We start from the raw sequence: 57,671 nt of genomic DNA, 5'->3' as shown, positions 1-57,671 counted from the left end.
GCTGGACGAGCACATCGAAGGCCGCGCCCGCGAAGGCGAACGCCTCGCCGAACTCATCACCGCTCGCCTCGACAGCGTCGACAGCCACGTCGCCGAAGTCCGCCGCCTGATGCCGGACATCCTCGCCCGACAGCGTGAAACCCTGCTCGCCCGCCTCGAGGAAGTTCGCGCCACCCTCGACCCGCAACGCCTGGAAGCCGAACTGACCCTGATGGCCCAGAAGGCCGATATCGATGAAGAGCTCGACCGCCTCGACACCCACGTCAGCGAAGTCCGTCGTCAGCTCACCCAGAAGGGCCCCATCGGCCGTCGCCTCGACTTCCTGATGCAGGAACTCAACCGCGAAGCCAACACCCTCTCCTCCAAATCCGTCGTCGCCGACACCACCCGCTGCGCCGTCGAGCTCAAGGTACTGATCGAACAGATGCGTGAGCAGATTCAGAATATCGAGTGAAGTCTTGTGACAGGAGTTAGTCGGATGAGCAGACCCGAACCATGGAGTGGTGAAGAAGTTATTGCGACTGTCGAGACGTATAAGAAGATGCTAATTGCAGAGTTATGTGGTCAGCATTATGTGAAGACAGAACACAATCGCGAGCTTGCCAAGAAGTTACATCATCGCTCGAGAGCCTCTATCGAGTTTAAGCATCAAAACATCAGCGCCGTGCTACGAGATGCTGACTGCCCCTATATCAATGGCTACAAGCCGATGAGTAACTATCAGGGCATGCTGGTCGATGTCGTTGAGCGCCATCTGCTTCGTACTGAGCTATTCGATCAAGCAGCGCGCAATGCGGCGGATCGCCCGGTGATTGATGCGCCAGCCCCAAAGGATACCTCGATCATTGTGACGCCGCCGGACTCTAAAACACCTCCGATAAGTGTGCAGGAAGCTAAACAACGTTACGTAACACCCACACCGGTTAAGCGCGATTACCTGGCGCGAGAAGCCCGCAACCATGCACTGGGGAGTGCCGGCGAGCGTTTTGTGGTGGCCTTTGGGAAGATGCGCCTCAGAAAAGAAGGCCAGACATCGCTGGCCGAGAAGGTCGAGCATGTGGCGAAAACACAGGGCGATGGCTTGGGCTATGACGTCCTGTCCTTTGAGGCTGATGGCCGAGAGCGCTGGATCGAGGTGAAGACGACGGCATTCGCCAAAGAGTGCGCTTTTTTCATCACGCCAAATGAACTCAAGTGCTCACAAGCCAATCCAGAGCACTACCATCTTTTCCGCATCTTTAGCTTCTTAACCCAACCCAACATGTACTGCTTGAGGGGGGATCTTTACCCGCAATTGACGCTCAATCCGCAAAGCTATCGCGCACACCTACTGTGAATGGCTGGCTCCCGTGTCCTAGCAATTGAAACTCTGCCCCACAGCCACAATCTTGTCTACATCCCTCGACTGAGGGCTTTTCCGCTCAAGGAGTCAGGCATGTCTATCGAACAAGTGCTGTACCGTGCAGAAGCTACTACCACTGGGGGTCGTGAGGGCAAGTCGCGTTCTTCCGATGGTGCGCTGGATGTCACCCTGAGCACACCGAAGGAGCTGGGCGGTGGTGGCGGTGAAGGCACCAACCCGGAGCAGCTGTTCGCGGCGGGTTACTCTGCCTGCTTCATCGGTGCCATGAAGCACGTGGCCAGCACTGACGGCGTGACGCTGCCGGAAGGCTTGGAGATCACCGGCAAGGTGGGTATCGGCCAGATTCCGGCCGGTTTCGGTATCGAAGTGGCGCTGGATATCAGTCTGCCGGGCATGGACAAGGCCGAGGCGGATGCGCTGGTCGAGAAGGCGCACCAGGTGTGCCCTTACTCCAACGCGACGCGTGGCAACATCGATGTGACGCTGAACGTCAGCGTCTGATGACTGGCGACTGATCGCCAGACACGAAAACGCCGCCCCTCGGGGCGGCGTTTTTGATGGTGCGACACGCTCATTGCTCTCGAGCGTGCGAGCCGATCAGACGCCCTGCTCACGTGCCATGCGGCGGGCAATCAGCGGAGCGTTCCACAGGCTGGGCAGCAGAATCAGTGACACCGGTACGGCGGTGACGACGATGAAGGATTGCAGCGCATTGATGCCGCCATCGCCCATCGAGATCAGCAGCGCCGCGACCACGCCCATCATCAGGCTCCAGAACACGCGCACGCCACGCGGCGGATTGTCGTGACCGCTCATCACCATCGAGACCGCGTAGGTCATCGAGTCACCGGTGGTGGCGACGAACAGCGTGGTCAGCACCAGGAACAGCACCGAGATGGTGAAGCCGAACGGCAGTTGCTGGGTGATGGCGATCAGCGCTGCCGGCAGGTTGAAGCCGGTGAACGGGCCGGAGACGCTGCCCGGGTTGCTCAGCTCGAAGGCGAGACCGCTGCCACCGATGATGGTGAACCACAGGCAGGTGACCAGCGGCGAGATGACCGCGATCAACAGCACCATCTGACGCAGGGTACGGCCACGCGAGATGCGCGCGACGAACATCGCCATCAGCGGACCATAGCCGATGAACCAGCCCCAGAAGAACAGCGTCCAGCCATTCAGCCAGCCATCGTCAGCACGGAAGGTGGACATGGAGACGAAGTCGCCGACGTAGCGCACCAGCCCTTGCGGGAAGGCATCCAGCAGGAAGCCGGTCGGGCCCATGATCAGGATGAACAGCAACAGCGCGCCGCCGAGCAGGACGTTGGTGCTGCTCAGGAACTGGATGCCACGGGTCACGCCGCTCACCGCTGACAGGGTGTAGATGACAGTCAGCACGAGCAGCAGGGTGAGCTGGGTCGCGTAGGTATCGGGAATGCCGAACAGCGCGTTGAGCCCATAGCTGACCTGCAGGCCGAGGAAGCCGATGGGGCCGACGGTACCGGCGACTACCGCCAGCACGCAGCAGGCATCCACCAGTGCGCCGACGGGGCCACGCATGACGCGGTCGCCGAACAGCGGATAGAGCAGCGTGCGCGGCTTGAGCGGCAGGCCCTTCTCGTAGTGCAGGTACATGAAGATGATGCCGGTCAGGCTGCCGAGCATCGCCCAGGCCAGGAAGCCCCAGTGCATGAAGCTCTGCGCCAGCGCGTTGTAGGCGGCATCGGCGTTGCCCGTCGGGGCATCGGCGCCGAACACCGGCGGCGGCGAGGTGAAGTGAGCGATCGGCTCGGCCGCTGCCCAGAAGACACCACCGCCCGCCAGCAGCGTGCACAGGATGATGGCCATCCAGCGCAGCGTCGAGATATCCGGCGCGGCGAGTCCGCCCATGCGCACCCGTCCGGTGCGGCCGATGGTCAGCACGATGGCGATGACGAAGGTCGCCAGCATCAGCGCTTGCCAGTAGGCACCGAAGTAGTGGGTCGAGACACCGAAGGCACTCTGGATGAGCGCGGAGACACCGTCGAGATCGACCAGTGCGGCGATGGCGAACAGCGCCAGCACGCCACCACTGATGATGAAGACAGGCCAGTCGATACCTTGCGGGGAGTGTGCGGAATCAGCGGGGGGAGTTACCGGTGTGGCGGAGCCGGACGAAACAGTCCGGGAAGAATCCGTCATTAGTCAGCCTCTGGGCATGATCTGAGTGACGGTGCAGTGTATCAGTCGAGATAGAAGGAAATAGGCGATAAGCGGTTGTTTTTACACCTATGTAACGCGACGTATCATCAAGCCTACAGCCGTTTTACATTCTTGGCGCGCCGTAACATGACGCATCTTTCGAGTCGTGCCCCTTCGCGCCGCTTGTGCCCTCAGTCCCTCTCCTCATGAAGACGCCGCCCTGGAGGGCGGCGTCTTCTTTCTCGTCATCGGATGACATGGCCCTGCTCATCCTGCCGGGCGAATCATGTCGGGCGAACCATGTCAGCCAAGGTCATGACGGCCAAGGTCATGAGGATGAATCAGAGTCCTTGCTCGCGGGCCATCCTGCGCGCGATGCCGGGCGCATTCCACAGGCTCGGCAACAGGATCAGCGAGACCGGCACGGCGGTGACGACGATGAAGGATTGCAGCGCATTGATGCCGCCATCGCCCATCGAGATCAGCAGGGCTGCCACCACGCCCATGATCAGACTCCAGAACACGCGCACGCTGCGCGGCGGGTCGTCATGCCCACTCATCACCATCGAGATGGCATACGTCATCGAGTCGCCAGTGGTGGCCACGAACAATGCCGACAGAATCAGGAACATCACGGACATGATGAAACCGAACGGCAGCTGCTGGGTGATGGCGATCAAGGCCGCCGACAGGTTGAAGCCGGTGAACGGGCCGGACACGCTGCCGGGATCGGCCAGCTCGAAGGCCAGACCGCTGCCACCGAGAATGGTGAACCACACGCAGGTCGCCAGCGGCGACAGGAGAGTGATCAACCACACCATCTGGCGCAGCGTGCGGCCCCGCGAGATACGCGCGACCAGCATCGCCATCAGGGGCCCGAAACCGATGAACCAGCCCCAGAAGAACAGCGTCCAGCTGTTCAGCCACCCAGTGTCCGCGCGAAAGACCGCCATCGGCGCGATGTGTTTCAGGTAGTCCACCATGCCCAGCGGGAAGGCCTTGAGCAGGAATTCCGTCGGTCCCATGATCAGGATGAACAGCAACATCGCGCCGCCGATCAGCACATTGGCGCTGCTCAGGAATTGAATGCCGCGCATGACACCACTCACCGCTGACAGTGTGTAGACGGCGGTCAACATGGCCAACAGCACCAGTTGCGTCGTGTAGGTGTCGGGAATGCCGAACAGCGCGTTGAGCCCGAAGCTGAGCTGGATGCCGAGAAAGCCCACTGGCCCCACGGTGCCCGCGATGACCGCCAGCACGCAGCAGGCATCCACCAGCGCTCCCGCAGGTCCACGCATCACCCGGTCGCCGAACAGCGGATAGAGCAGCGTGCGCGGCTTGAGCGGCAGGCCCTTCTCATAGTGGAGATGCATGAAGACCACGCCGGTCAGGCTGCCCAGAACTGCCCAGCCGAGAAATCCCCAGTGCATGAAGCTCTGCGCCAGCGCGTTGTAGGCAGCATCGAGATTGCCCACGGCGGCGTCCGGGCCGAACACCGGTGGCGGCGAGGTGAAGTGGGCGATCGGCTCCGCCGCGGCCCAGAAGACGCCGCCCCCCGCCAGCAACGTGCACAGGATGGTCGCCATCCAGCGCGGCGTGGAAATGTCCGGCGTGTCCAGGCCACCCAGCACCACCCGTCCCGTGCGACCGAACGTCATGCCGATGGCGACAAGGAAGGTGGCGATCATCAGCGCCTGCCAATAGGCACCGAAGTAGGCGGTCGAGAGATCGAAGGCATGCTGGATGAGCGACGAGACGCCCTCGAGATTGACCAGTGCGGCGATCACGAACACCGCCATCACGCCACCGCTGAGGAGGAAGACGGGCCAGTCGAGGCCCCGGGAGGAAGCGCGGGAAGGGGTAGGGGCTGCTGAAGTTGCGGCGCCGGACGAAAGGGTCCGGGTGGTATCCGTCATTTATCTGCCTCTGGGCATGGTCTGATTAGCCGGGCAGTCTATCAGCCACACCCTTGGCATCGCTGTGACAAGTCCATGATTTTACTGCTGTGTTACGCGAAGTATCACCAAGCCCACAGCGGCATTACATTCTGCCCAACACAAGGACACCGGATTGCCACTCGCCGTGCCTGCCAACTCCTGAGAGGATGAAGCTGACACGTGAGGCATTGCCTGCCCCGCCCCCTCCTTCATCCGCGATAGTGCTCCCTCGATACCATGACATCGCCTCGCCGCCGTGATTTCACCCCCTCGATGAAACTGCGCAACCAGCGCCTGCTTCAGGACGTGACCTGCTCCCGGAGCGCACCGCTCGATGTGGCCTTCGTGCTGCTGGAGCACTTCTCCCTCCCCGCCTTCACCTCCGGGCTGGATGCGCTGGTGACTGCCAATCTGCTCCGTGACGATCCCTTCTATCGCCTGCACACCTGTGGCCTGAACGATGGCAGCGTACGCAGCGATCTGGGCATCGACATCATGCCCGGCCTGACGCTTGCCGAGCTGGACCCCGCCCAGTGCGATCTGCTGATCGTGTGCGGAGGCTATCGCGTGATGCTGGAAGAGATTCCGAAGCTCAACGACCTGCTGCGCCGTGCCGCCCAGCAGGGCTGTCGCCTGGGCAGTCTGTGGAACGGCAGCTACTTCTTGGCCTCGGCCGGGGTGATGGAGGGCCATCGTTGCACCATTCACCCCGAGAACGCGGCGCTGTTCAGCGAGACCTTCCCCGCGCTCGAGCTGTCCCGAGCCCCGCTGGTCGTCGAGGAAGCGCGTCTCAGCAGCGCCAGCGCCGCCAGTGCGCTGGACATGATGCTGGAAGGCATGCGTCAGCGTCACGGAGAGGATCTGGCGCGCAGCGTCGAGGAGATTCTGGCCTGCGAGCGCCCGGCCACGCCCAGTCCGTGGCATGTCGAGCAGACGCTGCCCGCACCGGACAGTCACCTTCCCGAGGCACTGCGCTCCATCCTGGAGTTGATGAGCAGCAACCTCGAGGAGCCGCTGAGCATGACCGACATCTCGCACTGCGTCTCCCTGTCGCGGCGCCAGATAGAGCGGCTTTTCACGCGACATCTGGATACCACGCCATCTCGCCATTATCTGGAGATGCGCCTGACACGCGCCCGCCAGCTGCTGACCCAGGGCAATGCCAGCATCACCGATGTCACCGTGGCCTGCGGCTTCGTCAGCACCACACATTTCAGTCACTGCTTTCGGGATTACTTCGGCATGTCACCGACGCGCGCTCGCCAGAGATGCTGACAGTCCCTTGCCACTGATGAGCCCCAGAAACGCAGAACGCCGCCCCGAAGGGCGGCGTTCTGCGTTGCGACGTCTTGTGCTCACGGGGCTTTCACGGCCTCGCTTCATGCCCACATCAGGCGGAAGCCGTCTGCAGCTCGCGGCGCTCATGGCGCTGCCCGAGCAGGAAGACGATCAAGCCGGCGATGGCCATGGCCACCCCGACCAGGCCGATGGAGGAGTGGGACGGGCCATACGCGAAGGCCAGGCCACCACACCAGGCGCCCAGCGCATTGGCGATGTTGAAGGCCGCATGATTGAGGGTCGCCGCCATGGTCTGGGCGTCTTCCGCCACATCCATCAGGCGCATCTGCAGCGCCGGTGCCAGGCCGATGCCCGTGCCGACCAGTCCGACGAACAGGATACCGCTCCAGACACCGTCGGCGGCGAAGTAGAAGCCACCCTGTACCAGCGCGCTCCAGATCAGCACGGCAGGAATGGTGCGCATCAGGTCGATGTCCGCAGCACGGCTACCGATCAGGTTGCCGATGATGGTGCCTACCCCGAAGACGGCCAGCACCATCGGCACCAGATTCTGGGACAGTCCGGCCTGGACGTTGAGCGTCTCCACCGCATAGCTGTAGACACTGAACATGCCGCCGAAACCGATGCAGGCGATGCCGAGGGTATAGAGCACCCGCGGCTTGATCAGCGCGGCCAGCTCGGTCAGCGGCGTCGCGTTCTGATTGCCTGCCTGATAGGGCACGAAGCCACGCACCAGCACGGCCGTCGCCAGCGCCAGCAGGCCGACGAGGAGGAACGCGGAATGCCAACCGAACAGACTGCCGAACCAGGTCGCCGCTGGCGCCCCGATGAGAATCGCCACCGTCAGCCCCATCATCACGCGCCCGACGGCACGGCCACGCTCGCCGGCGGGAGCAGCATCCGCCGCCACCAGTGCGGCCACCCCCAGATAGACGCCATGCGGCAGCCCCGCGATGAAGCGCAGCGCGGCGAAGCTGGTCAGTGAGGGGGCCATCAGGCTGGCCACGTTGCTGAGCGCGAACAGCAGCATCAGGCCGATCAACAAGCCGCGCCGCGGCAGGCGTGCGCCAAGCGCAGAGATCAGCGGAGCACCGACCACCACCCCCATCGCATAGGCGCTGATGGCATAGCCGACCTGCTGGGATGACACCTGAAAGTCCGCGGCGATGTTGGGCATCAGCCCCATGATCACGAATTCGGTAGTGCCGATGGCAAAGGCACCGAGTGCCAGCGCCAGTTCGGCGATGCGCGGATGGCGCGCAACGGGGGAGGCAGACATGTCCGGGTCTCCTGAAACTTGAAAGGGGATATCACCCGTGTCCGTGCTCATCCGCAGCACCGCTGACAGGTGCAGGCCACGGATGGCATTGCCTGCGCATGGCTGGCGCTACGCAAGGCAAAAGACCGCGCGCCATTCATCATCTGCCAGGAAGGCGGGAATGAATGGCGCGCGGGACAGGTAACAGGTGATGCGCTCGTGCGTGGCGTCTCTCTTGGACGCCTGCTGCACGTCATGGCGCTGCTCTATCGTCTGGCAAACGGTATTGTGGCAAACCCCCTCAAGTTGCCTTGGGCGAGGCGTCAGCAAACCGTGCGCTCCCTCATGGGCCCGAGCCGACTCGCGGGCTGGCCGATGCTTGAGCGATCAATGAAATATACGACCATTGTTGCAGATAACGCCACGCCGGCCCAACCGATTCATCACGACAACTGTGGTGCCGGAAGTGCAACATCGGTACATGACACCGTCATGTCTGCCTGCAGCCCAAGCAGGGGTGAGTGTGCGATAATGCGCCGATTCAGCGACAGCAAGCGGATCCCTTCCATGTCTTCGACATCATCAGCACCCTCCACTGCCGCCAGCAACGCCCGTGGCACTCTCTACATCATTTCCGCGCCCTCCGGCGCCGGCAAGACCACACTGGTCAAGGCATTGCTGGAGCGCATGGACGGCATCGGCGTATCCGTCTCGCACACCACCCGCGGCCAGCGCCCGGGCGAGCAGGATGCCGTCAACTACCACTTCGTGGATGTCGATCACTTCAAGACGATGATCGAGCAGGGCGACTTCTTCGAGCACGCCCAGGTCTTCGACAACTTCTATGGCACCTCGCGTCCGGCGGTCGAAGCTCGCCTGAGCAAGGGCGAGGACGTCATCCTCGAGATCGACTGGCAGGGTGCCCAGCAGGTACGCGCCCAGGTGCCGGAAGCCGTCTCCATCTTCATCCTGCCTCCGTCGCGTGAAGCGCTGCTCGAGCGTCTGTCCGGCCGCGGTACCGATGGGGAAGACGTCATCGCCCGGCGCATGCGTGACGCCGTCAGCGAGATGTCCCACTACGACGAATACGACCTGATCGTCATCAACGATGATTTTACTCAGGCATTGGACGAGCTGTGCAGTCTGATCACCGCCGAGCGCGCACGCCGCCTGCGCGTCCAGGCGCGCCATGCCGCATTGCTGGACTCCCTGCTCGCCGGATGACGCCCGTGCACAAAGTCCAGGCATGACAAGGACTTGTTGCGGCCTACGGTGCTGATCATGCGCGCTCTGGTCGCTTACGCCGCCGAGAGCGCGCCATGTCGCGCCACCGGATAGCGCCCTACTTGTCACGCCACAAGGGCGTCGAGTAGACTCGATTCCCTTTCAGAATCATTGGCCGCTGCGCTGTCTCGCCCCTGGCGGGCTGGCGCAGCGGCATTGTGCTTGCGTCGTGTGCGAGATACTGTCAGATGATCAGGGTATGCGGCCCCTAGCGGTCGCGGCACTCTGCGCTGATTACACGCCGACAGCGAACCCCCGAATATCCCGCTATTGAAGGTGCACTGCCATGGCCCGCGTAACCGTAGAAGATTGCCTCGAGAACGTCGACAACCGCTTCCAGCTGGTGATGATCTCCACTCGTCGTGCCCGTCAGCTGTCACGTGGCAGCCGCAACGCCCAACTGCCGTGGGAAAACGACAAGCCGACCGTGCTGGCCCTGCGCGAAGTGGCGGCGGGTCTGGTCAACCGCGACATCCTGAATGAGCCGGTCGAAGCTCCGATCCAGCGCAAGCCGGTGCTGCCGCAGATCGAGGACTGAGCCCCGGCTCTCCCTCTCCTGTACGTGTGCTGATCCGCACCTCCAACGTCGCGCCATCATGGCCATCACGCGGGGTGCGGGCCCGGAACCACCTTGAGCCAAGGCCGCTGAATGTTCACGATCGATGACCTGGCAGACCGCCTGGGCGGTTATCTTCCCGAGGAAGAGATCCGTCAGGTTAGGCGCGCCTTCTATTACGCCGAGCAGGCCCACGATGGCCAGCGCAGGCGTTCCGGTGAACCCTATGTGACCCACCCGCTGGCGGTGGCGAACATTCTCGCCAACATGCACATGGACCATCAGAGCCTGATGGCGGCCATGCTGCACGATGTCATCGAAGACACCAGCGTGACCTTCGAGGCACTGGCCGGCCAGTTCGGCGAGCCGGTGGCCTTGCTGGTCGATGGCGTCTCGAAGCTGACCCAGATCACCTTCGAGGACAAGGCCGTCGCTCAGGCCGAGAACTTCCAGAAGATGGTGCTGGCGATGTCCCAGGACATCCGCGTCATCATCGTCAAACTGGCCGACCGTCTCCACAACATGCGTACCCTTGGTGCCCTGCGCCCCGAGAAGAAGCGGCGCATCGCCCGTGAGACGCTCGAGATCTACGCCCGCGTCGCCAACCGCCTCGGTATCAACACCATCCGTGTCGAACTGGAAGATCTGTCCTTCCAGGCGCTGCACCCGATGCGCTCCGAACGCATCAAGCGTGCCGTCACCGCCGCGCGTGGCAATCGTCGTACCCTGATGCGCGAGATCCAGGCCAGCCTGCAGAACGCGCTGGAGCGCGATCAGCTGCCCGGCTCGGTGATCGGCCGTCAGAAGCATCTGCTGTCCATCTACCGCAAGATGCGTGACCAGCAGAAGCCCTTCAATGAACTGATGGACGTGTTCGGCTTCCGCATCATCACTGATGACGTGGACAGCTGCTATCGCATCCTCGGCGTGGTGCACAATCTCTACAAGCCGGTACCGGGACGCTTCAAGGATTACATCGCGATCCCCAAGGCCAATGGCTACCAGAGTCTGCACACCACGCTGTTCGGCATGAACGGCATGCCCATCGAGGTACAGATCCGCACCCGCGAGATGGAAGCGATGGCCAACAACGGCATCGCGGCCCACTGGCTGTACAAGGCCGGGCAGACCGACCGTCCCATCGGCGCCGGCAGCCACGCACGTGCCCGCGAATGGGTACGCGGCCTGCTCGAGATGCAACGGCATGCCGGCAACTCGCTGGAATTCATCGAGCACGTCAAGAACGACCTGTTCCCCGATGATACCTACGTGTTCACCCCCAAGGGCGACATCATGGAGCTGCCGCGCGGTGCGACGGCGGTCGATTTCGCCTATGCGGTGCACACCGATGTCGGCAACAGCTGCATCGCCTGTCGCATCGATCGTCATCTGGCGCCGCTATCCTCGCCACTGGAGAGCGGTCAGACCGTCGAGGTCATCACCGCACCGGGTGCCAAGCCCAACCTGGCGTGGCTCAACTTCGTCACCACCGCCAAGGCGCGTTCCGCCATTCGCCACTACCTCAAGCATCAGCAGCGCAGCGAGTCCGTGGCATTGGGCCAGCGCCTGCTGATCAAGGCACTCGCCGGCCTGGACATCACCCTCGAACAGCTGCCGCCCCAGCGCCTGGATACCCTGGCGGCGGAGCTTGAGCTGGAAGGCGGGCGTGATGATCTGCTCGAGTCCATCGGTCTCGGTACCCGCGCCGCCTACAGCGTGGCGCAGAGCCTGCTGAACGACAGGATGAGTCCCGCGGCACAGCAGCCCAAGTTCTCGGCCAAGGATGGCAACGTCCAGCCGGAGGACAGTGGCATCGGGCCGATGCAGGTCAGTGGCGGCGACAGCATGGTCACCAGCTATGCACGCTGCTGCCACCCGCTGCCGGGAGAGCCCATCATGGGCCACCTGTCAGCCGGCAAGGGCCTGGTGGTCCATCGTCAGGAATGCAGCAATCTGACCGAGCTGGCCAGCGATCCGGAGCGTGTCTTCCCGCTGACCTGGGCCGAGCAGATTGAAGGCGACTTCACCGTCGCCCTGCGCATCGAAGCCCAGACCCAGCGCGGGCTGATCGCCGAGCTGGCCGAACTCGTCACCGACGCGGAAGCCAATATCGAACGCATCGGCATCGAGGAGCGCGACGCTCACCTGGCCATCGTCAATCTGACCCTGGCAGTACGTGATCGCATTCACCTGGCACGCATCATCAAGCGCATGCGCAACCTGTTGCACGTGGAGCGCATTACCCGCGTCATCAGTTGATCGGATTCAAGGCCGCGTCGTTCGCCACCGGCGGGCGGCGCGGTTTTCGTTTTTGGGACTTCCGCAAGGTCGTCCATGGACACGACGGGCCTCTGCCCGACACCTCGCCGAGACAGGCGAGCAGCGCACTCACAAACACAATCGCAATTCACTGTCACAAGGCAACTGGCACAAGACCAGTAGGAAAGACAGTCACAAGGAGCACAACATGAGCAATCGCGCGATCATCAACACCGACAAGGCACCCGCTGCCATCGGGCCGTACTCCCAGGCCATCAAGGCGGGCAACACCGTCTATCTCTCCGGCCAGATTCCGCTGGACCCGCAGACGATGGAAGTCGTCGAAGGCGGTATCGAGGCGCAGGCGCGTCAGGTGTTCACCAACCTGAGCGCCGTGTGTGAAGAAGCCGCCGGCAGCCTGGGCGACATCGTCAAGCTCAACCTCTACCTGACGGACCTCGATGACTTCGCTCGCGTCAACGCGGTGATGGAAGAGTTCTTCAGCGCGCCCTTCCCGGCGCGTGCCGCCGTCGGCGTCAAGGCACTGCCCAAGGGCGTGGCCTTCGAAGCCGAGGGCGTGATGGTCATCGGCGACTGATCACGGTGGATCTTGCCGCCTGATCTGCCGAAACGTCAGACCTGCTGAAACGTGGTCTGCTGAAACGACAGTGCCCGCCCCGGAAACCCGGGGCGGGCACTGTCAGTTATCGGGCCAGGCAGCCTTGGCTCCCGGCGCCTCGACTTGTCCACAGCCGGTCAGGATGCGTCACGCGCGACCTCCTGTGGACAAGTCAATCGCCGTGCGGCGCTCAGCGTCCGGAAAGCTCGCTCTCCGGTACCGTCACGCCATGCTCCTTGAGCACCTCGGCATAGCCCTCGCGGAAGGTCGGGTAACGGAAGCGATAGCCACTCTCGAGCAGCAGCGCATTGCCGCAGCGCTTGCTGGAGCGACGCCGCAGCGGCGACTGGATCACCTCGGTGGATTCGACCTTGAGCTGACGTGCCAACCACGCCATCACCTCGTGCAGCGGTGCACCATCACAGTCGGTGGCCAGGTAGATCGGCTCGACCGGCTTGCCCTCGAGACTCAGTGCGATCAGGTGCGCCAGCACCCCCGCGCAGTCGTCACGATGGATGCGGTTGGAGTAGAGTGGCGGATTGCTGGCGGCGATGCGCCCATCGCGCGCCTGACGGATCAGCATGTCGCGACCCGGCCCGTAGATACCGGAGAAGCGCACCACGGTGCCATTGAGCGAGGAGTCGAGCAGGACCTGCTCGCCTTCCCGCATCAGCTGCCCCGAGAAGCTGGTGGCGTCGGTGGGGGACTGCTCGTCGACCTCTTCGCCTTCCTTCTGGGAGTAGACGGAGGTCGAGGACACGAAGAATACGCGTGTCGGCGGGTTGGCACGCGATTCCAGCTCCGCGACCAGCGCACGAATGCCATCGACGTAGGCGGCCCGATAGGCGTCTTCGTCGAAGTGGTCAGCGCTCAGCACGTGTACCACGGTGTCGGCATCTGGCAAGCTGGCCAGAGCACCTTCCGCGGTGATGTCCAGTGCCAGCGTCTCGATATCGAGATCCGCCAGCCTGGACACATCGCGTCTGACACCGATGACGTGCTGATCGGCCTTGAGCAGCTCGCGCGCCAGCGCGCTGCCAACGTCGCCACAACCGAGGATGAGACTCGTCTTCTTCACCTTTGCCGTGCTCCTTGGTAAAACGAATCGGTACCCACCGCATCCCAGGATGCCAGTTCCGGGCAGGAATCATGACTCTAACAGAACTCCGCTACATCGTAACCTTGGCCCAGGAGCGTCATTTCGGACGCGCCGCAGAGCGCTGCTTCGTCTCGCAGCCGACCCTGTCGGTGGCCGTCAAGAAGCTGGAAGAGGAGCTGGGAGTCGCACTGTTCGAGCGTTCCAAGTCCACCGTACAGGTCACACCGCTCGGCGAGAAGATCGTTCAGCAGGCCCAGCGCGTGCTGGAACAGTCCAGCGTGATCAAGGAGCTGGCCAATGCCGGCAAGGATCAGCTCTCCAGCCCGTTGCGCATCGGCGCCATCTATACCATTGGACCTTACCTGTTTCCGCATCTGGTGCCGGAACTGACGCGGCGTGCGCCGAAGATGCCGCTCTACATCGAGGAAGGCATGACCGGCGATCTGCGCCGCAAGCTCAGAAACGGTGAGCTGGACATCATCATCGTGGCGCTGCCCTTCACCGAAACCGACGTGCTGACCAAGACGCTCTACGAAGAACCCTTCGAGGTGCTGTTGCCGTCGGGTCACGCGCTGCTCGAACAGGACAGCATCGCCAAGGAGCAATTGATCAATGAGCGTCTGCTGATGCTGGGCGAGGGCCACTGCTTCCGTGATCAGATTCTCGAGGCGTGTCCGGCCATCGGCCATCAGATCAACAACCCCGAGAATACCCTGATCGCCGAGGGGGGCTCGCTGGAGACCATTCGTCACATGGTCGCCTCAGGCCTCGGTATCACCGTGCTGCCCTACTCGGCCACCGGTACCGGCCATTACGAGAGCGGCGTGCTCGAGACACGTCCCTTCAAGGACCCCGCCCCCAGCCGCAGCGTGGCCCTGGCATGGCGTGCCAGCTTCCCGCGCCCCAAGGCGATTGACGTGATCAGCCAGGCGATCGCCGAGTGCTCGACCCGCGCCCGCCAGAGCAACGAGAACGGCATGCAGGGTTCCGCTTCCCAGAGCCACGAACCGGCATGAGCAGGGCGGGCACGGACGCCTCATCTGCCGGGCCCGCCAGCGCCGGTGTCTTTGCCACCGGCGCGCTGGCGCAACCGCTGGACAGCCTGAGCGGGGTCGGCCCCGCGCTGAGCGAGAAGCTGTCGCGGCTGGGACTGGAGCGCGTGGCGGACCTGCTCTTCCACCTGCCGCTGCGTTATCAGGACAGGACTCGCGTCACCCCCATCGGCACGCTCAAGAGCGGCATGGAGGCCGTGGTGGAAGGCGAGGTGACGGCCTGCGACATCGTCAAGGGTCGCCGGCGCAGCCTGCTGGTGCGCCTGCGCGATGGCAGCGGCATCCTCAGTCTGCGCTTCTTCCACTTCTCTCCCGCCCAGCAACAGCAGTTCCAGCGTGGCCACAGCGTGCGCTGCTTCGGCGAGGCGCGTGCCGGGGCCACCGGTCTCGAGATCTATCATCCGGAATACCGTCTGCTCGGTCAGGGCGCGGCCCCGGTGGAAGACCACCTCACCCCCATCTATCCGGCCACCGAAGGACTCAATCAGGCGCGCCTGCGCGGCTTGATCGGCCAGGCCCTCAAGCAGCTCGAGGAGACGCCCCATGAGCTGCCGGACCTGATCCCCGAGGCCCTGCGCGCACGCTTTCGCCTGCCCGGTGTGATCGAGTGCCTGCGTTTCCTGCATGAGCCGCCGCCGGATGCGCCCGTCGATCAGATGAGCGACGGCGTGCATCCCAGTCAGCGGCGTCTCGCCCAGGAAGAACTGCTCGCCCATCAGCTGAGCCTGCGGCAGGTGCGAGCGCGCATCCAGCAGGATGGCGCCCCCTCGTTGAGCGCCAGCGGTGGCCTGAGCACCCGCTTTCTTGCCCAGTTGCCCTTCTCGCTGACCGGCGCCCAGCGCCGTGTGCTGGATGAGGTACGCCGTGACCTGGCGCGCGAAGTGCCGATGCTGCGCCTGGTGCAGGGCGACGTGGGCTCGGGCAAGACGGTGGTGGCGGCAATGGCGGCCCTGATCGCCATCGGTGGCGGCTGTCAGGCCGCCTTGATGGCCCCCACCGAGATCCTCGCCGAGCAGCACTATCGCAACTTCCGCGAATGGCTGGAGCCGCTGGGCATCGAGGTCGCGTGGCTGGCCGGCAAGCTCAAGGGCAAGGCGCGGCTGGATGCCAAGGCGGCCATCGCCGATGGCCGGGCACGCATGGTGGTCGGGACTCACGCGCTGTTCCAGGCCGACGTGACCTTCCAGCGCCTGGGGCTGGCGATCGTCGATGAGCAGCATCGCTTCGGCGTGCATCAGCGCCTCGCCTTGCGCGAGAAGGGCGAGGCCGGCGGCCTGACCCCCCATCAGCTGATCATGACCGCCACGCCGATCCCGCGCACTCTGGCGATGAGCGCCTACGCGGATCTCGATCTCTCGGTGATCGACGAGCTTCCCCCGGGACGTACCCCGGTGCAGACCGTGGCAGTGGCCGACCCGCGGCGCCCCGAGGTGGTCGAGCGCATTCGCGCCGCCTGCGCCGAGGGTCGTCAGGCCTATTGGGTATGCACGCTGATCGAGGAATCCGAGGTGATGACCTGTCAGGCCGCCGAGGTGACGCGTGACGAGCTGACCGAGGCGTTGCCGGAGCTGTCCATCGGTCTGGTGCACGGCCGCATGAAGGCGGCCGAGAAGGCCGAGGTGATGGCGGCGTTCAAGGAAGGCGAACATGACCTGCTGGTGGCCACCACGGTGATCGAGGTCGGGGTCGATGTGCCGAATGCCAGCCTGATGGTGATCGACAACCCCGAGCGTCTCGGCCTGTCGCAGCTGCACCAGCTACGCGGGCGTGTCGGGCGTGGCAGCACCGAGAGCTTCTGCGTGCTGCTCTATCATCCGCCGCTCTCTCAGCACTCCAGGCAACGCCTGGCGGTGATGCGCGAGACCACCGACGGCTTCAAGATCGCCGAGAAGGACCTGGAGCTGCGCGGGCCCGGCGAAGTGCTGGGCACGCGTCAGACGGGACTGGCGGGGATGAAGATCGCCGATCTCGAGCGTGACAGTGACCTGATCGCCCCGACTACCACCCTGGCCGACGCCATTCTCACTGAGGCCCCCCAGGCCGCGGAGCCCCTGATCCGCCGCTGGCTGGGGGAGGCGGCTGGCCAATACGGCGCCGTCTGAGCGCCCTGCCCACCTGTCCCCCAACGCACTCGTTCACCTGGTCACTCGTTCACTTGGCCACTTGCCAGCCGCGCCAGCCCTCAGCTGGCGCGGCTGGCCTTGATCAGCTGGGTGCCGGCACTTTCCAGCGGCTGCAACAGCCGCAGCACCAGAATCAGCTGTGACAGCGCCAGGCGCCCGGTGGTGGACTCGACCTGCTCGATCTCGGCCTCCAGCGCCGCGATCTCATGATCGCTTTCCAGCGTGAGGGTGATCTCGCCGCCCGCCTCCAGCTGCTCTCCCAATGTCGTCAGCTGCTGACTCAGACGCTCGCCATGGCGCAACAGCGTCTCGATGCCGCTGCTGACGGACGAGGTGGATTCCAGTTCGCCACGATGCGCCGCCAATGCCGACAGATACCCCAGCGCGGTATGGGCATGGAGCAGGAAGCCGAAGCCCGGTTCCACGTCACGCCGGAAATGGCCCGGCTCCTTGCGCGCCGTCGCCAGCAGGCTCGAGAAGGCGGCGTCGGCATTGTGGGCATTGCGCCGCGCCAGGCGGTAGGCCAGGTCATCGCGCTTGCCGTGACGATACTGGGACAGCACCTCCCCCAGATAGCGCCCGCTGGTCTTGAGGCTGACACCGGCCTGACGATAGAGCTTGCGGCCCTGCCAGTCCGGCAGGATCAACACCACGGAAAGCCCCGCCAGCAGGCCACCGACCAGCGTATCGAACAGTCGCGGCCAGATGAGATCGAAGCCATCACCGACCTGGTTGAAGCAGGCCAGCACCATCAGGGTGATGGCCGCCGTCGCCAGGGTGTAGCGTGACCCGCGCGTGGCGAAGAACAGCACCCCCGCGACCACGGCGATGCCGGCCTGGAGGGTGGGGGCCGGGAACAGGCTGATCAGCGCCCAGCCGGCCAGCAGACCGATCAAGGTACCGACGATGCGCTGAGCCAGGGTGCGCCGGGTATCGCCGAAGCTGGGCCGGCAGACGAACAGCCCCGTCAGCAGAATCCAGTAGCCCTGGGTCGGGTGGACCGCCAGCAGCACGCCATAGCCGGCCACCAGGGTCGCGGTCAGGCGCAGCGAGTGACGGAAGATAGGTGAGCGCGGGGTCAGATGGCTGCGAATGCGCTCGAGCATGTCCCGCGTGCCGTGAGGCGAGCGATCCAGCAGGCTGTTGTCGCTTTCACTGCTGCTGGCTTCCAGATCGCCGAGTCGCTCGATCTGCCCTTCGATCAATCGCAGGTTGCCCGCCAGCGCCTCCAGCGCCTGCATCAGATGACGCCATTCAGGCCGATGCTGCTGCTTGAGATACTCGAGCGAGGCGTTGAGGTCTTCCAGCGCCTGCTGGCTGTCACTGGCCTCGAAGGGCTGACGCATCAGCAGCGCCCGGCCCAGCCCCTTGCAGGCGCCGCCCTGCTGCTCCAGCAGGCGCTGACAGCGGAACAGGATATCGTGATGGAAGAAGGCATCACTGAGCTGGCCATAGGGGTAATGGCTCGAACTGGCCCGCTCATGAAGGTCCTGGGCGATGAAGTAGAGCCGCAGGTAGCGATCCAGCTTGCTGGTGTCGCGCCGCCCGGCGAGACGCCGGAAGACCATCTCCTTGGTCTGGTTGAGCGCCACGACCACGCGACCATTCTGCTCCGCCAGCGCCAGACGACGCGCCGAGCGATCCACGTTGCGCAGTGGCTCGAACAGCTGAGCCTTGAGAATCAGATAGCGGCCCAGTTCACGGTAGAGGGTCGCCATGCTGTGCTTGAGCGGCTGACGCGAGAACAGCGCGCACCACAGTACCGACAGCAGGCCATACCAGGTCGCGCCGATCACCAGCAGCAACGGCTGGACCAGATTGATGCCCAGTCCCGGCTCACGCAGCCACTCGGGCAGGCTGCGTTCCAGCAGCGCGATCTGCCCATCGCCATGCTGCTGCTCGAGACTGATCATGGTGTACACGGCCAGAATCAGCGAGGCGCGGGCGATGGCCCCGTAGCGGGCATCGATCGCCGCCAGCATCGGCAGAGTGAAGGTGGCCAGCGCCAGGCCGATCACGAAGGGCAACGGCATGCCGAACAGCAGTTCCACCGAGACGGCGGCGATGCTGAAGCAGGCCAGTGTCATGCCCAGCGCGCGCAGTCGCCCGCGCCAATGGTCATCCGTTTCCGCCAGTCCCGAGGCAATCACGCCGAGAAACAGCGGGATCACCAGCGCCATCTCGTCCAGCCAGAACCCTACCGCCATCACACCGCCCAGCGCGATGAGCATGCGCAGCGAATAGCTGAAGGCATCCAGCGTCCACAGTCGACGCAGGGAGTGGATGAGCGAGTGTTGCAGGGAGCGTGTCATGAAGTGTTCCGTGACCAGGGCGCGAGCAGCGCATTAGACTTTAGATTTATGCCGCTAGCATACCACCCTGTTCTGCCGTGTCCGATAGCTCCGGCTCACACAAGCGTTGGCAAGCGCTTCAGGCGCCAAACTCTCCGTCCGTGCCACTCTACCCACTCATGCTACCCACTCATGCCTACCCCGGATTTCATGGAGAATACCGATGCACCCACTCATCGAACGTGTCACTGGCGCCCTCGGGCTGTCACCGGAGATTGCCGAACAGGCGGTCGGCCTCATTCTCAAGTTCGTGCGTGAACAGGGCCCGGATGGGCCGGCGGCATCACTGCTGGGGGCCATTCCGGGCGCCGAAGGGTTGATCGGCAGCGCTGGCGAGGAAGCCGCCGAGTCCGGGGGCGGTGGCCTCATGGGCGGCCTGATGGGGGCGGTCAGTGCATTCACCGGAGGCAGCGGAGGGGGAGCACTGGAGCTGGGCCAGAAGCTGATGGGACTGGACCTGAACATGGATCAGGCACGTGGCGTGGCCGATGAGACGCTGAGCTATGCGCGCGAGCAAGCCGGCGATGGTGTGGTCGACCAGGTCATCGAGGGCATTCCGGGCCTCAAGCATCTGCTATGACACCTTGCGTGCCCTCACGAAAAACGCCCCGCTGAGCAGATCAGCGGGGCGTTTTTTTCGGTCACAACGGCATGGCCGTCGGTTCAGCGAATCCGCTTGAGCAATGACTGCAGACGATTGAGCTGGGCGGAATCCCCGACCAGACGCACGCGCTGCTCCATCATGCCATTCAAGAAGGCCTTGGGAGACGGCTTGAGCAGGAAGGCCACCGCACTCTCAGCATCCGCGAAGCGCAGCTCAAGCTCCGTATCCACCGGCAGACCGGTGCCGGAGGTCACACCTTCCCGAGACATCCGATAATGACGCGCGATGCTCAGATCCTCCGTGGCAACGCCCCAATCCAGCGAACGCGTCTCGAGCTGAGCGCGAAATTCGGGGTCGCGCCGGAAGGCACGCTTGAGCAGCAGGCCCAGTACCCACAACAGCAACTTGAGCTTCATGGCGTCAATCCTTCCTTGAGAGGCGGCACGGTCAAGCGGTCAGCCGCGAACAGCCATCGATACCGTCCATGACAAAATGCCACCGGGCCCGAGTGGCGGAGCCGGTGGCATCGATACTGACATCGGGCAAGCATGGCGGGCCGCCACGCCAGCAGGGGCGCGGCGGCGTGGACCAGACTTACTTGGTCACCGCATCCTTCAATGACTTGCCCGGCTTGAAGGCCACTGTCTTGCTGGCCGGGATGGTCAGGGGTTTGCCTGTCTGGGGGTTCTTGCCGGTACGCGCTGCACGCTGACGCACCGTGAAGGAGCCAAAACCAATCAATGAAACATCGTTGCCCTTGGCGACCGTGTGGGTGATCTCGTCGAGAATCACGTTCAACACCTGACTAGCCTTGTCCTTGGACAGATCCGCACGCTCGGCGATGGCCGCAGCGAGTTCTGGCTTGCGCATGAAAAGCCCTCCTGGTTTGGCATTCTGCACGGGCGGCTCAGCCGCCGATTCATTGTTGTTCTTGCACGGATGTTGTTCTTGCACGGATGTTGCTGCACTTGCTGGCATTGCATGGCGCTTGGGCGATGCGATACCGGGTCCCCCTTTCACGGGGTGAACGTCACCGGTAACACGTCGTCCCTGATTCTCGCCTGACGCTCTGTGACGGAAACTTCACTATCGTGCCTGACTACGCTGGCTTCAAGGGGTCTGCGACCATCGGCCATGGCATCGCCTAGCCTAGCAACGGCGGCGCCTGCCGCGCCAGCTCGACTTTCCTGCGAACGGAGGCGCCTGTCAACGCATATCCAATCAAGCGTTCGTTCGCATCGAGAGCGCGTGCATCGAGATCATCTCCCTCGCCCGTGATGTCCCAGCGCGCCACGGCCGTCCGAGGCGGGTAGGCCACGATGGGCAGCGCCGGTGTCTTGACCAGCACGGGCCAGGCCTTCCAGTCGAGCTCGACCGCCTCGCCGCACAGATTGGCGGCCAGCACCCGAGCCGCGGCCTGCAGGGGCTGCACGTACATGGCATTGACCCCTTCGACACTGGCGCAGTCTCCCAGCGCCCAGACATGCGGCCGGGAGGTGGCAAGGTGGCGATCGACGCGGATGCCGTCCCCACCAGCACTCAACCCCGCGCCCTGTGCCAGCTTGATGCGTGGCGCGAGCCCCGTGGCCAGCAGCACCAGCGAGCCCTCCACCGCATGACCACTCTGCAGCACCACGCTGACGGGCGCCTGCGTTGCCTTGCCGGCGGTGATGGTCTCGACCATCTCGCCTTGCAGCCGACGCACGCCGATGGCATCGAAGGCCTTGCCAAGTCGCTGGCCGAGCGCCTGGGGAAGCAAGCCATCCAGCGGAGTGTCTTCCGCCGCGACCAGGGTGACCTCATGTCCTGCGGCTTTCAGGTCATTGGCGTATTCACACCCCACCAGACCGGCACCGACGATCACGACACGGCCACTCTCCCCCGCCTCACGCGCTGCCGTCAGCGTGGCGCTGAAGGCGGCATAGTCATCGAGATCATTGATGCTCATCACGCGCGAGCCGACCGAGTCATCGATGGGGAAGGGTCGCCGTGGCGCGGCACCGAGTGCCAGCACCAGCTCGTCATAGGCCAGGCATTCCTCGCCCAGCCAGACCTGTCGCGCGTGGGTATCGATGCTCGTCACTCGCTGATGGGTGCGCAGCTCGGCGTCCAGTTCATCCACCAGGGCCACGGAGGTCTGCCGTGCCAATGCCCGGGCGCTCATGCCCTTGGCAAAGGCGGTGGACAGCAGAGGCTTGGCGTAATCGTGGCCACTGTCCTGACTGACCAGGATCAGTCGACTGTCCTTGTCACGCGCACGCAGGGCACGCGCCAGGCCAATGCCGGCCATGCCGGTGCCGATGATGACAAGGGTACGAGGGTCGCGCATGGCGCCATCTCCTGAGATCGATCCGAGAGGAAAAGAGGGTAGTCGGGCCCCAGCATACCAGCCTGCCACTGGCGCGGGCATGCTCACGCTGCAGGCCTTGCGGTTCGGGCGTGCTAGACTCGCCACTTGTCATCCTGACAGGGAATTCATCGTGGTCTGTCACTCCCACTCGGCAGCGTTTGCCGGCAAGATCGCCATCCGGGCCATGTCTCGCTCGGAACTCAGCACTCCCTGCGCTCACCAGAGAGCGATGGACTCGGCGGTCCGCCGCCACTGGCAGCCCGCCGCGAGCCTGCAAGGCGTCATGCCGGCCGGCTGGTGGCCATGGCTGTCCTCCAGCGACTCGCTGACCCAGCGTCTCGATCACGCCATGCGCATGCTCGATGGTCAGGGGCTGCGCGTGCGCCTGCTGCTGCAGGACACCGGCCCTGCCCGGCGGGATGAGGCGCGGATGCTGGGTATCGCGCCACGACGCCATGTCTGGCGGCGCGAAGTGGCCCTGTGTCATGGCGATGAGCCCTGGGTGATCGCGCGCTCGCTGGCGGCGCTGGACCTGGCCCATGGCCACCGTCTTTCGACGCTCGGCGAAGGCTCGCTGGGCCATTGGCTGTTCCGCCAGCCTGACCTGACCCGCAGCGCCATCGATGTCAGCCGGGCGCCACTGAGGCTTGCCAGCACGCAGCCGCTGGCACGCACCGCCAGCCTGTGGATGCGCCGCTCGATGTTCTCGCATGGTCGCTTCCGGGTACTGGTCCAGGAAGGTTTCACCCCTCGGTTCCAGCACGCCCTGGAACTCTGATTCCCCACTGCCGTTCGATCAGGAGTCCTGATGTCAGCGTCATCCGCTTCCCGCCCGTCCAAACTGGCCGATTACCTCGCCCTGACTCGTCTGGACCGCCCCATCGGCACCTGGCTGCTGATGTGGCCGACCCTCTGGGCCCTGTGGCTGGCGGCCGATGGGCTACCGGACCGCGATACGCTGCTGATCTTCGTGGCTGGTGTCTATCTGATGCGTGCCGCCGGCTGCGTGATCAACGACTACGCGGATCGCCACTGGGACAAGCATGTCGAACGCACCCGGGATCGCCCGCTGACCTCAGGACGCATCACGGAGCGCGAGGCGCTGACCCTGTTCGGTGTGCTGGTCGCGGCCGCCTTCGTGCTGGTGTGCTTCACCAACCTGACCACGGTGCTGCTGTCGATCGTCGCCGTGCTGCTGGCGGCCAGCTATCCGTTCATGAAGCGCTTCCATCATCTGCCGCAGGTGGTGCTGGGCGCCGCCTTCGGCTGGGCGATTCCGATGGCCTTCGCGGCGACGCTTGAGGAGGTGCCGACCTATGGCTGGTGGCTGTTCGCGGCCAACCTGATGTGGACGGTGGCCTACGACACCGCCTATGCGATGGTCGATCGCAATGACGATCTCAAGGTCGGCATCAAGTCCACCGCCGTGCTGTTCGGCCGCGCCGACACGCTGATGATCGGTCTGCTGCAGCTGGGCATGCTGGCGGTGTTGATCGGCATCGGCCTGCACCTGGCGCTGGGCATCTTCTACTGGCTGGGGCTGGCCGCGGCGGCCGTGACCTTCGTCTGGCAGCAGCGCCTGATTCGCGAGCGGGAGCGTGGCCCCTGCTTCCAGGCATTTCTCAACAACCACTGGTCCGGCCTGCTGATCTTCGCGGGCATCGCGCTGGCGACCTGGCCAGCTGCCTGACCCCTCTTTCCGGCCAACGGGCCCGAGTCCTCATCCGGTCTGCCAGCGACCTTCCTCGTGCGGCGAGGCGTGACATTCACACCTCGCGAGAGTTGAGGGACTCGCTGGCAAGCCGGGCGGCAAGCTGCCAAGCTGGCCATTGTCATCTCACTGTCATATAAGCAGGTTGTAATCGTCATCGACTTGTCATTCTGGCGCGTGCGCCGACTGCTGCATGGGATCTAGCGATGAGCTCCAAGACCGTACTGATTGTCGACGACGAATCCTCGATACGCGAGATGATCGCCGTCGCCCTGGAAATGGCGGATTACCGCGTGCTGGAGGCCGACAATGCCCAGGACGCCCACGCCATCGTCGTCGATGAAAAGCCCGATCTGCTGTTGCTGGACTGGATGATGCCCGGCACCAGCGGGCTGGAACTGGCGCGCCGCCTCAAGCGTGACGAGACCACGGCGGAGCTGCCGATCATCCTGCTCACCGCCAAGGGCGAGGAAGACAACAAGATCCAGGGGCTCGAGGCCGGGGCGGACGATTACATCACCAAGCCCTTCTCGCCACGCGAGCTGGTGGCACGCCTCAAGGCCGTGCTGCGCCGCACCACGCCCAAGGGCGTCGAGGAGTCGGTGGAAGTCGAGGGTCTGATGCTCGACCCCGCCAGCCACCGCGTGACCGCACACGGCAACTCCCTGGAGGTCGGCCCCACCGAATACCGCCTGCTGCAGTTCTTCATGACCCATCAGGAGCGCGCCTACACCCGCAGCCAGCTGCTGGATCAGGTCTGGGGCGGCAATGTCTATGTCGAGGAGCGCACCGTGGACGTGCACATTCGTCGTCTGCGCAAGGCGCTGGGCGAGGGGCATCAGCACTTGATCCAGACCGTCCGCGGTACCGGTTATCGCTTCAGCGCCCAGGCCTGAGACGCGGATGCGCTACTGGACGAACGAGCTATGGCGGCTGGGCTATCTGGCGGGCGGCTTCGGGCTGGTCGGCGGACTGCTCGGCCTGCTGGGCTGGGGCCTGGCGCTGGGGCTGGCGCTGTACCTGTTCGTCCATCTCAAGCACCTCAAGAGCCTCTACACCTGGCTGATCACCAACCCCCATGAAGAGCCGCCGCCCGGCGATGGCGTCTGGGGGGATCTGCTCGATCGTCTGTATCGCTACCAGAAGGGTCAGCGTCAGGCGCAGGAGCGACTGCGCAGTATCCTCAACCGCATCCAGGAATCCTCGGAAGCGATGCGCGATGGCCTGGTGATGCTCGACAACCACGGCGACATGGAGTGGTGGAACAGCGCTGCCGAGCAGTTGATCGGCCTCAAGGCCAGTCACGACCGCGGCCAGCACGTCACCAACTATCTGCGTGACCCCGTGTTCATCGATTACTTCAATCGGCTGGCCTATCGTGAGCCGCTGACCCTGCAATCGCCGCTCTCCGACAACCTGACCCTGCAGATCTCCATCACCCTGTTCGGTGACAACGAGCGCCTGGTGATGGTGCGTGATGTCACCCGCCTCTACCGTCTCGAGGAAATGCGCCGCGATTTCGTGGCCAATGTCTCCCATGAGCTGCGCACGCCGCTGACGGTACTGGCCGGCTACCTCGAGACCTATTCCGACTATGCCGATGACCTGCCCCCGCGCTGGCAGCGTGGCCTGGGACAGATGCAGAGTCAGACCGACCGCATGCAGCACCTCGTCGAGGATCTGCTGACCCTGTCGCGCCTGGAGACCGACGAGCTGTCGGGCGAAGGACGTCGCATCGACATGGCACAGCTGCTGACACGTATCCGGGAAGATGCCGAAGGCCTCTCGAAGGAGCGGCATGTCATCACGGTGGAGGTCGAGCCCGGACTGGCCCTGATGGGTGAGGAGCAGGAGCTGAGAAGCGCGATCTCGAATCTGGTCTTCAATGCGGTGCGTTACACGCCGGAAGACTGCCACATCACGCTGCGCTGCCAGAGCACCAGCGAGGGCGTGATGGTCGAGGTGGAGGATGACGGTGACGGCATTGATCCCGTGCATCTACCGCGCCTGACGGAGCGTTTCTATCGCATCGACAAGGGACGCAGCACCGCCACTGGTGGCACCGGGCTGGGACTGGCCATCGTCAAGCATGTGCTGATCCGCCATCAGGGCCGCCTGGAGATCGACAGCCTGCCCGGCGAGGGCGCACGCTTCCGTTGTCATTTCCCGGCGGAGCGTCGCTGCGCGACGACTGCCTGACGGTTGCAGCCCCACTGACACGAACGCCCCGCCGCGCCCTCTGCATGAGGTCACGGCGGGGCGTCGTGGTATCTGCGTTCGTCAACGCTCGCGATAAAGCCTGGCTCAGCGGCGCGGGGCAGGCAGCTGTCGGTAGTGGCTCTGCCACATCAGGACGGCACCCGCCACGGCCCCGGGAATGAACAGCAGGTTGGCCAAGGGCACCAGCGTCAGCACGAACACGGCACCACCGAAGGTCAGTGACGGCCACCAGCGCGCCTTGAGACGCTGCTTCATGTCACCGAAGCTGACCTGATGGTTGTCCATCGGATAGTCCAGATACTGGATCGCCATGCTCCAGGCTGAGAACAGCCCCCACAGCAGCGGTGAGAGCAGATTCAGGCCCGGAATGAAGCCGAGAATGAACAGCGCGATCATGCGGGGAATGAAGTAACCCAGTTTGGCCATCTCGCGCCCCAGCGAGTCGATCCCGATCTTCACCAGGCCACGCTCATCCTCGATCAGGGTGCCATCCAGACGATGCTCAACCTTCTCGGCCAGAATGCCGTAGAACGGCGCCGCGATCAGATTGGTCACCAGGCTGAAGGTGAAGAACACCGCCAGCAACAGACTCAGCACCAGCACCGGCCAGATCAACCAGCTCAGCCATTCCAGCCAGCTGGGCACCTTGAGCATCCAGTAATCGATCCAGCCCTCGAACTGGCTGAACAACAGCCACAGCGTGGCACTGTAGAGCACCAGGTTGATCGCCAGTGGTACGAACACGAAACGGCGTAGCCCGGGGGTATAGACCATGCGGGTCCCGCGGACCAGCGCCGATACGGCATCAATCATGCGACGTCCTCGTCATTTCGTGAAAGGCGGCTGCCCTCGGGCGGCCGGAGCCACACCCTAGCACTACCACCCGTCCCACGCAGCTGTCGGCGCATCGAATGGCAGACGCCCCGCACTCCGTCGGCGGGACAGAGGCGGGGCGTCATCGGCAGACAGGCGTCAGGCCCCGGGGAAGGGGCCTGCGCGTCAGGGCTTGTCGAGATCCTGCGGCTGGAGGTCATGGGTGTCGGTGTGACGCACGTCCACGCCCTTGACCAGGAAGATGACGTACTCGGCGAGGTTATCGGCGTGATCCCCGATACGCTCCAGCGCACGCAGAATCCACATCACGTTGAGCACCGGGGTGATCTGGCGCGCGTCTTCCATCATGAAGGTCATCAGCGAACGCATCGCGCTCTGGTATTCCAGGTCCACCGAGGCGTCCTCACGCAGGACCTTGAGCGCCAGATCCGTGTCGAAGCGGGCGAAGGCGGTCAGCGAGTCACGCACCATGCTGCGCACATGCTGACTGAGGTGACGAACCTCGACCATGCCACGCGGGCTCTGGCCGTTCTCGACCAGCGAGATGGCATTGCGCGCGATCTTGCTGGACTCGTCACCGATGCGCTCCAGATCGGAGGTGGCGCGAATCACGGCCAGCACCAGACGCAGATCGGAGGCCGCCGGCTGACGGCGCGCCAGCACGCGGGTGCACTCGTCGTCGATCTTCAGCTGCATGTCGTTGACGGCCTTGTCATTGTCACGCACGCGTGTCGCCGTCTCGCTGTCACCCTCCAGCAGGGCCGTGACGGCATCCTGCAGCTGCTTCTCCACCAGACCGCCCATGGCCAGCAGGTGTGTCTTCAGCGCATCCAGCTCGTGATTGAACTGCTGGGATATGTGCTTGCCGTGCGAATCGCTGGTGATATCCATTACCCTCTCCCGGGAAGTCATCCGCCGAGGCAGGCGGTCTCTGACATGTGGCATTGATGTAGATGCGCTGCAGCAGGGTCTGGCGCAGGCGGCTCCCTCCTAGCATGACGCCTCTTGATTGCAGTTATATTTCACTCGAGCGCCGGGACGCCAATCGAATCTCGCGCCGCGCTGACATATCGACGACGCGATGGCCCATCCGCCAACGTCCCGCGCGAGACACGTGTCAGCCACCTGCAGTGCCGCTTCGGTGATCTCACCCGAAACGGCCGGTGATGTAGTCCTCGGTCTGGCGACGACGCGGGTTGGTGAACAGCTGATCGGTCGGGGCATATTCCACCAGCTGCCCTTCATGCAGAAAGGCCGTGGCATCCGAGACACGTGCTGCCTGCTGCATGTTGTGGGTGACGATGACCAACGTCAGGCGTGAGCGCAGCGAGCGGATCAGCTCCTCGATCTTGAGCGTCGAGATCGGATCCAGCGCCGAGGCTGGCTCATCCAGCAGCAGGACTTCCGGCTCCACCGCCAGCGTGCGCGCGATCACCAGGCGCTGCTGCTGGCCACCGGAAAGCCCCAGCGCGCTGTCGAACAGCCGGTCCTTCACTTCCTCCCACAGCGCCGCGGCCCGCAGACAGGATTCGACCTTGTCATCCAGATGGCGCTTGTCATTCTCGCCGACCAGCCGCAGCCCGAAGGCCACGTTCTCGTAGACCGACATCGGAAAGGGGTTGGGCGTCTGGAACACCATGCCGACGCGCCGGCGCAGCATGGGGACATCCACGCCCCGGGCATGGATGTCCTCGCCTTCCAACCAGACCTTGCCGCTCAGGCGTGACTGCTCATCGAGATCGGTCATGCGATTGAAGGTGCGCAGCAGGCTCGACTTGCCACACCCCGAGGGGCCGATGAAAGCCGTCACGCGCTTGCGCGCGATGCGCAGGCTGATGTCGTCAAGCGCACGCCGCCGGTGGCGCTCCTTGCCCACCTGCGCCTGATAATCGAGGCACAGGTGGCGGGTTTCCAGGCACGTGTCCTGCGGATTGACGACCTCGGGGTGCTGCGAGCTCGACTGGACGCTCTCACGTGCAGAGTCACGCTTCATTCGGTGGCTCCCTTGTAACGTTGTGCCAGCATGTGACGCAGGCGAATGGCACTCAGATTGAGGCACAGGATCACGACCACCAGCACCAGCGCGGTCGCGTAGACCAGCGGGCGACTGCTGAAGGCATCGCTGCTCTGGAAGGCCAGATCATAGACCTGATGGCCGAGGTGCATGAACTTGCGATCCAGATGCAGCCACGGGAAGCTGTCATCCAGCGGCAGGTCCGGCGCCAGCTTGACCACGCCGACCAGCATCAAGGGCGCGACCTCGCCTGCCGCACGCGCCACCGCCAGAATCAGCCCGGTCATCAAGGCCGGAGATGCCGCGGGTATCACCACGCGCCTGAGGGTCTCGAAGCGCGTGGCACCCAGTGCCAGCGCGCCTTCGCGCAGGCGATGCGGCACCCGCGCCAGCCCCTCCTCCGTGGCCACGATCACCACCGGCAGCGTCAGCAGCGCCAGCGTCAGCGATGCCCACAGCAATCCGCCGGTGCCGAAGGTGGGGGTCGGCAGACGCTCGGAAAAGAACAGTTCATCCAGGCCGGCCCCCAGCCCGTAGACGAAGAACCCCAGCCCGAAGACCCCATAGACGATGGAAGGCACGCCGGCGAGATTGCGCAGCGCGATGCGAGTCAATCGCGTGAGACGCCCCTGATGTGCGACCTCGTGCAGATAGAGGGCCGCCATCACGCCGAAGGGCATCACCAGAATCGCCATCAGCACCACCATCAGCACGGTACCGAAGATGGCGGGCCAGATGCCGCCACTGCCTTCATTGGGCGAGCCGGAGACGAAGTCGCGAAAGCGCTCCAGCGTCAGCAACAGTCGTCCGCCAAAGCCCATGGCATTCGGCTGCCAGACATGACGGATGTCATTCAGCGCGATGCGCCCCTCATGACCGCCATTGCCCCCGAGCAGCAGCTGGCCGGCGTCCAGGGCTCCCCGGAGGGCCAGCAGTTGCCCCTCACGGGTGATCAGTGCCTCGCGTGTCGTCTCGAGCTCCGCGATCAAGGAGGCATCCGCCTCGTCCTGCGTCGTGACAGGCCCTTGTCGAGCGGACAGTTGCTGCTGCAAGGCCAGCAGGCGCGCACTCAAGGCCTCGCTGTCAGCGCGCAGTGCCGCCAGCTGACGGCGCTGCCCCTCAAGCGCCGCCAACCGCGCATGCAGTGCCTCGGCATTCTGGTGCAGTGAAGGAGTCGGTGCCCCCGGGACCGCACTGTCGGAAGAGAGCTGCGGAGAATGATCCAGCTCACCGGTGAGCGGATCACTCAGCGCTCTGGCCATGCCATACAGCACTCGCCCGTCGCGCATTTCCAGCATCAGTGCCTGGCGAGGAAAGCGGATATTCTCCATCAGGGTATCCGGCAGCCACTGCCAGCTCGCCGAGGCCCCATCCTGAGAGGAGGTCTGCAGCAGCCACCAGCGCTGCGACTGTCGCTCACGTTGCTGATCACCGGTGTCCGCTGCCGAGGGACGCAGCTCCTCATGCATCAATTCGCCCAGCAGGTGACGGTTGTCCGCCGCCGGCTCGCCACGGGTGGTCTTGAGCGCCGTGACGCTCTGCCCCGGCTGGGTGGTGAGTTCGACCTCGACCAGCCGTGAGGGCCAGAAGTGACTGAGCGAGCCCACCACTAGCAGGCTGATCAGCCCCAGCACCAGTACCAGCGAGACACTGACCGCCATGGCATTCAGCCAGCCCCAGGGGCCACCATCACGCCAGTAACGTGCCAGACGCGCCGTCACAGGCTCACGAGGTCTGAGCAACGAGGACGGCGGTACCGCATCAGGACGACTCATCCCCAGCCTCCACGTTGCGGCGGCATGAAGCGCAGGCGCAGCACTTCCGCCAGCGTATTGACCACGAAGGTGAAGAGGAACAAGGCCAGCGCGGCAAGGAACAGCAGGCGGTAATGGCTGCTGCCGACCTCGGCTTCCGGCAACTCGATCGCCAGGGTCGCCGCCAGTGAGCGCACTCCCTCGAACAGGCTGGCATCCACCAGCGGCGTGTTGCCGGCGACCATCAACACGATCATCGTCTCGCCCACGGCGCGCCCCATGCCGATCATCATCGCGGAGAACAGCCCGACGGCGGCAGCCGGCAGGATCACGCGGCGCAGACTCTGCCAGGGCGTCGCCCCCAGTGCCGCGGACCCCGCCGCCAGTCCGCGAGGGACTGAGGACAGCGCATCCTCACTGAGCGTGAAGAGTGTCGGCATCACCGCCAGCCCCAGCGCCATACCGGTCACCAGGGTATTGCGCTGGGCGTAATCGATGCCGTGATGGGCAAACAGCCATTGACGGATGTCGCCCTCGAACCACCAGGCTTCCAGTTGATGAGCCAGCGTCACATCCAGCCACAGCAGCAGCATCAGCAGCGGCAACAGCCCGAAGGCGGCCATGTTTTCCGGCATCAGGCTGCGCAGTGCGCGCGGCGACAGGGTCCACACGAAACCGGCCACCATGGTGCCCAGCGGAATCAGTACCAGCCCCAGCAGCACGGCCATCAATTCACGCTCGACGAAGGGCGCGACCACCAGCGCCGCGATGAAGCCGATCACCACCGTGGGCAAGGCCTCCATCATCTCCAGCATCGGCTTGATGCGCGCCCGCTGGCGCGGGGCCATGAAACAGGCCACATGGATGGCACAGCCCAGTCCCAACGGCACGGCAAACAGCAGGCCGACCAGCGCGACCTTGAGCGTCCCCCACATGATGGGTACCAGCGACAGGCGGGGTTCATGGGCACCGGTGCTCTCCAGCTGCCAGATCCAGGCCGGTGCGTCACGCCCCTCATACCAGACCTTGCCGAAGATCGCGCCAAGCCCCACGACCTGATGCGGATCACGGATCTCGAGACCCGCATAGGCCTGTTCAAGAGCCCCCAGACCACCTGCCACGGACGTTGGCCGTGCCAGCAGACGACGATCCTCCTGCTGGAAGCTCAACTCGACTCCTGCCGCCACCTGTGCGGGTGACAGCCAGTCCACCAGCTGCCGACGACGCTCGGCCGTGGCGAGATACAGCCCGAGCCGGCCATCCGCGTCGAGTGCCGCGAAGCCCAACCCATGATGTGCCGCGGCGATGGTTCTCACCGGGGCCGACAGGCCACTGTCGAAGTCTCCCGCCTTGATCAGCGGGCTGGCATGCGCGGGCAGCAGGTAATGACTCAGTCCACCGCCGGCATCCCCCAGGATCAGGCTCTTGCCGCCGCGCAGGACACTCAGGGCGGTGATCGGCTGGGCAGCATGCTCCTGCCGGCCCAGCTTGCGGGCCAGAGGTACCTGGCCGGCGGACGCATCGTTCAACTGCCATTGAGTGAAGGCATGCGGCCCTGCCGTGACCAGCAACTGCCCCTCCAGGGCCGAAAGGCTGGCCGGGCCGGGCAGCCATTGCTGCTGCCAGCTGCCTTGCGGCGTGGTCGAGGCCAGTCTTGCCAGCCACAGACGATCACCTTGTCGATCGGGCATGCGCAGCCATAGCTGCTGTCGGCTCTGCGTGAGGTGAGCCTGCCGATGATCCAGTCCCTCGGGTACCTGGAGGGAACTCGATCGACGCAGACCGTCATCGGTGTGCTGGATCAGCTGCAACCGGTTGCCGGCCAGCCACTCGATCCGCCACTCGTCCATGTCCGCGGCGCGAGTGTCCAATGCTCGAGATTCCAGTACCTGCGAGCTGCTCGGCGTCGTGCCGGGCGGTTTGAGCAGCGGCCATGACACGCTGATCAGATAGCCGAGCATCACCACCACCAGCGCCATCACGCCAAGACCGGCAACCGTCAGCCACAGGCTTGCCAGGCGATCGCGACGCAGACGGCGAGATTGCATTCGTGAGGCTTCAGCAGCAGCCGGCATGAATATTCACCACAAGAGAAGAAGCGCGCGGGGAGGGATCACTCCCGCGAGCGAAAGATGGGGTCTGCCTCAAGATTATGTCCATGAGATGACAGCGAGATGACAAGCGTACTCAGAGACCCTCGCCCTCATCCAGCCCCAGACGTTCACGCCACTGGTTCAGCTGATCGTCCGGTAACGGTACATAGCCTTCCCGCAGGATGGCCTGTTGTCCCTGACGCGACATGATCAACGACAGGAACGCCTGCTCCAATGACGGCAGCGGCTTGTCTGGCACGCGATTGACGTAAATGTACAGGGCGCGTGTCAGCGGGTAACGCCCGTCGCGGATACTGGCCCGACTCGGAAATATCGCCATGCTGCCGGCGTCACGACTCACCGACAGCTGTTTGACCATGGGAGATGAAGTGCTGAAGCTGGCGTAGCCGATCCCGCCCGGCGAGGAGCCCACGGCGCCGATGATCGACGCCGACCCCGGTTGCTCGCTCACGTCCAGCCGGAAGTCGCCGCCACACAGGGCGACACGCCGGAAGGCACCGTAGGTCCCGGAGGTGGCACTGCGCCCGAAGCGGCTGATCTGACGCTCAGCCCAGTCTCCCGACAGCCCCAGTTGCCCCCACCGATCGGCCCGCTGACTGCCACACTCATGACTGGCCGAGAAGATGGCATCGAGCTGCGCGATGCTGATCGACTCCAGCGGATTGCGGCGATGTACGAGGATGCCCATGGCATCCAGCGCCACGGGGACTTCCAATGGCGGATACCCGAATGCCCGGATGAAGTCCTGGCGCTCCTGATCGCTCATCGGCCGTGACATCAGCCCCACCCGTGTGGTGCCGGCAATCAGGGCAGGCGGCGCCGTCGAGGACCCCGCTGCCTGCAACTGGACCCGCACCCCTGGATGGTAGCGACGCAGCTGAGCCGCCCACCGCGTCACCAGCACCGAGAGGGTATCGGAGCCCACGGCCGTCAGGTTGCCGACGACCCCCGGCACGGGGCGATATTCAGGTACCTCGGCAAACGCGGGCATGACCGGCATCAGCAGGCAGGCCAGCAACGCAAGGCGACTCGAGAGCCAACGGGGACGACGCAAGGATGCGATGAAGAACATGACGATTTCAGGCCTGAAAGATGAATGATGCGCTCATTGGCGGTGATGACTATCGCGTTGTTCCTTCAACCCCTGCCACTCCTTCAATACCACTTCCCTGCGTGAGGCTGTCTCACCAGCGGCATTGCTGCGCCGAGTATCCTTCATTGCAACGTTGAGGCACGAGACCAACATGCTGCAATGCAAGAAAATTCCCGCTGCAACGCCTGGCGAGAGAGGACATCCCTTCCACTGGCAGAGTAGGATACCGGACATGAGATGCCTTTCGTGAGCCACTGCCCGCTCGGGCTCTCCTTCCATCGCCACTAGGCAAACCATCGACGCCACTGGGCAAACCGCCGACGCCAGTGCACCCTGAAGACATAACAACAAGACAGCGAGTGACGACATGCAAGCCCTGGATGATGCCCCGGTGCCGAACGGCACGCTGACGCTCAAGCTGATCGCTCAGCGTCACGATACCAATCTTTATGGCGATATCAGCGGTGGCTGGTTGATGCATCGCATGGATGAGGCCTGCGAGCTGGCCGCCGGCCGTGTGGCCAACGGACGGACTGCCACTGTCGCCGTGGAGGGCCTCGACTTTCTCTCACCGGTGCGCGTCGGCTCGGTGGTCAATATCTTCACGCACGTCACGGAAGTCGGACGCAGCTCGGTACGGCTCACGGTCGAGGTCTGGATTCGGCCGCCTCAGGAGCGCAACCATCGTGCGCTGACCAAGGTGACCGAGGCCAACTACGTGATGGTGGCCCTGGACGACAATGGCCGAATCCGCGCGGTGCCGGAACAGGGCAACGACGAGGAAAGTGTCTGACGTGATGGACACCGCCATTCATGAAGAAGCCGCCCCGAGGGGCGGCTTCTTCATTTCCCACCAGAGCCCGCCTGACGAGCGAGTCGCGATGCCCCCACACACGGCGGCGGGCGGTCACCTCAGCTCTCGCCCAGCACCCGGGCACGCGCATCAAGGAAGCCCTGTTCACCGATGCGCGTCCAGGGGGCGACCTGCTGCTGGAAGGCGCGGTAGGACTCGTAGACACGCCTGGCGTCCTCATCCTTGGCGATGAACTCGTCCAGCACCTCGTTGGACGCCTTGAACAGCGCCGCGTAGACATCCTGCGGAAATTCGCGCAGCTCAACGCCATGCTCCTCTACCAGCGAGGTCAGGGCGGTGGCATTGCGCAGCGCGAATTCATCCACCATCGCATGATTGGCAATCCTGGCTGCCTGGATCACCACCTGCTGGAGGTCTTCCGGCAACGCCTGCCAGGCCTCGAGATTGACGGTGCCTTCGAGAATGGCGGAGGGCTCGTTCCAGGCCGGGGAGTAGTAATACTTGGCCACCTGATGCAGACCGAAGGCCAGATCATTGTAGGGACCGACCCAGTCGGTGGCGTCGATCACACCGGTCTCCATCGCAGTGAAGATCTCGCTGCCCGGCAGATTCACCGCACTGGCACCGATGCGGTTCATCACTTCACCCGCGAGCCCCGGCAGGCGGATCTTCAGGCCCTTCATGTCCGAGAGACTGTTCACTTCCTTGTTGAACCAGCCGGCCATCTGGGTGCCGGTGTTGCCCACCGCCAGCGGCTTGAGGTTGTGTCGCGCGTAGATCTCGTCCCACAGTTTCATGCCATCGCCGTGATACAGCCAGGCGTTGGTCTCGGTGGTATTCATGCCGAAGGGCACGGCGGTGAAGAACTGGGCGGCAGGCACCTTGCCCTTCCAGTAATAGGACGCCGAGTGGCCCATCTGGGCAGTCCCGGAAGACACGGCGTCGAAGACTTCCAGTGCCGGCACCATCTCACCGGCCCCATAGACCTTGACCTGAAGACGACCACCGGAAAGCTTCCCGATCAGACTGGCGAACTCATTGGCACCGGTGCCCAGTGCCGGGAAGTTCTTAGGCCAGGAGGTCACCATCTTCCAGTGGATGGTTTCCTCCTCGGCGGCATTGGCCGTGGAGACGAAAGGTGCAGCGGCGAGACCGGCAGCACCGGCCCCCAGAGCAGAGAGAAAACGGCGGCGTTGCATGGGGCGTTCCTTGTTCGAGTTGTGGGCAATGCATGACGCGGCATCAAGACAGCAGATTATCTGCCACTATGCCGCGACCCATGGATGGCCCACAACTGCACCAAGGCCGTAATGGCGCACGAATACCGCGCCCCCTGCACCGCTTTTCACTTCTCGCCAGCGCCTGCTGTCAGCGCCTCATGCCTGCGTCTGCCTTCAATGCAGGATCAGCTGAGTACTTCCAGCTTGGCGAAGCCCAGCACCAGCCACTTGTCGCCTTCGCCCTCGAAGCTGATCTGGACACGCGCGCGCTCGCCCTGGCCTTCGGCGTTGATGACCACGCCCTCGCCGAACAGCGGATGACGCACCAGGCTGCCGAGCGACAGCGCCGGCATGTCGCCATTGGCCTCGACACTCTCCTGACGCGGCCCGGAGGGGCGACGATTCGGCGTGGCACGCTGGGTCGAGACCGGACGCGAGACCTGGCCACGCAGGCGCACTTCCTCCAGCAGCTCTTCCGGCAGCTCACGCAGGAAGCGCGACGGTCGCTGGAAGGTCTCCTTGCCGTGCATGCGCCGCAGCTCGGCGTAGGTCAGGTAGAGGCGCTGCATGGCGCGGGTGACACCGACGTAGCACAGGCGACGCTCTTCCTCGAGGCGCCCCGGCTCCTCCAGTGACATCTTGTGCGGGAACAGCCCTTCCTCGACCCCGGCGACGAACACCACCGGGAATTCGAGCCCCTTGGCGGAGTGCAGCGTCATCATCTGTACGCATTCCTCGCCTTCGGCGGCTTCATGATCGCCGGCATCCAGCGCGGCTTCGGCGAGGAAGGGCTCCAGCGCCTCGGCCCCTTCGCTGGGGGCTTCCGGGTCCATGCGCTCGCCCTGACTGAAGGCGCGACAGGCGTTGACCAGCTCGGCAAGGTTCTCGAGGCGCGCCTGGCCCTTCTCGCCCTTCTCGGCGGCGTGATGCTCGCGCAGGCCGGAGACGTGGATGACGTGCTCGACCAGCTCATGCAGCGCCATGCCGGCGGTGTCGTTGTCGAGGCCATCGATGATGTCGGCGAAGGCACGCACGGCGGTGGCGGCGCGCCCCTTGAGGGCACCGTCGGAAACCGCATCGCTCATCGCCTGCCACATGGTCAGGTTGCCGTAGCGCGCACGCTCGCGCAGCTGCTCGACGGTGCGCATGCCGATGCCACGCGCCGGCACGTTGATCACGCGCTCCAGGGCGGCATCGTCCTCGCGGTTGTTCATCAGGCGCAGGTAGGCGAGCGCGTTCTTGATCTCGAGACGCTCGTAGAAACGCTGCCCCCCGTAGATGCGATACGGCATGCCCTGGCGGATCAGCGTCTCCTCCAGCACGCGTGACTGGGCGTTGGAGCGATACAGGATCGCGATCTCGTCGCGACTGTAACCATGCTCATTGACCAGTTCGCGGATGGTATCGGCGATGTAGCGCGATTCGTCGATGTCGTTGAAGCCGGCATAGACCCGAATCCGCTCGCCACGGCCGCTGTCGGTCCACAGCTCCTTGCCCATGCGCCCGCCGTTGTGGCTGATCAGGGCGTTGGCAGCCTCCAGGATGGCGCTGGAGGAGCGGTAGTTCTGCTCCAGACGCACCACACGGGTATTGGCGAATTCCTCGGTGAAGCGCTGGATGTTCTCGACCCGTGCGCCACGCCAGCCGTAGATGGACTGGTCATCATCGCCGACCACGGTCATGCATTCGCGATCACCGGCCAGCAGCTTCAGCCAGGCGTACTGCAGGGTGTTGGTATCCTGGAACTCGTCGACCAGCAGGTGGGCGAAGCGCTCGCGGTAATGCGCCAGCAGGTGCGGCGTGTCACGCAGCAGCTCCAGCGAGCGCAACAGCAGCTCACCGAAATCCACCAGCCCGCCACGCTCGCAAGCCAGCTGATAGAGCTCGTACATCTCGACCATCTTGCCCATGTAGGCGTCGCCGTGGGTCTGGACCTGATGGGCCCGCAGCCCCTCTTCCTTGCAGCCGGCGATGAAGTACTGGACCTGCTTGGGCGGCCAGCGCTCGTCATCGACGTTGTGCTCCTTGAGCAGTCGCTTGACCATGCGCAGCTGGTCATCGCTGTCGATGATCTGGAAGTGCTCGGGCAGACGCGCCTCCTGCCAGTGGGTGCGCAGCAGACGGTGACTGATGGAGTGGAAGGTGCCGACCCACATGTGGCGCAGACTGCTGCCATTGATCGCCTCGAGACGCGTGCGCATCTCGCGGGAGGCCTTGTTGGTGAAGGTCACCGACAGGATGGCATAGGGCGAGAACTGGTATCGGTCCATCAACCAGGCGATGCGATGGACCAGCACGCGGGTCTTGCCGGAGCCGGCGCCCGCCAGTACCAGCATGTTGCCCGGCGGCGCGGACACGGCCTCACGCTGATGCGTGTTGAGGTGATCGAGGAGGGGCGATTCGGACATGCAGGGCTCACCACAGGGCAGAGAAGTCGAGGGGCGGGGCAGCGGGTCGGGGGCTGCCCCTGTTCAGGCATCCACCTTATCACAGCGGCCTGCCCTGCTCTTCCCTGCACGCGTCATCCCTGACAGGTGACGCTTGTACGGCACTCAGTGCGTATCGAAGTCGTGATCATCGATGCGCAGGGTGGCAAGGCTCTTCTTGACCGCTTCCAGCTGCTCCTTGAGCTTGGGACCACGTGCCTTGGCGACCCCCACCGCCAGCGTATCGACGATCACCAGATGCGCGATGCGTGAGCTCATCGGCGTATAGATCTCGGTGTCTTCATGCACATCGATGTGCAGCGGCAGCGTGACTTCATCCGCCAGCGGCGAGCCGCTGGGACACAGGCCGATGACGGTCGCGCCGGCATCCCGTGCCAGACGCACGCTGGCGATCAGCGCCTTGGTGCGTCCGGTCTGGGAGATGGCGACCACCACGTCGCGCGGCCCCAGCGTCACCGCTGACATGTTCTGCATGTGCGGGTCGGTGTAGGCGGCAGTGGAGATCTGCAGACGAAAGAACTTGTGCTGGGCATCGTGGGCCACGGCACCCGAGGCGCCATAGCCGTAGAACTCGACCCGGCTGGCGGAGGCCAGCGAGTGGATGGCGCGTGCGACGGCTTCGGCATCCAGACGGTCACGCACTGACAGCAGCGTGCCGATGGTGGAATCGAACAGCGAGTGAGAGAACTCCGCCACGCTGTCGGAGTCATTCATCGAGAACTGGGCGAACTGGGTGCCCGTGGCCAGGCGTTGCGCCAGCTGGAGCTTGAAGTCCTGGAAGCCGGCAAAGCCCATCGCACGACAGAAGCGCACTACCGTCGGTTCACTGACCGAGGATTCACTGGCCAGATCGACGATCCGCATGTGAATCACCTCCTCCGGATGGCGGAGGACGTAACGGGCAACCTTCTGTTCAGAGCGGCGGAAATTCTCCATCCGGCTCCTCAGGTCGTCGAAGATGGCATGACTCACGGCACACTCCTTGCAGACTTCATGGGCATGCCTGAGCTTACGACATCCCCCGGGGGGTGTCGCCATCACAGGCGGTCTATGGTCACAATTTTGTCAAGTGAGCTATAGTAAAACGGTGTGGCGCCAGTGAAAGCCCACATCCTTTGGATGCCATGGAGGTCGAATCATGCGTAATTCAGAGCAGGTAGATACGCTCAAGAACGAGCTTCTCGATATTTTCATGACCCTCGGTGCCGACGAACATCAGGCCCGCAAGAAACAAAGCGCAGTCCGCCACCTCCGCGCCAGACGCGGAATCGAAATGCACAACGAAATCAAGCGCCTGAGCGAGGATTTAAGCGACATCGAAGTGCTGGAAACGGAAAGCGATATCGATACCCACTGATTCTCGGGCGGGGAGCGATACGTCTCCCCGCCGAGCAGTCCCCCGTCTCCCTGCCAGCTCAGGGACGAGGGCTTCTGTCTTCCTTGCCGCCATCTCTGATGAGCATGGTCAGCCCCCCTCGCGACATTTTCTTCTGCCTTCGGGCCCTCAGCCTTCATTTCCCTCTGCAACGACTCTGCCTTCTGCCGCGCGCTCGCCACGGTGTCACTCTCGATCGTCCTTCATCTGCACCGACATTCTCTGCCTCATTGTCATGTCATCGCCCAGGACGATGCACCAACAGGGTGCAAGTACACACTGACATGAACGTGACGCCCGCCATCTCCCACACTGAGCATCGAGTCGCCGCCTGGGTGTCGTGCACGGGCCATCTCGGCCAGAAACGCAAGAGGCTCGCCGGATAGGCGAGCCTCTTGTCGTTCTTCAATGCCGTCAGATCCGTGCTGACAGAACATCAGGACAGCCTGAAGAGTGGGGCCGGGATTACAGGCTGGAGGCGAAGACCACCACCACGCCGATCGGGGCGATGAAGCGCGCCACGAAGCTCCACAGCTTGAAGGCCGAGTCGCTCATGTTGAGCTGACTGCGCACTTCATCACGCCCCATGAACCAGCCGACGAAGACGATGGTCGCCAGGCCGGTCAGCGGCAGCATCAGCTTGCTGGTCGCGTAATCAAGCAGGTCGAAGATGGTCATGCCCTCGAACTTGGCGAACATGCCCAGCGGCGCCACATCACTCCACAGATTGAAGGACAGGATGGTGGCGATCCCCAGCAGCCAGGTCGCGATCCCCGCCACCCAGGCAGAGGCCACGCGTGACATCGGCGTCTTCTCTTCCAGCCATTCGACGATGGGTTCCAGCAGCGAGATGCCTGAGGTCCAGGCCGCGAAGACCAGCAGCACGAAGAACACCACGCCGAACACTTCACCGCCCGGCATATGGCCGAAGGCCAGCGGCAGGGTCTGGAAGATCAGGCCCGGGCCCGCAGCGGCGTCGAGACCATTGGAGAACACCACCGGGAAGATGGCCAGCCCCGCCAGCAGAGCGATGACGGTATCCAGCACCACCACGATCAGCGCGGTACGCCCGATGTTGACGTCATCGGAGAGATAGGAGCCGTAGGCCATCATGATGCCCATGCCCAGTGACAGGGTGAAGAAGGCATGCCCCATCGCCGCCAGCACGCCATCCTTGTCGAGCTTGGAGAAGTCCGGTGTCAGCAGCCAGGCAGCCGCTTCGGCGAAGCCATCAGTGGTCGCCGCATACCCGACCAGCATGACCAGCATGACCGCCAGCAGCGGCATCAGGATCTTGGCGGCGCGCTCCAGACCACCCGCAACGCCCCCGGCCACGACCAGGATCACCATCAGCATGAAGGCACTGTGCCAGGCCAGCAGGGTGGTCGGGTCGCCCAGCAGACCACCGAACAGACTGCCTGCCGTGTCAGAGGTCAGGCTTTCGAAGCTGCCACTGGCGGCGTCGGCGATGAAGGCCAGTGCCCAGCCACCGATGACACTGTAGAAGGACAGGATCAGATAGGCGCCGAGCACACCGGCCACCCCGATCAACACCCAGGCGGGGCTACGCTTGAGGCGCGCACTGATGTGACTCATGGTCGAGATCGGGTTCTTCTGTCCCAGGCGGCCCAGCAGCCACTCGGACATCAGGATCGGCAGGCCGATCAACAGAATGCAGACCAGATAGACAAGAACGAAGGCACCGCCGCCGCTCTCACCGGTCATGTACGGGAATTTCCAGATGTTGCCCAGTCCGACGGAGGAACCGACGGCGGCCAGGGTGAAGGCCAGGCGAGAAGACCACTGAGCGTGGGAATGCGGTTTGGATGACATGTGAGTCCCTGATTCGTCGCGATGATGCCAGCCACGGGTAGCGGCCTGTGGCATCTTGTTGTGCTTGTTGCATCATGCTGGCGAGACGGAAGGATGAACCGTGGCCGACAGGATGGCGTCGCAGGATCACTGCTGTGGTGCATCTGGCCGTCATCATGGCCGGATAGGCCCGAATGACAGACAGACTGGTGTCGATAGACACGCCGGAATGGACACGCTGCCCGCCCCGGTAAATATCGCCGTGGTAACGACAATAGGTAGGTAAAGTTACTCGATTGACCCGATATCTACCAGCAAGCCACCCTCAGACCATCGCCTCACGATAGAAAACAGCGCCTGAGGCCGGCAGGTCACTTCCCCCGTCCCGCAAGACACTGAAGCGTGACAGGCAGCGGGTGGCGCTAGAAGAGACGTCCTTGTCCTTCCCCGGGGAAGGCACCGATCAATGGCCGATCAAGCCGCTCCAGCACCTGATTGGCCAGACGACGCGCCAAGGCCGGAGCCGCCTTGTTGTCAGGAGTATGCACAAACAGGAAAGGGCTTTTCCCCTGACTTATCCACAGGGAAAGGCGTTCCACCCAGGGCTGGAAGAAGGCCAGATTGGTCGCGTCGTCATGATGCCCGATGAAGCGGACCAGCGGTTGGCGTGCGCTGGAGAACACATGCAATGGGCGATGCGGCTTTTCCGAGCGTGCCACGGCAAGCCCTGGATGCGCGGTATCAGGGCCACTGAAGAGTGGACGGACATCCAGCATCACGCGATCGACTCCGTGACTTATCAACAAGCGATTCAACTGTCGTTCCACCGAGCCCTTGGCAAAGAAACTCGGGGCACGGGGCTCCACGGCCCAATCAAGGCCTGAACCCTCGACATGCGCGAAGAATTGCGCAAGACGCGGGAGTACCTCCTCCCCCAGGTCGCGTGGCAGCTGGATCATGATCGGCCCCATGCGCGACTTAAGCGGCGCAAGCCGCGCCAGGAATTCCGCCAGCTCCTCCTCGATTCCCTGAAGCCTCAACTCATGGGTCAGTCGTCCCGGCAATTTGAAGCAGAAGCGGAAGTGCTCGGGCGCCTGGCGGGCCCAGCTGGCCACGGCGCTCTCCGGCGGCAGAGCATAGAAGCTGGTATTGCCTTCGACACAGTCGAAGACCTGCGCGTAATCCGCCAGATGCTCACGCGGGCCACTGCCCGGCAGCAGGCTACCGCGCCAGTCATCGTTGGCCCACATCGCGAGCCCGAGATGAAGATGCCCCGCCTCGCAAGCTCTGTCATGGCCCGCAGCGTGCGGAGCATTCGTCTCAGTCGGTGCGGAGGCTGCATGAAAATGGTGCATGAAGAGGCCAGAACTAGAGGAATATAAGGGTCAAAGAGCCAACAAGCCGAAGAATATCGTCTGCCAGAGCGACGTAAGCACAATAAAAACTGTCATCACGGCGTGCTATGGTCCGCATCCTGCATGAACCGTCACAGGCGAACCACCCCTCGCCGCGACATCGCTTTCTGCCCGCCACAAGCAGGTCGGAAGCCATCATTGTTGACTGCCCATACCCCGGAGCCTGTCATGACTGCTTTCCAACGACTCATCCTGCGTGCCAACGACAGCCGCTCCCGTGCGGCCAATGCCATCACGCTGCGTAGCCTGATCACGCTCTTCGAGGGCTGTCTGCTGGTGGCACTCGGCGTGCGCCTGCTGCAGGCCGGCGGCTTGCTGGTCAGTGGTACTGCCGGGATGTCACTGCTTGGCTCGGACCTGACGGGCTTGAGCTTCGGCAGTCTGTTCTTCCTGATCAACCTGCCCTTCTACGGGCTGGCCTGGAAGCAGCTGGGGCTCAACTTCACGCTGCGCACCCTGGGATGCGTCAGTCTGCTCTCGATCCTGACGGATCTACTGGCGGTCAGTCTGCCGCTGGGCGACGTCAATCTGCCGGTGGTGGCGATTGCCGCAGGCCTGCTCATCGGGCTGGGGGTCACCCTGCTGTTTCGCGAAAACGCCTCCCTCGGCGGACTCAACATTCTCGCGCTGGATCTGGAGCGACGCTTCGCCATCCATGCAGGCCGCACGACTTTCGCCTTCGATCTGCTGCTGATCGCGCTCGCCGCGCTGGTCTATCCCTGGCCGCAGGTCATCTGCTCGGCACTGGCGTTCGCCACGCTGTCTTTCGTACTGGGCCGCTACCACCGCCGCACGCCTCAAGGATCAGATGCCAGCACCACCGCTCAAGACGATGGCAAGCAGGTGCAGGCAGCTCACTAGCGGCGACCACGCCCGCCATTGGAGCCGCCGCCGCCCTTGTACGACGGGCTCTTTCCCCCGGCACTTCTGCCGCCAGGATTCTTCTTGCCAAAGGTCGTGTTGCCAGAGGTCTTGTTACCAGAAGACTTGCTACCAGAGGACTTGTCGCCAGCCCCCTTGCTCGCCGCATCGCGCTCATCGCGACGCTCTCCGGCCTTGCCACGCGTGCGTGGCTTGAGGCCGCTCGCGAGCTTGCCCGCGCCATTGGCGTTCTTGCTGCCCGGCTGGGAGCCGCCCTTGCCGGCGCTGCTGCGTTCCTGATTGCCACGAGCGGATCTGGACTCATCGGTACGCTCCCGCCGCCCCGCCCCTTCCTGGCGAGCACCCGAGCGTTGGCCTGTCTTGGGCTGACCTGAGCCGCGCTGATCCGAGCTGCGCTGGCCCATGGCGCGCTTGCTGCTGTCCTCGCGCCGAGCACCACCACGCCGGCCGCTATCCGTATCCTGCGCGGCACGCTGATGGCGCGCGGCAGTCGCGTGCTGGGAAGGCGTCGGCGCCTCCGCCAGTCGTGAGGCCTCCTCGGTACCACTGGAGCCTTCGATCATCCGATGGATGTCGTCCATCTCCTTCTGGGTGAGATAGCGCCATTCACCGATGCCCAGTCCTTCCAGACTGACATTCATGATGCGCACTCGCTTGAGCTTGAAGACCTCATAGCCCAGCGCCTCGCACATGCGGCGAATCTGGCGATTGAGCCCCTGCGTCAGGATGATGCGGAACACATAGGTGGAAATCTGCTCGATGCGGCACGGCTGGGTGATGGTATCCAGAATCGGCACGCCGGCTGCCATGCGCTTGAGAAAGTCCGGGTTGATCGGCTTGTCGACCCGCACCACATATTCCTTCTCGTGGGCGTTGCCGGCCCGCAGGATCTTGTTGACGATGTCGCCGTCACTGGTCAGAAAGATCAGGCCATCGGAGGGCTTGTCGAGGCGACCGATCGGGAAGATCCGCTTGGGATGGCCGATGTAGTCGATGATGTTGCCTTCCACGTGGCGCTCGGTGGTACAGGTGATGCCCACCGGCTTGTTGAAGGCCAGATAGACCGCTTCCTGCTTGGCCTTCAACGGCTTGCCGTTGACCAGCACCTCATCGCCTGGCGCGACCTTGGTGCCCATCTCGGGGACGACACCATTGATGGTCACTCGCCCTTCGGCGATATGGCGATCCGCCTCGCGCCGCGAGCAGAAGCCCGTTTCGCTGATGAACTTGTTGAGGCGGGTAAGCGATGCGTCGCGATCAGTCATGGCAGGTCACGTGCGTGCGCCGGGCGATGAACGCGCAGCGGACGTAAGGGGATAAGAAGGCAGGCGCACAGGATACCAAAAACGGCAGCCCTGAGGCTGCCGTTGGCACGATGAGACTGAGCTCATCTGCTGCTGCGCCAGACATGACGCAGCCGTCTTGCATCGCGGATCACTCGACCGTGACGCTCTTGGCCAGGTTACGCGGCTGATCGACATCGGTGCCCTTGAGCACGGCGACATGGTAGGACAGCAGCTGCAGCGGCAGAGTGTAGAGAATCGGTGCCAGCACTTCGCTGACATGTGGCATGCGCAGCACGCGCACGCCTTCGCTCTCTTCGAGACTGATGTTCTCGTCAGCGAAGACGAACAGCTCCCCGCCACGTGCACGCACTTCCTGCAGGTTCGACTTGAGCTTCTCGAGCAGCTCGTCGTTGGGTGCCACCGCGACCACCGGCATGTCGGCATCCACCAGCGCCAACGGGCCGTGCTTCAGCTCGCCCGCCGGATAGGCCTCGGCGTGGATATAGGAGATTTCCTTGAGCTTGAGCGCGCCTTCCAGCGCGATGGGGAACTGGGTGCCACGCCCGAGGAACAGCGCGTTGTGCTTGTCAGCGAAGGCCTCTGAGAGACGCTCGATCTCGCTGTCCATGGCCAATGCCTTGGTGACCAGTGACGGCAGCTGACGCAGTTCACGCACCACCTCGGCTTCTCCGGCCTCATCGCCACCCCGCACGCGACGCAGCGACAGCGTCAGCAGCATCAGGCCGACCAGCTGGGTGGTGAAGGCCTTGGTGGAGGCGACGCCGATTTCCGGTCCGGCCATGGTCATCAGGCTGAGGTCCGATTCACGCACCAGCGAGCTGCCCGGGACGTTGCAGATCGCCAGACTGCCGAGGAAGCCGCCCAGCGACTGGGCATAGCGCAGTGCGGACAGCGTGTCGGCGGTCTCGCCGGACTGGGACAGGGTGACGAACAGGGTGCCATCGGCCACCACCACCGGACGGTAGCGGAACTCTGAGGCGACCTCGACCGCCGCCGGAATGCCGGCCAGACGCTCGATCCAGTAACGCGCCACCATGCCGGCGTGGTAGCTGGTACCACAGGCGACGATCTGCACCTGCTTGACCTGACGGAAGAGGTTTTCCGCCTCGCTGCCGAAGCTGCGCACCAGCACGTGATCACCGTTCAGGCGACCTTCCAGCGTGGCAGCCAGCACACGGGACTGCTCGTGGATTTCCTTGAGCATGAAGTGGCGATAGTCGCCCTTGGAGGCGGCATCCTGCGCGTGCTCGAAGGTCTGGACCGGGCGCTCGTTGGCCTCGATGATCAGACGCTCGCCCTGCTCGAAGATCTCGATCTGCTCGGCGGTCATGCGCACCAGATCGCCTTCCTTGAGATAGATGAAGCGATCGGTGACCTGCAGCAGCGCCAGCTGATCGGAGGCCAGGAAGTGCTCGTCGATCCCGACACCGATCACCAGCGGGCTGCCCTGACGCGCGCCGATTAGCACGTCCGGCTGGGCACGATGCACCACGCCCAGCGCGAAGGCGCCATCCAGCAGGGCGACGGCCTTCTGGACGGCGGTCAGCAGGTCCTGGCTCAGGGTGTATTCACGCGCCAGCAGGTGGGCGACCACCTCGGTGTCGGTCTCGGAGGTGAAGACATACCCCTGACCTTGCAGCTCGCGCTTGAGCGTCTCGTAATTCTCGATGATGCCGTTGTGGACTACGGCCAGGCTGTCACCGGACTGGTGCGGGTGAGCATTGGCTTCACTCGGCGCCCCATGCGTGGCCCAGCGAGTGTGAGCGATACCCACGCGTCCCTTGAGCGGTGATTCTTCGAGACGCTCCTGCAACGCCGCGACCTTGCCCAGCGCACGCACGCGATTCAAGCGGCCCTCTTCGGACAGCACGGCCATGCCGGCACTGTCATAGCCACGGTATTCGAGGCGGTGCAGACCCTCGAGCAGGATGTTCTGGACGTTACGACTGGCGACGGCGCCTACGATGCCACACATGAGCAATCTCCTTATGCTGTTGCTGGCGCCACGAGCGGGGCGATCAACACCTCGACTCCATGAGCGCGAATCTGGTCACGCGCAGCATCAGGCAACGCGTCATCGGTTATCAGGGTACTGATGCTGGACCAGGCCAGCTCCAGGTTGGGAATGCGACGGCCCAGCTTGTGGGATTCCGCCATCACCACGACTTCTCGCGACACCTCGGCCATCACGCGTGACAGGCCGATCAGCTCATTGAAGGTGGTAGTGCCGCGTTCGAGGTCCAGACCATCCGCGCCGAGGAAGACCTGGTCGAAGTCGTAGCTGCGCAGCACCTGCTCCGCCACCTGTCCCTGGAAGGAATCGGAGTGCGGATCCCAGGTACCACCGGTCATCAGCAATACCGGCTCGTTTTCCAGCTCACGAATGGCATTGGCCACGCTCAGCGAGTTGGTCATCACGATCAGGTCATCACGCCCCTTGAGCTCGGGGATCAGCACCACCGTGGTGGTACCGCTGTCGATGATGATGCGCTGATGGGCGCCGATACGGCTGGCTGCCAGGCGGGCAATGGCCTGCTTGGCGGCACTGACCGGTTCGTCATGCACCAGCAGTTCACGCGGCATGGCCACGGCGCCGCCGTAGCGCCTGAGCAGCAGGCCGCTCTTCTCGAGAAAGGCCAGATCCTTGCGGATGGTGACCTCGGAAGTGGCGAGTTCCCGCGCCAGTGCCTCGACACTGACTTCACCGTCACGTCCCAGTTGTTCGAGGATCTGGTGACGCCGTTGTGGTGTCAGACGCTTGGACATCAGGGCCCCCTATAAAGTTTCGAAACGAAAGATAAGTGAGGCATAACGAAACATCAAGTGAAAGACGAGACAGGATGAGACGATTCATTCCTGCACGCCGTTCCACAGAGCTGACCGCGATGACAAAACGGGGAGACACCTGTCGGTGCCTCCCCGTTTCTGATGCCCACCTTCACTCACCAGCAAGCATCGCGACTGAAGCTGCCGTTCACTTCTTGGTCGGACGCGGCCATTCCGGCTTGTCGATACGCTTGCCACGCGCCACGCTCAACGCGCCTTCGGCGACATCGCGGCTCAGGGTCGAGCCAGCGCCCACGGTGGCACCCGCGCCGATCTTGAGCGGCGCCACCAGCGCGGAGTTGGAGCCGATGAAGGCATTGTCGCCAATTTCGGTTCGGAACTTGTTGGCACCGTCATAATTGCAGGTGATGGTGCCGGCACCGACGTTGACCGCCTCGCCGAGGGTGGCATCACCGACATAGCTCAGGTGATTGATCTTGGCGTTCACGCCCACCTGGGCATTCTTGGTCTCGACGAAGTTGCCGATGCGCGCGCCGCGCGCCAGTTCGGTTCCAGGACGCAGACGTGCGAAGGGCCCGACATTGTTGTCACCTTCCAGTACCGCACCATCGATGACGCTATGCGGCGCGATGTTGGCGCCGGCACCGATGGTGGCATTGCGGATCACGCAGTGGGCGCCGATGACCACGTCATCTCCGAGACTCACTTCGCCCTCGAAGACACAACCGACGTCGATGCTGATATCGGTACCGATGGACAGCTTGCCGCGCACGTCGATGCGCGCCGGGTCCGCCAGGCTGGCACCTTCGGTCATCAGGCGGTTGGCTTCACGACGCTGGAAGGCGCGCTCGAGATCGGCCAGCTGCAGACGATTGTTGACGCCCTGCACTTCCTCGACCGCCGCCGGCTGGGCGGTGGCGATGTTGACACCTTCGCTGGCCGCCATGGCGATGATGTCGGTCAGGTAGTACTCGCCCTGGGCGTTGTCGGCGGACAGCGCCGGCAGCCAGCGCTTGAGCTGGGCACCGGTGGTGGCGAGGATACCGGTGTTGCCTTCCTGGATGGCCAGCTGCTCCGGCGTGGCATCCTTGTGCTCGACGATGGCGCTGACGCGACCTTCGCTATCGCGCACGATACGGCCATAGCCTGTCGGGTCTTCCAGAATCACCGTCAGCAGGCCCAGAGTCTGCTCACTGACTTCGGCCAGCAGCGCCTCGAGGGTCTCGCGACGAATCAGCGGCACATCGCCATACAGGATCAGCACCTTGCCATCGCCGATGGCTTCCAGTGACTGGGCCACGGCGTGACCGGTGCCCTTCTGCTCTGCCTGAACGGCAAAGCTCGCGCCGGTGTCGGCCAGCTGCTGCTGCACACGCTCACCACCATGACCGATGACGACATTCAGATGCGCACCGTCCAGGCCTGCAGCGGTGTCAGCCACATGACGCACCATCGCCTTGCCTGCCAACGGGTGCAGCACCTTCGGCAATTTGGAACGCATGCGGGTGCCCTGGCCTGCGGCAAGAATGACGACGTCGGTACGCTCTGCACTGCTCATCGGTGAACTCCTGTAGAAAGCGGGTCTTCATACCTGAAGCCCCTGAAAATAATGGCGCCATCATAGCAGCTGAACCCTGAGCTGCCAGTGACGAGGTTTACCCACGGCCCTGTCGCCGAGAACAGACCCGCGAAAGCATCAGTCGCCCGCAAGACACCTGAGCCATCTCTCCGATGGGCTCGACACCCTTCCTGATGAGCCCGGTCAGTCCCCGGCGTCACAGGAACGACCTTCGATGGCTAGAGGCATCAGTCCTCTCGGGCATAAAAAAAGGCGACCCGAAGGTCGCCTCTTTCCTGTCACTGGCCGTCATGGCCCAGTGCATCTCAGCGCGTGTGACGACGCATCTGCTGCACGGTGCGCAGCTTGGCCATCGCCTCGGCCAGTTCGGCCGTGGCGCGTGAGTATTCCAGTTCGGAAGCCTGATCGTTCATGGCCTTCAAGGCCACTTCCTTGGCTTCCTGGGCTGCCGCCTCATCCAGATCGTCGGCACGTACTGCGGTGTCGGCGAGGACTGAAACGAGGTTCGGCTGCACTTCGAGGAATCCACCACTGACGTAGTAGATTTCCTCAGCCCCACCCTGACGCTGAACGCGAATCGGGCCGGGTTGCAGCTCGGTCAGCAGCGGTGCGTGACCCGGCATGATGCCGAGGTCACCTTCGCTGCCGGCAGCCACGAGACGCTCGACCAGGCCGGAAAAGATGCCTTTCTCAGCGCTGACGATGTCGCAATGGACGCTCATAGCCATACCTGTTTCCTCATGCCTGAACAGGGAAATTACATGCCCTTGGCTTTCTCGACAGCTTCGTCGATGGTGCCGACCATGTAGAACGCCTGCTCCGGCAGTGCGTCATATTCGCCGTCCAGGATACCCTGGAAGCCGCGGATGGTGTCCTTGAGGGACACGTACTTGCCCGGCGCGCCGGTGAAGATTTCCGCCACGAAGAACGGCTGTGACAGGAAGCGCTGGATCTTGCGCGCACGTGCCACGGTCTGCTTGTCTTCGTCAGACAGCTCGTCCATCCCGAGGATGGCGATGATGTCCTTCAGCTCCTTGTAGCGCTGCAACACACCCTGAACGTTACGGGCAGTGTTGTAGTGCTCCTCGCCGACGACCAGCGGGTCGAGCTGACGAGAGGTGGAGTCGAGCGGGTCAACGGCCGGATAGATACCCAGCTCGGCAATCTGACGAGACAGTACGACAGTCGCGTCAAGGTGCGAGAAGGTGGTCGCCGGAGACGGGTCGGTCAAGTCATCCGCGGGGACGTAGACGGCCTGCACGGAAGTGATCGAGCCGGTCTTGGTAGAAGTGATGCGCTCCTGCAGGACGCCCATCTCTTCCGCCAGTGTCGGCTGATAACCCACCGCGGACGGCATACGACCCAGCAGTGCGGACACTTCGGTCCCTGCTAGGGTGTAACGATAGATGTTGTCGACGAACAGCAGAACGTCACGACCTTCGTCACGGAACTTCTCGGCGATGGTCAGGCCGGTCAGTGCCACGCGCAGACGGTTGCCGGGCGGCTCGTTCATCTGACCGTAGACCAGGGCAACCTTGTCGAGAACGTTGGATTCCTTCATTTCGTGGAAGAAATCGTTACCTTCACGAGTACGCTCACCCACGCCCGCGAACACGGAGTAACCGCTGTGCTCGGTGGCGATGTTACGGATCAGCTCCATCATGTTGACGGTCTTGCCGACACCGGCGCCGCCGAACAGGCCGACCTTGCCGCCCTTGGCGAACGGGCAGACCAGGTCGATGACCTTGATGCCGGTTTCCAGCAGCTCGTTTGATGCTGCCTGTTCCGCGAAGCTCGGGGCTGCACGGTGGATCGGCATGTGCTCATCCGCACCCACGTCACCCGCTTCATCGATCGGCTGACCCAGCACGTTCATGATGCGACCCAGAGTCGCCGTGCCGACCGGCACGGAGATCGGAGCACCAGTGCTCTCAACTGCGAGACTGCGCTTGAGGCCTTCGGTCGAACCCATTGCGATAGTACGGACCACGCCGTCGCCCAGCTGCTGCTGGACTTCGAGTACGGTCTCGCTATCGGCGACGTTCAGGGCGTCGTAGACCTTGGGCACTGCGTCCCGCGGAAACTCGACGTCAATCACCGCGCCGATGATTTGTACGATACGTCCGCTCATTCCTGGTTCCTCTTAAACCTGCGATTGAAACCTGCTTGCCTGTTGCCACGCTGTCATCAGACGGCGGCGGCACCGGATACGATCTCGGAGATTTCCTGAGTGATCGCTGCCTGGCGGGCCTTGTTGTAGACCAGCTGGAGGTCGTCGATCAGGTCGCCGGCGTTATCGGTCGCACTCTTCATTGCGATCATTCGCGCTGCCTGTTCGCAGGCGATGTTCTCGACCACGGCCTGATAGACCTGGGCCTCGACATAGCGCTTGAGCAGCTTGTCGAGCAACGAGACGGCATCCGGCTCATACAGGTAGTCCCATGTAGTGGGACCGGTTTCTTCGTCGTTCTGATCAGCTTCGAGAGGAAGCAGCTGACGCACGACCGGCTTCTGCGTCATGGTGTTGACGAACTCGTTGAACACCACGTACAGACGGTCGAGGCTGCCCTCGTCGAATGCGTCCAGCATGGCCTTGACGCTACCGATCAGATCCTGGGTACCGGGGGAATCCCCGAGACCGGACTTGGCGGCAAGCAGGTTGCCACCGTAGTTGCGGAAGAAGGTACCGGCCTTGGAGCCGAGGGCACAGAAGTCCACCTCGACACCCTGGTCGCGCCAGCTCTTCGCATGCTTGGTGACAGCCTTGAACAGATTGGCGTTCAGGCCACCACACAGGCCGCGATCACTGGAGACCACGATATAACCGACACGCTTCACATCGCGTTCCATCAGATACGGATGGCGATATTCCGGGTTGGCCCGGGCGATGTGTCCTACAACCTTGCGGATCTGATGGGCATAAGGCTGGCTGGCCGCCATGCGATCCTGCGCTTTACGCATCTTCGACGCAGCCACCATTTCCATGGCGCTGGTGATCTTTTGCGTATTTTTGATGCTCCCGATCTGGGAGCGAATCTCTTTTGCAGCTGCCATAGCGATCTGCCTTATTCATGCCACCCGAAGGGAAACGACAAGGCCCGGACTGGCCGGGCCATGTCACTTACCAGCTCTGGGTCGCCTTGAACTTCTCGACGCCAGCCTTGAGACCATTCTTGATCTCGTCATCGTAGCCGCCGGACTGATTGATCTTGTCCAGAAGATCCGCGTGCTCGGAGCGCATGTAGTCAAGCAGCGCTTTCTCGAAGCCCAGCACCTTGGCGACTTCGACGTCGTCCAGGTAGCCTTCGTTGGCCGCGAACAGCGAGATCGCCATGTCGGCCACGGACATCGGAGAGTACTGCTTCTGCTTCATGAGCTCGGTGACACGCTGACCGTGCTCGAGCTGCTTGCGGGTCGCTTCGTCCAGATCGGAGGCGAACTGCGAGAAGGCTGCCAGTTCACGGTACTGAGCCAGTGCCAGACGCACACCACCACCCAACTTCTTGATGATCTTGGTCTGAGCAGCACCACCGACACGGGAAACAGACAGACCCGCGTTGATGGACGGACGGATACCGGAGTTGAACAGGCTGGTCTCGAGGAAGATCTGACCGTCGGTGATGGAGATCACGTTGGTCGGAACGAACGCGGAGACGTCGCCACCCTGGGTCTCGATGATCGGCAGCGCGGTCAGGGAGCCGGTCTTGCCTTTCACTTCACCCTTGGTGAACTGCTCGACATAATCGGCGTTGACACGTGCAGAACGCTCAAGCAGACGGGAGTGGAGATAGAAGACATCACCCGGGTAGGCTTCACGGCCCGGCGGACGCTTGAGCAGCAGGGAGATCTGACGATACGCCCATGCCTGCTTGGTCAGATCGTCATAGACGATCATCGCGTCTTCACCGCGGTCGCGGAAGTACTCGCCCATGGTGCAACCGGCGTACGGTGCCAGGAACAGCATGGCAGCCGGGTCGGAGGCACCAGCCGCGACGATGATGGTGTGTTCCATCGCGCCGTGCTCTTCGAGCTTGCGCACGACGTTGGCGATGGTGGACTGCTTCTGGCCGACGGCGACGTAGACGCAGGTAATGCCCTTGCCCTTCTGATTGATGATGGCATCAATCGCGATGGCGGACTTACCGATCTGGCGGTCACCGATGATCAGCTCACGCTGACCACGGCCGATCGGCACCATGGCATCGATGGACTTCAGACCAGTCTGTACCGGCTGGTCGACCGGCTCACGGGCGATGACGCCCGGAGCGACCTTCTCGACCGCGTCAGTCAGCTTGGCGTCGATCGGGCCTTTGCCGTCAATCGGGTTACCCAGAGCATCGACCACACGGCCGACCATTTCCGGACCCACCGGCACTTCGAGAATGCGACCGGTGCACTGCGCGGTCATGCCTTCTTCGAGTTGCAGGTAGTCGCCCAGGACGACAGCGCCGACGCTATCACGCTCAAGGTTGAGCGCCATACCAAAGACGCCACCCGGGAATTCAATCATCTCACCGAACATGACGTCTGCGAGGCCGTGGATCTGCACGATGCCGTCGGAGACGCTGACGATGGTGCCCTGATTACGGGCTTCGGATGCGACGTCAAGCTTTTCGATACGCTGCTTGATGATGTCGCTGATCTCGGAAGGATTCAGTTGCTGCATGCCATGTCCCTCGGACTCAGGAGTTCAGTGCTTCGGAAAGCCGGGCCAGCTTGCCGCGCACGGAGCCGTCAATGACGGTATCTCCGGCACGGATGATGACGCCGCCGAGCAGCGTACTATCCACCTGAGTGGTAATGGAGATGTCGCGGTTCAGACGCTTGCGCAGGGCGGTGGCGAGCTTCTCTTCCTGCTCGCTTTCCAGTGCAAAGGCGGACACCAGGGTCACCTCGACACGCTGTTCCTGCTCGGCCTTCTGGGCCTCGAACAATTCGGCCACGGAGGGCAGGGCCGCGAGGCGGTCCTGCTCACCGAGAGTCCGGATGAAGTTGCGTGCGTTGTCGTCCAACGCGTCGCCGCACACGTCAATGAAGGTGTCGACCTTGTGCTCGGTAGAGAGCTTCGGGTTGTCGAGCACCGCCTTGACGGTCGCGTCGACAGCGACGTTCGCCGCTGTCGACAACATTCCGGACCAGGCCTCTAGCGCCTGCTGGCCGCGTGCAAACTCGAACGCCGCCTTGGCGTACGGGCGAGCCGCGGTGGAGGTAGACGTTTCAGCCATGGAATCAGTCTCCTCAGAGCTCAGCAGCGAGTTTGTCAATCAGCTCGCGGTGCTTGGCTTCGTCGATGGAGGATTCCAGGATGCGCTCTGCACCGATCACTGCCAGAGATGCGACCTGACCACGGAGCTCGTCCTTGGCCTGGTTGATCTCCTGGGTAATCTCTGCGCGCGCCTGAGCGACCATACGCTCGCCTTCGGCACGGGCAGCTTCACGAGCTTCCTCGATCATCTGGTTGGAACGCTTGTGCGCCTGCTCAATGATGCTTGCTGCTTCTTCCTTGCTTTCCCGCAGTGTCTCGCTGGCTTTTTCCTGCGCCAGTTCGAGGTCACGGGTAGCACGGCTGGCAGCATCCAGACCATCTGCAATCTTCTTCTGACGTTCTGCCAGAGCCTGTGTGACCGGCGGCCAGACATACTTCATGCAGAAGAAAACGAAGACCGCAAAGGCGATGGCCTGACCAATCAGGGTTAAGTTCAGATTCACGCCAGCACCTCTCGCTTCACGATTGTTGGGTCATAAACACGGTTGGCCTGTGGCCAGCCGATGTTTAACCGACAAACGGGTTGGCGAAGGTGAAGAACAGCGCGATACCGACACCGATCATGGTCACGGCATCCAGCAGACCAGCGACGATGAACATCTTGACCTGCAGCTGCGGGATCATTTCCGGCTGACGCGCGGCGCCTTCCAGGAACTTGCCACCGAGGATACCGAAACCGATGGCGGTGCCCAGGGCGCCCAGACCGATCAGCAGGGAGACGGCGATAGCGGTCATGCCAAGAACTTGTGCTTCCATTGTGGAACTCCAGTTTTAGTCAAGTTTAAGTCAAGGGTTGAGGGTGTGAGCAGAGCTCGGAAATCTTGCCCCGCGCCACGAATGGCACGGGGCGGGTACATCAGTGATCTTCGCTGGCCATGCTCAGATAGACGATGGTCAGCATCATGAAGATGAATGCCTGCAAGGTGATGACCAGGATATGGAAGACTGCCCACGGGAAGTGGAGCGGCAGCTGCCAGATACCGACCAGCGAGATCAGAATGAAGATCAACTCGCCTGCATACATGTTACCGAACAGACGCAGCGCCAGAGAGATCGGCTTGGCGATCAGCGTCACGAATTCAAGCAGGAAGTTGACCGGAATCAGCGCGATCTGTGCCAGCTTGTTCGGGGTATTGAACGGGTGCAGCGTCAGTTCGGCCACGAAGCCCTTGAGGCCCTTGACGCGAATGGAGTAGAAGATGATCAGCGCGAACACGGACAGTGACATGCCCAGTGTGGCGTTGATGTCGGTGGACGGTACCACCTTGAAGAACACGTGAGCCGGATCGGCGCCGAACATCTCGCCAACCTTGGCAGCAACGCCCGGCAGCCAGTCGACGGGGACCAGGTCCATCAGGTTCATCAGGAAGATCCAGCAGAAGATCGTCAGCGACAGCGGCGCGATCAAGCGGGAACGACCGTGGAAGGTCTCCTTGACGGACTGATCGACGAACTCGACCATCAGCTCGACGAAGTTCTGCAGACCACTCGGCACGCCGGTGGTCGCGGACTTGGCGACCTTGCGGAACAGGCACAGGAAGATCAGACCCAGCCCGATGGACCAGCCCATGGTGTCCAGATGGATGGCCCAGAAGCCCATGTCGGAGGCTTCCTGGGCACTGTGCGCCATGGACCACCCGTGTTCGGGGTGGTTACCGAACGTCAGATTCTGCAGGTGGTGCTGAATATATTCGGAGGGACTCGGGTTGGTGCCTGCCATTACTCTGCCTCAGGTTCGTGTGTACGGTGTTCGCTTCACCAGCCAGGGGCCCAGCCAGTGAACCGCCATTGCCGCCACGTAAGCGCAAAAAAATAAAGCGGGGTTTGAGGGCGGCACTGCAATGAAGAAGAATGCAAACAATACGGCCGTCAAACCGAACTTACCGGCCTCAGCCTGATAGAAGGCCTTGACCATCGCCTGGGCGTAACGTGCACCCGTCACGCGCAATGAACGCCAGGCAAAGAACAGGTTGGGCAGCAGGCAGACCAGGCCACCACACAGGGCAGACAATGCCGCGCCGCTTCCCTTGCTCACCCAGGACAGGAGTACGGCACACAGAATCACCAGCGCCTGGCCCCAGAGAAGTCGCGCGACCTGAGGGCGTCGCAAGGCAGCGGGTGTCGTCTTGTGCATCGTGAACCTGTCCATCGCAGTGATGACTCTCGCCAATCCCTGTCACTGCGCATCCTGCAGCCGGGGAGCAAACTCGCCGGATTATAGGGGAGCGCCGCATCGCCATCAACCAAACTGCCGGCTAAATTCCTTGATCTTTCGCAAGCTTACGACCAAAGCCTCACCATCTTGCGTGAAACAGATGACAGTTGGCTTACGTTGACAGTCGCTTGCGATGCAGGCGACGTAGGGTTGCGCCTATCACAACCCGCCGTCAAGACGATCTTGCCGCTCCGGTCAGAGAAACGCACTTCATGGCCCTGCGACAATGCGTCACAGGGCCACGAAAACGACCAGAGAAGCACGGAAAGGCTCGATGTCAGCCGATCACCTGCACCGAAGGCACGCCATGCCTAGTGGATATGACCGAGAATGCCATCCAGCTCATCCAGGCTGGTATAGGAGATGGTGACCTTGCCCTTGCCGCTCTTGCCATGACGGATATTGACCGCCGCCCCCAACTGCTCTGACAGCCGGGTCTCCAGGCGCTGGATGTCCGCATCTGGCCTGGGTGCGGAA

At 63.4% G+C, this 57,671-nt stretch carries 51 protein-coding genes (2 of these 51 running past the window's edge); 18 read left to right on the top strand and 33 right to left on the bottom strand.

Translation table 11 applies throughout. The features are described from left to right. From OW493_RS08185 to OW493_RS08175, 3 genes are all read left to right on the top strand, one after another. On the top strand, positions 1-454 hold the 3' portion of the coding sequence (locus OW493_RS08185) for a YicC/YloC family endoribonuclease (protein WP_289863809.1). Its footprint begins 410 nt before the window's first position; the window shows 454 of its 864 coding nt (coding positions 411-864); its start codon lies beyond the left edge, outside the window; the stop codon is at positions 452-454. Positions 455-478: 24 nt separating this feature from the next. Next, positions 479-1,336: a DUF3883 domain-containing protein gene (locus OW493_RS08180; protein ID WP_289863808.1), complete on the top strand. Its 858-nt coding sequence runs from the start codon at positions 479-481 to the stop codon at positions 1,334-1,336. 99 nt (positions 1,337-1,435) lie between these two features. Continuing rightward, positions 1,436-1,864, top strand: coding sequence for an organic hydroperoxide resistance protein (locus OW493_RS08175; RefSeq protein WP_054556341.1), 429 nt, complete (start codon positions 1,436-1,438; stop codon positions 1,862-1,864). Between the two features lie 96 nt (positions 1,865-1,960). Here OW493_RS08175 and OW493_RS08170 read toward each other — a convergent pair whose 3' ends face one another. Further along, complete coding sequence (locus OW493_RS08170; RefSeq protein WP_077379885.1) at positions 1,961-3,541, bottom strand: BCCT family transporter; 1,581 nt, start codon at positions 3,539-3,541, stop codon at positions 1,961-1,963. 341 nt (positions 3,542-3,882) lie between these two features. Next, positions 3,883-5,460, bottom strand: a complete 1,578-nt coding sequence (locus OW493_RS08165) for a BCCT family transporter (protein WP_289863807.1) — start codon at positions 5,458-5,460, stop codon at positions 3,883-3,885. A gap of 294 nt (positions 5,461-5,754) precedes the next feature. Here OW493_RS08165 and OW493_RS08160 point away from each other — a divergent pair, with 294 nt between their 5' ends. Then, on the top strand, positions 5,755-6,756 hold the full coding sequence (locus OW493_RS08160) for a GlxA family transcriptional regulator (protein WP_255304485.1): 1,002 nt from the start codon (positions 5,755-5,757) through the stop codon (positions 6,754-6,756). A 115-nt stretch (positions 6,757-6,871) separates the two neighbouring features. On the opposite strand, the gene OW493_RS08155 is transcribed toward OW493_RS08160, so the two are convergent. Next, positions 6,872-8,059: an MFS transporter gene (locus OW493_RS08155; protein ID WP_077379879.1), complete on the bottom strand. Its 1,188-nt coding sequence runs from the start codon at positions 8,057-8,059 to the stop codon at positions 6,872-6,874. Between the two features lie 546 nt (positions 8,060-8,605). On the opposite strand from OW493_RS08155, the gene gmk reads away from it, so the two are divergent. From gmk to OW493_RS08135, 4 genes are all read left to right on the top strand, one after another. Then, positions 8,606-9,262, top strand: a complete 657-nt coding sequence (gene gmk / locus OW493_RS08150) for a guanylate kinase (protein WP_289863805.1) — start codon at positions 8,606-8,608, stop codon at positions 9,260-9,262. A 346-nt stretch (positions 9,263-9,608) separates the two neighbouring features. Then, positions 9,609-9,860 carry a DNA-directed RNA polymerase subunit omega gene (gene rpoZ / locus OW493_RS08145; RefSeq protein ID WP_077379876.1) on the top strand — a complete coding sequence of 84 codons (252 nt, stop codon included), beginning with the start codon at positions 9,609-9,611 and terminating at the stop codon, positions 9,858-9,860. 111 nt (positions 9,861-9,971) lie between these two features. After that, a complete protein-coding gene (locus tag OW493_RS08140; RefSeq protein WP_077379874.1) occupies positions 9,972-12,137 on the top strand; it encodes a bifunctional (p)ppGpp synthetase/guanosine-3',5'-bis(diphosphate) 3'-pyrophosphohydrolase in 2,166 nt (721 codons plus the stop codon). A 208-nt stretch (positions 12,138-12,345) separates the two neighbouring features. Then, a complete protein-coding gene (locus OW493_RS08135) occupies positions 12,346-12,735 on the top strand; it encodes a RidA family protein (protein ID WP_077379872.1) in 390 nt (129 codons plus the stop codon). 211 nt (positions 12,736-12,946) lie between these two features. Here the strand turns inward: OW493_RS08135 and OW493_RS08130 are convergent, their stop codons facing one another. Further along, complete coding sequence (locus OW493_RS08130) at positions 12,947-13,834, bottom strand: NAD-dependent epimerase/dehydratase family protein (RefSeq protein WP_289863804.1); 888 nt, start codon at positions 13,832-13,834, stop codon at positions 12,947-12,949. Positions 13,835-13,905: 71 nt separating this feature from the next. On the opposite strand from OW493_RS08130, the gene OW493_RS08125 reads away from it, so the two are divergent. Both OW493_RS08125 and recG read left to right on the top strand, forming a co-directional pair. Then, the gene (locus tag OW493_RS08125) at positions 13,906-14,871 is read left to right on the top strand and encodes a hydrogen peroxide-inducible genes activator (RefSeq protein ID WP_077379868.1); all 966 of its coding nucleotides are present in this window, start codon (positions 13,906-13,908) and stop codon (positions 14,869-14,871) included. After that, entirely contained in the window at positions 14,868-17,009 is a 2,142-nt protein-coding gene (recG, locus tag OW493_RS08120) for an ATP-dependent DNA helicase RecG (protein ID WP_077379866.1), read from the top strand. Before OW493_RS08125 ends, recG begins: the two co-directional genes overlap by 4 nt. Positions 17,010-17,089: 80 nt before the next feature. Here the strand turns inward: recG and yccS are convergent, their stop codons facing one another. Next, positions 17,090-19,342 (bottom strand): YccS family putative transporter, encoded by a 2,253-nt coding sequence (gene yccS / locus OW493_RS08115; protein ID WP_289863803.1) that lies wholly within the window; start codon positions 19,340-19,342, stop codon positions 17,090-17,092. Positions 19,343-19,544: 202 nt separating this feature from the next. On the opposite strand from yccS, the gene OW493_RS08110 reads away from it, so the two are divergent. After that, positions 19,545-19,961, top strand: coding sequence for a DUF2780 domain-containing protein (locus tag OW493_RS08110; protein WP_077379862.1), 417 nt, complete (start codon positions 19,545-19,547; stop codon positions 19,959-19,961). Between the two features lie 83 nt (positions 19,962-20,044). Here the strand turns inward: OW493_RS08110 and OW493_RS08105 are convergent, their stop codons facing one another. The 3 genes from OW493_RS08105 to OW493_RS08095 all read right to left on the bottom strand — a co-directional run bounded on the left by OW493_RS08105 (position 20,045) and on the right by OW493_RS08095 (position 22,314). After that, complete coding sequence (locus OW493_RS08105) at positions 20,045-20,401, bottom strand: hypothetical protein (RefSeq protein WP_077379860.1); 357 nt, start codon at positions 20,399-20,401, stop codon at positions 20,045-20,047. 178 nt (positions 20,402-20,579) lie between these two features. After that, complete coding sequence (locus tag OW493_RS08100; protein WP_024952843.1) at positions 20,580-20,855, bottom strand: HU family DNA-binding protein; 276 nt, start codon at positions 20,853-20,855, stop codon at positions 20,580-20,582. A 274-nt stretch (positions 20,856-21,129) separates the two neighbouring features. Further along, positions 21,130-22,314 (bottom strand): FAD-dependent oxidoreductase, encoded by a 1,185-nt coding sequence (locus OW493_RS08095; protein ID WP_191236405.1) that lies wholly within the window; start codon positions 22,312-22,314, stop codon positions 21,130-21,132. Between the two features lie 151 nt (positions 22,315-22,465). On the opposite strand from OW493_RS08095, the gene OW493_RS08090 reads away from it, so the two are divergent. From OW493_RS08090 to phoR, 4 genes are all read left to right on the top strand, one after another. Beyond that, entirely contained in the window at positions 22,466-23,113 is a 648-nt protein-coding gene (locus OW493_RS08090; RefSeq protein ID WP_240704350.1) for a chorismate lyase, read from the top strand. A 30-nt stretch (positions 23,114-23,143) separates the two neighbouring features. Beyond that, on the top strand, positions 23,144-24,025 hold the full coding sequence (gene ubiA, locus OW493_RS08085) for a 4-hydroxybenzoate octaprenyltransferase (RefSeq protein WP_084207713.1): 882 nt from the start codon (positions 23,144-23,146) through the stop codon (positions 24,023-24,025). Positions 24,026-24,252: 227 nt separating this feature from the next. Continuing rightward, complete coding sequence (gene phoB, locus OW493_RS08080; protein ID WP_077379851.1) at positions 24,253-24,942, top strand: phosphate regulon transcriptional regulator PhoB; 690 nt, start codon at positions 24,253-24,255, stop codon at positions 24,940-24,942. 7 nt (positions 24,943-24,949) lie between these two features. Next, on the top strand, positions 24,950-26,245 hold the full coding sequence (phoR, locus tag OW493_RS08075; protein ID WP_136939518.1) for a phosphate regulon sensor histidine kinase PhoR: 1,296 nt from the start codon (positions 24,950-24,952) through the stop codon (positions 26,243-26,245). 105 nt (positions 26,246-26,350) lie between these two features. Here the strand turns inward: phoR and cysZ are convergent, their stop codons facing one another. From cysZ to OW493_RS08045, 6 genes are all read right to left on the bottom strand, one after another. Next, positions 26,351-27,079 carry a sulfate transporter CysZ gene (cysZ, locus tag OW493_RS08070; protein ID WP_084207711.1) on the bottom strand — a complete coding sequence of 243 codons (729 nt, stop codon included), beginning with the start codon at positions 27,077-27,079 and terminating at the stop codon, positions 26,351-26,353. Between the two features lie 186 nt (positions 27,080-27,265). After that, positions 27,266-27,991, bottom strand: coding sequence for a phosphate signaling complex protein PhoU (gene phoU, locus OW493_RS08065; protein ID WP_077379844.1), 726 nt, complete (start codon positions 27,989-27,991; stop codon positions 27,266-27,268). Between the two features lie 256 nt (positions 27,992-28,247). Next, complete coding sequence (pstB, locus tag OW493_RS08060; protein WP_077379842.1) at positions 28,248-29,093, bottom strand: phosphate ABC transporter ATP-binding protein PstB; 846 nt, start codon at positions 29,091-29,093, stop codon at positions 28,248-28,250. Beyond that, the gene (gene pstA / locus OW493_RS08055; protein WP_084207710.1) at positions 29,090-30,889 is read right to left on the bottom strand and encodes a phosphate ABC transporter permease PstA; all 1,800 of its coding nucleotides are present in this window, start codon (positions 30,887-30,889) and stop codon (positions 29,090-29,092) included. Before pstA ends, pstB begins: the two co-directional genes overlap by 4 nt. Further along, positions 30,886-32,916, bottom strand: coding sequence for an ABC transporter permease subunit (locus tag OW493_RS08050; protein ID WP_289863800.1), 2,031 nt, complete (start codon positions 32,914-32,916; stop codon positions 30,886-30,888). Before OW493_RS08050 ends, pstA begins: the two co-directional genes overlap by 4 nt. A 139-nt stretch (positions 32,917-33,055) precedes the next feature. Then, positions 33,056-34,054 (bottom strand): phosphate ABC transporter substrate-binding protein, encoded by a 999-nt coding sequence (locus OW493_RS08045; RefSeq protein WP_136939514.1) that lies wholly within the window; start codon positions 34,052-34,054, stop codon positions 33,056-33,058. A gap of 388 nt (positions 34,055-34,442) precedes the next feature. Between OW493_RS08045 and OW493_RS08040 the strand changes: the two genes are divergently transcribed. Then, entirely contained in the window at positions 34,443-34,868 is a 426-nt protein-coding gene (locus OW493_RS08040) for an acyl-CoA thioesterase (RefSeq protein WP_077379833.1), read from the top strand. 119 nt (positions 34,869-34,987) lie between these two features. Here OW493_RS08040 and OW493_RS08035 read toward each other — a convergent pair whose 3' ends face one another. The 3 genes from OW493_RS08035 to hexR all read right to left on the bottom strand — a co-directional run bounded on the left by OW493_RS08035 (position 34,988) and on the right by hexR (position 39,528). After that, the gene (locus OW493_RS08035) at positions 34,988-36,088 is read right to left on the bottom strand and encodes a TRAP transporter substrate-binding protein (protein ID WP_077379831.1); all 1,101 of its coding nucleotides are present in this window, start codon (positions 36,086-36,088) and stop codon (positions 34,988-34,990) included. A 206-nt stretch (positions 36,089-36,294) separates the two neighbouring features. After that, positions 36,295-38,517 (bottom strand): DNA helicase II, encoded by a 2,223-nt coding sequence (gene uvrD / locus OW493_RS08030; RefSeq protein WP_289863798.1) that lies wholly within the window; start codon positions 38,515-38,517, stop codon positions 36,295-36,297. Between the two features lie 144 nt (positions 38,518-38,661). Next, positions 38,662-39,528, bottom strand: coding sequence for a transcriptional regulator HexR (gene hexR / locus OW493_RS08025; protein ID WP_043331730.1), 867 nt, complete (start codon positions 39,526-39,528; stop codon positions 38,662-38,664). 166 nt (positions 39,529-39,694) lie between these two features. Between hexR and OW493_RS08020 the strand changes: the two genes are divergently transcribed. Then, a complete protein-coding gene (locus OW493_RS08020; RefSeq protein ID WP_077379827.1) occupies positions 39,695-39,913 on the top strand; it encodes a PA3496 family putative envelope integrity protein in 219 nt (72 codons plus the stop codon). Positions 39,914-40,396: 483 nt separating this feature from the next. Here the strand turns inward: OW493_RS08020 and OW493_RS08015 are convergent, their stop codons facing one another. Together OW493_RS08015 and OW493_RS08010 are read right to left on the bottom strand one after the other, a co-directional pair. Then, complete coding sequence (locus tag OW493_RS08015) at positions 40,397-41,764, bottom strand: sodium-dependent transporter (protein ID WP_077379825.1); 1,368 nt, start codon at positions 41,762-41,764, stop codon at positions 40,397-40,399. 401 nt (positions 41,765-42,165) lie between these two features. Further along, the gene (locus OW493_RS08010; protein ID WP_289863797.1) at positions 42,166-42,993 is read right to left on the bottom strand and encodes a DUF72 domain-containing protein; all 828 of its coding nucleotides are present in this window, start codon (positions 42,991-42,993) and stop codon (positions 42,166-42,168) included. A 333-nt stretch (positions 42,994-43,326) separates the two neighbouring features. On the opposite strand from OW493_RS08010, the gene OW493_RS08005 reads away from it, so the two are divergent. Next, the gene (locus OW493_RS08005; protein ID WP_084207705.1) at positions 43,327-44,019 is read left to right on the top strand and encodes a YitT family protein; all 693 of its coding nucleotides are present in this window, start codon (positions 43,327-43,329) and stop codon (positions 44,017-44,019) included. Here the strand turns inward: OW493_RS08005 and rluF are convergent. The 14 genes from rluF to OW493_RS07935 form a co-directional block, all read right to left on the bottom strand. Beyond that, the gene (gene rluF, locus OW493_RS08000) at positions 44,016-45,305 is read right to left on the bottom strand and encodes a 23S rRNA pseudouridine(2604) synthase RluF (RefSeq protein WP_289863796.1); all 1,290 of its coding nucleotides are present in this window, start codon (positions 45,303-45,305) and stop codon (positions 44,016-44,018) included. The genes OW493_RS08005 and rluF overlap by 4 nt on opposite strands. A gap of 169 nt (positions 45,306-45,474) precedes the next feature. Beyond that, the gene (gene glmS, locus OW493_RS07995) at positions 45,475-47,322 is read right to left on the bottom strand and encodes a glutamine--fructose-6-phosphate transaminase (isomerizing) (protein WP_289863795.1); all 1,848 of its coding nucleotides are present in this window, start codon (positions 47,320-47,322) and stop codon (positions 45,475-45,477) included. Between the two features lie 11 nt (positions 47,323-47,333). Then, entirely contained in the window at positions 47,334-48,113 is a 780-nt protein-coding gene (locus tag OW493_RS07990; RefSeq protein ID WP_077379812.1) for a DeoR family transcriptional regulator, read from the bottom strand. 208 nt (positions 48,114-48,321) lie between these two features. After that, complete coding sequence (gene glmU / locus OW493_RS07985) at positions 48,322-49,692, bottom strand: bifunctional UDP-N-acetylglucosamine diphosphorylase/glucosamine-1-phosphate N-acetyltransferase GlmU (protein WP_077379809.1); 1,371 nt, start codon at positions 49,690-49,692, stop codon at positions 48,322-48,324. Between the two features lie 326 nt (positions 49,693-50,018). Then, on the bottom strand, positions 50,019-50,441 hold the full coding sequence (locus OW493_RS07980; RefSeq protein WP_054556360.1) for a F0F1 ATP synthase subunit epsilon: 423 nt from the start codon (positions 50,439-50,441) through the stop codon (positions 50,019-50,021). Between the two features lie 29 nt (positions 50,442-50,470). After that, on the bottom strand, positions 50,471-51,844 hold the full coding sequence (gene atpD, locus OW493_RS07975; RefSeq protein ID WP_077379807.1) for a F0F1 ATP synthase subunit beta: 1,374 nt from the start codon (positions 51,842-51,844) through the stop codon (positions 50,471-50,473). Between the two features lie 56 nt (positions 51,845-51,900). Then, positions 51,901-52,767: a F0F1 ATP synthase subunit gamma gene (gene atpG / locus OW493_RS07970; protein WP_065392631.1), complete on the bottom strand. Its 867-nt coding sequence runs from the start codon at positions 52,765-52,767 to the stop codon at positions 51,901-51,903. Positions 52,768-52,834: 67 nt separating this feature from the next. Further along, a complete protein-coding gene (atpA, locus tag OW493_RS07965) occupies positions 52,835-54,379 on the bottom strand; it encodes a F0F1 ATP synthase subunit alpha (RefSeq protein WP_065392630.1) in 1,545 nt (514 codons plus the stop codon). A 16-nt stretch (positions 54,380-54,395) separates the two neighbouring features. After that, positions 54,396-54,938: a F0F1 ATP synthase subunit delta gene (locus OW493_RS07960; protein ID WP_077379805.1), complete on the bottom strand. Its 543-nt coding sequence runs from the start codon at positions 54,936-54,938 to the stop codon at positions 54,396-54,398. A 13-nt stretch (positions 54,939-54,951) separates the two neighbouring features. Beyond that, complete coding sequence (locus tag OW493_RS07955; RefSeq protein ID WP_065392628.1) at positions 54,952-55,422, bottom strand: F0F1 ATP synthase subunit B; 471 nt, start codon at positions 55,420-55,422, stop codon at positions 54,952-54,954. A gap of 64 nt (positions 55,423-55,486) precedes the next feature. Next, positions 55,487-55,735, bottom strand: coding sequence for a F0F1 ATP synthase subunit C (gene atpE, locus OW493_RS07950; RefSeq protein ID WP_011508579.1), 249 nt, complete (start codon positions 55,733-55,735; stop codon positions 55,487-55,489). A 100-nt stretch (positions 55,736-55,835) separates the two neighbouring features. Further along, complete coding sequence (atpB, locus tag OW493_RS07945) at positions 55,836-56,699, bottom strand: F0F1 ATP synthase subunit A (protein WP_077379803.1); 864 nt, start codon at positions 56,697-56,699, stop codon at positions 55,836-55,838. A gap of 9 nt (positions 56,700-56,708) precedes the next feature. Continuing rightward, the gene (locus OW493_RS07940; protein ID WP_077380014.1) at positions 56,709-57,113 is read right to left on the bottom strand and encodes an ATP synthase subunit I; all 405 of its coding nucleotides are present in this window, start codon (positions 57,111-57,113) and stop codon (positions 56,709-56,711) included. A 392-nt stretch (positions 57,114-57,505) separates the two neighbouring features. Next, positions 57,506-57,671, bottom strand: the 3' end of a protein-coding gene (locus OW493_RS07935) for a ParB/RepB/Spo0J family partition protein (protein WP_084209564.1). Its footprint extends 800 nt past the window's final position; the window shows 166 of its 966 coding nt (coding positions 801-966); the start codon falls outside the window, past its right edge; its stop codon occupies positions 57,506-57,508.

Origin of the sequence: Cobetia sp. 14N.309.X.WAT.E.A4 (assembly GCF_030397495.1) — a bacterium.
Classification (GTDB): Bacteria; Pseudomonadota; Gammaproteobacteria; order Pseudomonadales; family Halomonadaceae; genus Cobetia; species Cobetia marina.
This window is presented reverse-complemented; position numbering and strand designations above follow the sequence as displayed.

What these genes read in the sequence shown, in the direction of transcription:
- OW493_RS08165 (WP_289863807.1), bottom strand. Translation starts at nt 5,460, where the DNA reads ATGACGGATACCACCCGGACCCTTTCGTCCGGCGCCGCAACTTCAGCA.
- recG (WP_077379866.1), top strand. Translation starts at nt 14,868, where the DNA reads ATGAGCAGGGCGGGCACGGACGCCTCATCTGCCGGGCCCGCCAGCGCC.
- OW493_RS08140 (WP_077379874.1), top strand. Translation starts at nt 9,972, where the DNA reads ATGTTCACGATCGATGACCTGGCAGACCGCCTGGGCGGTTATCTTCCC.
- OW493_RS08040 (WP_077379833.1), top strand. Translation starts at nt 34,443, where the DNA reads ATGCAAGCCCTGGATGATGCCCCGGTGCCGAACGGCACGCTGACGCTC.
- OW493_RS08175 (WP_054556341.1), top strand. Translation starts at nt 1,436, where the DNA reads ATGTCTATCGAACAAGTGCTGTACCGTGCAGAAGCTACTACCACTGGG.
- OW493_RS08125 (WP_077379868.1), top strand. Translation starts at nt 13,906, where the DNA reads ATGACTCTAACAGAACTCCGCTACATCGTAACCTTGGCCCAGGAGCGT.
- OW493_RS07940 (WP_077380014.1), bottom strand. Translation starts at nt 57,113, where the DNA reads ATGCACAAGACGACACCCGCTGCCTTGCGACGCCCTCAGGTCGCGCGA.
- OW493_RS08100 (WP_024952843.1), bottom strand. Translation starts at nt 20,855, where the DNA reads ATGCGCAAGCCAGAACTCGCTGCGGCCATCGCCGAGCGTGCGGATCTG.
- atpE (WP_011508579.1), bottom strand. Translation starts at nt 55,735, where the DNA reads ATGGAAGCACAAGTTCTTGGCATGACCGCTATCGCCGTCTCCCTGCTG.
- OW493_RS08010 (WP_289863797.1), bottom strand. Translation starts at nt 42,993, where the DNA reads ATGTGGGCCAACGATGACTGGCGCGGTAGCCTGCTGCCGGGCAGTGGC.
- phoR (WP_136939518.1), top strand. Translation starts at nt 24,950, where the DNA reads ATGCGCTACTGGACGAACGAGCTATGGCGGCTGGGCTATCTGGCGGGC.
- cysZ (WP_084207711.1), bottom strand. Translation starts at nt 27,079, where the DNA reads ATGATTGATGCCGTATCGGCGCTGGTCCGCGGGACCCGCATGGTCTAT.
- OW493_RS08095 (WP_191236405.1), bottom strand. Translation starts at nt 22,314, where the DNA reads ATGCGCGACCCTCGTACCCTTGTCATCATCGGCACCGGCATGGCCGGC.
- OW493_RS07980 (WP_054556360.1), bottom strand. Translation starts at nt 50,441, where the DNA reads ATGGCTATGAGCGTCCATTGCGACATCGTCAGCGCTGAGAAAGGCATC.
- uvrD (WP_289863798.1), bottom strand. Translation starts at nt 38,517, where the DNA reads ATGTCCGAATCGCCCCTCCTCGATCACCTCAACACGCATCAGCGTGAG.
- gmk (WP_289863805.1), top strand. Translation starts at nt 8,606, where the DNA reads ATGTCTTCGACATCATCAGCACCCTCCACTGCCGCCAGCAACGCCCGT.
- pstB (WP_077379842.1), bottom strand. Translation starts at nt 29,093, where the DNA reads ATGAAGCGTGACTCTGCACGTGAGAGCGTCCAGTCGAGCTCGCAGCAC.
- OW493_RS08160 (WP_255304485.1), top strand. Translation starts at nt 5,755, where the DNA reads ATGAAACTGCGCAACCAGCGCCTGCTTCAGGACGTGACCTGCTCCCGG.
- OW493_RS07960 (WP_077379805.1), bottom strand. Translation starts at nt 54,938, where the DNA reads ATGGCTGAAACGTCTACCTCCACCGCGGCTCGCCCGTACGCCAAGGCG.
- atpA (WP_065392630.1), bottom strand. Translation starts at nt 54,379, where the DNA reads ATGCAGCAACTGAATCCTTCCGAGATCAGCGACATCATCAAGCAGCGT.
- OW493_RS08005 (WP_084207705.1), top strand. Translation starts at nt 43,327, where the DNA reads ATGACTGCTTTCCAACGACTCATCCTGCGTGCCAACGACAGCCGCTCC.
- atpD (WP_077379807.1), bottom strand. Translation starts at nt 51,844, where the DNA reads ATGAGCGGACGTATCGTACAAATCATCGGCGCGGTGATTGACGTCGAG.
- ubiA (WP_084207713.1), top strand. Translation starts at nt 23,144, where the DNA reads ATGTCAGCGTCATCCGCTTCCCGCCCGTCCAAACTGGCCGATTACCTC.
- OW493_RS08155 (WP_077379879.1), bottom strand. Translation starts at nt 8,059, where the DNA reads ATGTCTGCCTCCCCCGTTGCGCGCCATCCGCGCATCGCCGAACTGGCG.
- glmS (WP_289863795.1), bottom strand. Translation starts at nt 47,322, where the DNA reads ATGTGTGGCATCGTAGGCGCCGTCGCCAGTCGTAACGTCCAGAACATC.
- OW493_RS07990 (WP_077379812.1), bottom strand. Translation starts at nt 48,113, where the DNA reads ATGTCCAAGCGTCTGACACCACAACGGCGTCACCAGATCCTCGAACAA.
- glmU (WP_077379809.1), bottom strand. Translation starts at nt 49,692, where the DNA reads ATGAGCAGTGCAGAGCGTACCGACGTCGTCATTCTTGCCGCAGGCCAG.
- atpB (WP_077379803.1), bottom strand. Translation starts at nt 56,699, where the DNA reads ATGGCAGGCACCAACCCGAGTCCCTCCGAATATATTCAGCACCACCTG.
- rluF (WP_289863796.1), bottom strand. Translation starts at nt 45,305, where the DNA reads ATGACTGATCGCGACGCATCGCTTACCCGCCTCAACAAGTTCATCAGC.
- OW493_RS08170 (WP_077379885.1), bottom strand. Translation starts at nt 3,541, where the DNA reads ATGACGGATTCTTCCCGGACTGTTTCGTCCGGCTCCGCCACACCGGTA.
- phoB (WP_077379851.1), top strand. Translation starts at nt 24,253, where the DNA reads ATGAGCTCCAAGACCGTACTGATTGTCGACGACGAATCCTCGATACGC.
- rpoZ (WP_077379876.1), top strand. Translation starts at nt 9,609, where the DNA reads ATGGCCCGCGTAACCGTAGAAGATTGCCTCGAGAACGTCGACAACCGC.
- OW493_RS08105 (WP_077379860.1), bottom strand. Translation starts at nt 20,401, where the DNA reads ATGAAGCTCAAGTTGCTGTTGTGGGTACTGGGCCTGCTGCTCAAGCGT.
- OW493_RS08110 (WP_077379862.1), top strand. Translation starts at nt 19,545, where the DNA reads ATGCACCCACTCATCGAACGTGTCACTGGCGCCCTCGGGCTGTCACCG.
- OW493_RS08050 (WP_289863800.1), bottom strand. Translation starts at nt 32,916, where the DNA reads ATGCAATCTCGCCGTCTGCGTCGCGATCGCCTGGCAAGCCTGTGGCTG.
- OW493_RS08135 (WP_077379872.1), top strand. Translation starts at nt 12,346, where the DNA reads ATGAGCAATCGCGCGATCATCAACACCGACAAGGCACCCGCTGCCATC.
- OW493_RS08020 (WP_077379827.1), top strand. Translation starts at nt 39,695, where the DNA reads ATGCGTAATTCAGAGCAGGTAGATACGCTCAAGAACGAGCTTCTCGAT.
- OW493_RS08015 (WP_077379825.1), bottom strand. Translation starts at nt 41,764, where the DNA reads ATGTCATCCAAACCGCATTCCCACGCTCAGTGGTCTTCTCGCCTGGCC.
- yccS (WP_289863803.1), bottom strand. Translation starts at nt 19,342, where the DNA reads ATGACACGCTCCCTGCAACACTCGCTCATCCACTCCCTGCGTCGACTG.
- atpG (WP_065392631.1), bottom strand. Translation starts at nt 52,767, where the DNA reads ATGGCAGCTGCAAAAGAGATTCGCTCCCAGATCGGGAGCATCAAAAAT.
- OW493_RS08035 (WP_077379831.1), bottom strand. Translation starts at nt 36,088, where the DNA reads ATGCAACGCCGCCGTTTTCTCTCTGCTCTGGGGGCCGGTGCTGCCGGT.
- phoU (WP_077379844.1), bottom strand. Translation starts at nt 27,991, where the DNA reads ATGGATATCACCAGCGATTCGCACGGCAAGCACATATCCCAGCAGTTC.
- OW493_RS08180 (WP_289863808.1), top strand. Translation starts at nt 479, where the DNA reads ATGAGCAGACCCGAACCATGGAGTGGTGAAGAAGTTATTGCGACTGTC.
- OW493_RS08045 (WP_136939514.1), bottom strand. Translation starts at nt 34,054, where the DNA reads ATGTTCTTCATCGCATCCTTGCGTCGTCCCCGTTGGCTCTCGAGTCGC.
- pstA (WP_084207710.1), bottom strand. Translation starts at nt 30,889, where the DNA reads ATGAGTCGTCCTGATGCGGTACCGCCGTCCTCGTTGCTCAGACCTCGT.